The sequence below is a fragment of the Legionella sp. 39-23 genome, assembly GCF_001897665.1.
Taxonomy (GTDB): Bacteria; Pseudomonadota; Gammaproteobacteria; order Legionellales; family Legionellaceae; genus Legionella; species Legionella steelei.
On record NZ_MKTO01000004.1, the window covers coordinates 230,686 to 288,356 of the forward strand.

A 57,671-nucleotide genomic window follows, 5' to 3' on the forward strand; every position below is an offset into this window, starting at 1 on the left:
AACCCGGGCAAAATCACGCTTGTATTTAATGGACCATTCAGAAAAATCGTCCAAAACTTCATTTCGACATCTTTTAAAAAGCATAGAATTTATTGAGGAAGAATCATTATCCATTATTGAGGAAACAAAGCAGTCTTTACCCAAACTTGGACGCCTCCCCCTTGATTACTATCAAAATAAAACATCTGAAATTCTTGATACCCGTACTCATATCAAGACAACATCCTCTTTATCAACAACTATTCCTCGACTCACCGGTATAGTAACCCATCAATTACTACAATGGATTTGTGATAATCATCCAAGAGCGTTCGTTGAGGTTCCCTGGAGTTTAGCCAGTTATGAATTAAGAAAGCTAGGTTTCGATGAAATAATGCAGCATGAGGCATTACTCAGTATGCAAGAACAAATCATGCGTATGTTTGAAGATCAAACGGGATTATGGATTATTAGCGAACACCATCAGGAACAGAACGAATACGAATTATTGGTAGAACAACAAAATAGGCCGATTACGCGGATCATTGATCGCACTTTTGAAGAGCAAGGCAAACGTTGGATTATTGATTTCAAAACCGGAAAAGAAGATGAAGCATCCTTGCTGAAGCATCGACAACAATTGAATGAATACGGCTCTTATCTAGTAAGGCAAACCCATCTACCAATCTATTGTGGAATTTATTACCTCCCCAGCAATCATTGGGTCTATTGGCAATATGAGCCCTCTGAACTGCTTATCGCCTAGGTATTGACGTGGGCTAGTAAACAGCTCCTAACACTATGAAATAATAGACCGCTGCGTTATCATTCGTCTTTTTCATTCAAGGCTAATCCATGACCACTGAAAATACTGTAATTCACTTGATGAATACTCTGAAAGATCCATTTCTTGGCCTTACAGGCAAGGAAATGAATCTACAATGTAGCCTTGAAATAACTGATAATCAGCTGCTCATCAATCTCACAGCTGGATTTCCTTGTAACTTACTTGAAGAAAATTATAAACCTCTCTTACTTGCGGCTTTACAATCAGCATTTCCTAATCAAAAAATAGTCATACACATCAATCAATGGATTAAACCGCATAGAACACAACTCGTAGGCAAGGGCTTACGTGGGGTAAAAAATACTATTGCTGTAGCGTCTGGTAAAGGAGGAGTAGGAAAGTCTACCATAACAGTGAACTTAGCAACCGCATTAGCTCGAGTAGGGGCACGAGTAGGTATTTTAGATGCAGACATTTATGGCCCAAGTATGCCATTAATGCTTGGTAAAACCGAACCGGTGCAAGTGAGTGGCGAACATTACCTTCCTGCAAAAGCACATGGTATAGAAAGCATGTCCATTGGCTATCTAACAAACAGCGAACAAGCGATAATCTGGCGTGGCCCCATGCTTGCAAAATCCCTAATTCAAATGCTGGATATTACCCTTTGGGACGATCTCGATTATTTGTTCATTGATTTACCGCCTGGAACAGGCGACATTCAATTGACTTTGGTACAAAAAATTCCACTGACTGCAGCCATTGTAGTAACTACCCCACAAAACGTAGCGACACTTGATGCACAAAAAGCAATACATATGTTTTCTAAAACAGGAATTGATGTACTCGGCATTATTGAAAATATGTCCACCCATATTTGCAGTCAATGTGGGCATCAAGAAACAATTTTTGGTGCAGGTGGCGCAGAAACACTTTGTGCCACGCATCATACGACATTACTCGGACAACTACCCCTGGATGGACGTATACGAGAAAATTGCGATGAAGGAGCTCCTACTGCCACTCAAGCTCGTGATGCGTTAACAGATACATTGATTAAAACAGCGATGAGGAGCACGATTGAGCTGGCCAAAAAACCAATCAATTATGCAGATAAGTTTCCAAAAATTGTTGTTGAGTGAGTTCTTCCATAGGGGGTATACTTGCTCAACTAACATAGGAGCATCGTAGCCTGGCTACGATCCTAAATAATAATAACAATAAAAATAAATTAGCCATGGAACGATTAATAATATTTGTAATAAGCATTCTGTATACCTGTCTGGCTGTAGCCAAATCTCCCTATCAAATTGATTTAATTATATTTGCACACCCAAATCAAAACACAGGACTAGCTATCGACGCCCCTCTCATTCCAATGAATACAAATGCTATATCTTTGAAAGCGGATGCAGACAAATCAGGAAAGCCTTATCGGTTGTTACCCCCATCTTCTTCCAGCTTACGTGATGAGTACTACCTACTCACTCGTAAATCTCGTTATCAAGTACTGGGACATTATTCATGGAGACAGCCAGCCAATAATCAAAGCAGTGTCTCTTTACCTGTAGTGGAGCATAATGGCTGGCAAATGCAAGGAACTTTAAATATAACGCAGGCGAGTTATTACTCTTTTGATGCAAAACTTCAAGTATCACCGCCCAACAACCCACAATCGTCATTCACTATTTCACAAAAACAACGTCTTAAGGGTGATGTTGTTTATTATCTAGATAATGCGCAGATTGGCATGTTGGTTAAAGTTCATCAATTAGGATGATAATTGTAACCTAGGCGAAACCGTAACCCGGATTTCGCTACGCGGCTCCCAGGCTACAAATTTTTATTTGTTACCAGGTGGAAAAATTCGATCAAAAACCGTTGCCCCACCCTCCGTGACATGCTTCATCGAAGTATTCGCATCGGAAAACGTAGGATTAGGCTTGCTTGAAAAAAAGCCCCAAAAACCATTTCCTGCTTGTTTGGCTCTACCTATCTCATGCAAGCTAAATAACGCAGCGGCTGTTAGCGTTAATGAGGTGAATGGACCTAGCCTGGCATAAAAAGGCGACATAAATAAATTTCCAAAGCTGATTAATGCACCAGTCTTTAACGCTTTTTCGGGATTTACTTGATCTCTAGGCATACTTCACTTCCTTGATACATAATTTGAAAATCTATTTAGGTCGGCGACTATCGCTCGGCGTAGGACTGTGATTATCGCTTGGCATAATTTCATCAAATATCGCCGCACCTCCAACTGCAATATTTGCCAGGGCATTCTGAACCTCAGTACTTTTGTCGCCTGTTACACCACCAAAAAAAGTATTCAGATTATTTTTACCATTTTCTACAACTCTTCTATTCTTACCTATCTCATGCGCACCATATAAAAATGCACTCGTCGCAGCAATTGCTACAGTCAAACCGAGCTTGGCATCAAGCCAATACAGCGGCGCTAAAAGTGTATTTCCAACTGCGACTAATGCACCAGTCTTTCCAGCATCATCTATATTGATTTTAGCTTGTGACATATCAATTCCTTATGATAATTATTTTTAACAGACTATTTGAGTGCCAATAAAATTGCAAGCATAAATTTATTGCGCCATAGTGCATAATATGAAACCAAATACACAGTGAATTGAATTTAATCAATATGTAAATTATAATTTCATATGACAAAAATGGAATCATGAGCTCATAATGTCTCCCAAAAGCCGAATTATTGAGGCGCTCACTTTCTGTCTCAAACAAAAGTCCACTAAGGATTTTAAATTCAATAAAGCTACTGCCTATGCTGGGCTTAGCGACTTATATGAATACTATGCCCTGGAAAATAAAACAGAGCAATTTTTTGAGGCATTTGAGCAATTGTGCACTATCCCCAATGATTACCTTATTGGCGATAATCCAATGTTGGATAGTTTTATTATTCAACTGGAAAAGGTTTTTCATCCCCAAAAAAAGGAAAAACCCTTTATCCGACCTACCCCATGGTGGGAAATTGAACGCTCTCGTTTGCTTGCTCTGGCAGAGGATCATGCGCCCTGTTATGTATATCACAGTCCCACACAAACAGCCCAAGCGCAAAAATTATTAAGCATGCAATCAATTGATACCCTATTTTATGCGATCAAAGCCAATCCGCATCCATCCATTTTAAAAACATTGGAAAAAGAAGGTATTGGCTTTGAATGCGTTTCCATTCAAGAGTTACAACAAATATCGAGTCTGTTTCCTCATATAGACAAAAAACGCATTTTATTTACACCAAATTTTGCCCCCAAAATAGAATATGCTGCGGCTATGGATTTAGGATGTTATGTGACCATAGACAATTTATATCCGTTAACAAATTGGCCGGAATTATTTAAAAACCGTGAGATCATCGTGCGTATTGACCCTGGAGTTGGTGCTGGCCATCACAAACACGTCGTGACTGGAGGCAATGAGTCAAAATTTGGAATTGCCCAAAATGATATAGAGCAACTTAAAACCTTGACCCAGGAGCATCATATTCATGTTATTGGTCTACATTCACATTCTGGTAGCGGAATTCTTACTCCGGAACTTTGGGAACAAACTGCATTAATGCTCACATCACTTCTGAAACAATTCCCGCGGGCACAATTTATTAATTTGGGTGGTGGTTTGGGTATTGTTGAAAAACCAGGGCAAAAACATTTAGATCTAAAGCAACTCGATTCAACATTACTGGCAATTAAATCAAACTTCTCTCATGTACAATTCTGGATGGAGCCTGGACGCTTTTTTGTGGCAGAAAGTGGCATCATTTTGGCTCGAGTTACTCAATGTAAAGAAAAAGGAGAAGTACAATTTATAGGAATTGAAACTGGAATGAACTCCTTAATTAGGCCTTCTTTATATGGCGCTTATCATGAAATTGTCAACTTAACTCGATTGCATTCAGAACCATCGGGAGTATCACACATTGTAGGCCCGATTTGTGAATCGGGCGATACATTAGGGTATGACCGCATATTACCTACGACTCAAGAGGGAGATGTCCTTCTAATTGCGCATACCGGAGCCTATGGACACTGCATGAGCTCTTATTACAATTTAAGACCTCCCGCACAAGAAATTATATTAGAATCATAATTGAGCTTTTTATCTACTCTTCTCTTGAAAATTTTCAGCTTATTTGACATGGATTTATTTTATACATTATGAATTGAAACAAATAAAAATGCCCCTTATAATCGCAAAAATTAAAATAGCGAGAGTCTTACCCATGCCAAATCAAGGCAAAATTATTACTGCAGTCAACGCGTGTCTGAAGCAAAAAAAAAATATCGATTTGGTACTAAATAAAAAAGGGATTTGCGCCGCACTTTCTGCTTTATGCATTAAATACACATTAGAAAATAAAAGACCGCTTTTTTTTGATTTACTCGAACAGTTAGCAACCCTACCTAGCACTTATCGTATTGGTGATAACCCTGCTATTGATGGTTTCATTATCAAAATCGAGAAAACATTTCGCGTTGAGGCATACAGTTATTATGAAATCCTGCAATCTGATATCGAAAAAATCTTGGAAATTGGCAATAAGCCACTAAAAAATGAATTTAATTTAGGGCTAACAACAGATGAAGCGCACTGGGAAGAAATATTCAAAAAAATTAGCCGTGAGAACCGTTCCTATCTAATTTGCAGTTATAACCATGCCATTAATTTATCTTTTGAAAACGGAAAATATGTTGTTTATGATTCAAACTACAATAAAAGAATAAAGGAGTTGGGAACGGTTGATGAGTTAGTCAAAGAAATTAAGGAGTGCTTTGATTATAAAGAAGACTCTTTTGGACTCAATATTCGTACATTTGCCCCGCCCAAGGCAACACCTGTGTCCTACCCTTCTCACGATGAATTACATCAAATTGCCTTCGCAAGTCAAACCGATACACGTTCAAGTTTCTTTGCTGCTCTGGCAGGAGACATGAATACACTTAAGTACTTATTTAAACACAATAAAATCAACTACGACAACTTGTCAAAAGAATATCTTCGTCCCGAGTTTAATGATCTTTTACTGCAACAGCCTAAATCACCTATTTTAAAAAATGCTATTTTGAAAGGAATTAATGCCACCCTATATGCAGGCAAGCACAAAGAAGCGGAAAAGCTCCTTGACCATTATCTCAAGACATATACTACAGCTGAAGAACAAAGTGCATTAAAAAACCAACTGCAAATGTTTCTTGACCAACCAGCAGCAGAACACCTGTTGTTAATGAAAAAAGAAGCAGATAACAGTAATTTAATGAAGGTATTCGATCAATTAAATCTTTCTCAAGAACCTAGAAATCAAACTACCTATAATCATCTGCAACTCCTAACTTTTATTAAAGAGGAAGCAAAATCCGCGCAAATAAATCAGTTTTTAAATGAGTTAACCCCAGAACAAATCATCAAACAAATTCAATATGCTGCGATTACCAACCAACATCATGTTTTAAATCTGTTAATTCCTCATTTAACAACGGCGAAAATTGCTCCCAAATCATTTCCTTGCATTTTCACCAAAGAAGTCATCCAAAATATTGATGCGATTACTTTGGAAAAACTCCTTATAAATGGTTTTGCAGTAAACATTGATGAGCCAGATTTACTCACCTTGTGCATGGAACGCAATAATATAACCATTTTTGAAACGTATGCACGTGCATGGGCAGAACAAACAAATCCAACACTTTGGAAAAACATTGATGATCATGAATATCGTTTAATTGATTTAAACACTCCGCTAGGCGCAACAACGCTACTCAATGTACTGATTTTCTTAAGAAAAAATGAGCATGTAAAAAACTCATGGAAAGATAATATTTCTGAGGAAACAATTAAAAGTGCGCTTACCCTGGCCATCTTGAATGGCAATAAAGAAATGAGCCAGTTTTTACAAGAAAAACTGAAAGCAAAGAAAAGCCATCTTGACCCAGAAACCATGGAGTTTCTCTATCAAAGAGGATTGGTAGAAGAGGACTTATCCATTTTATCCACATTGGATCAGTTAAATTACCATGTGGTACATAATACTCAGGATATACGCGCATTGTTCGAGTTGTGTTCTGATTACGATGACTTTTCAATCATCGAAAAATCTTTTACAACAGCAAGCCCTAGGATAAAACAACTCGTACTAGAAAGCAGTTTAAATTGGAATATCGTGCCAGTCATAACAGCATGTGCTCAACAAGCCCCCCGACTCTTTAATGACTACCTCAATGCATCAACCACAAGCCCTGGCAAACTGGCTAAACTGAATCGAGTTGGCGCCAAAATTCCAGCCGATACACTGACATTAGAAACACTGACATCACAGGAACAAAAAAAACAAATCAAAGGCTTTTTCAAAAATAAGCTTGCATATCTTGCCAGGACATTATGTAAAAAAGTAGCTTGGGAAGAAGCCGAGCTTGAAGAGTTCATTAATGAGTTAATTCTGGATAAAAATGAAAACGGGATCAAATTACTGCTGCAACTCTACCCCGCATTAAAGCAAAATCCAAAACTTATTCCTCTGCTGGCACAAAATAGCCTATTAATCGCCCTGGATTTTTTACTGGATAAAGAAACCGTTCTTGATCCAGAGTTAACGGAGCAAATTTTCACTTCTGCCCTAGCCAATAACCATAAAAATTTAGTTGCACGATTTTTGAGCCAAGGAAGAATAACTCCCAAAACTCCATTAAAAAGACCTCTTTTAGAATTACTGCAAGAGGCCATAGAAAAAGGAAATGGTTCTGTTTTAGAACCATTCATTGAACCCGATCTTAATTTCGGGCTGGATTTTAAAGAACTATTTCTTTTTAGCTGCGCCCACAAACAAGAAAAAATTGCCAACCAACTACTTGCCCGAGAATTTACACTTAACGCTACGGAGCGACAATACGCAATCCAACAATTATTTGCTGAGCAACCCGCCTCTGCTCAGTTTGAAAAAGTCTATGCTCAAGGGTACGGTAGACTTTATCAATTGTTAGTAAGAGCCAACGTACAAAATCCAAGAACACCTTTAATGAGCTCTATTAAAGCTCCAGAGAATGACCCTTTATTCCAAAATACAGAACTGTATTCAAGCTCGTTGTTTTTAAGTCCTTTAAAACGAGCCGTAAAAGAAAAAAACGAAACTGTATTTAATGCATTGTTTACTCAAAGCGATCTTCCAGGAGAGCCTAGTAAAAGTGTTTTAGATTTTTTAAAAGATCCTGTCCTTTTTGCAGATATATTCCCCTTATTTGAGAAAAAATACGGCCTAAAAAAATTACTGGATGAGGCGCTAAAACAAAAAGAATGGGCAACCTTAGCTAATCTTATTGAAAAGAAAAAATTGGAAGATTTGGACGCAGAGTTTCAAAAGTCTGTACAAGAGCATGCTCTAGTCATCGTTAATGCTTATGTAGAGAATCTCAAAGCACATTATGATAAAACTGACGTTCGCCCCCAGCTATTTAAACTCCTAGAAAGTACAAATCCACATGCTCTTGCTCAATTGGCAATTCCGTATCGAGAGGAAATTCAAAAAGTACTCGCAGGCATTGAACTGAATATGCTGCAAAATCAACTTGATTTAAATAATCAAATTTATCGTTATACCTTTAATAGTTTGCCATTTAAGAGAGCGCTTGCGGAGCTTAGCAAAATCTTCGAAGAATGTCAGACAGTTATTCACGAGGGAAAGATTGATCTGGATCAAATCATTGAAAATCCTGAACTAGTGAATCATCTGGCACGAATAAAACTCATCATGGCAGGACAAGATATTGCTCCTCATTACCTGGAGGAAAATCATTACGATCTCTTGGAGAAATTAATAGAAAACCCTCGATTTAAAGAGGTTTGCCAATTGGAGTTTAAGCTCTATTGTTTACTTAGACAGTTTAAAAAACCGCTTTTAGAACAAAGTGCTGAGATTCAAAAAGAATTCAATACGGCAGTGCAGTCACTCCAGGAAGCTTTAGCGCAAACAAACTTGCCTCCTAATTTTGTTTTACCAGGAATTCTAAAGTATTTCGCCCCGTCTCAATCAGCAGAGGTTTTGGGTAGTGACATTCAGGAACATACTATCCAGTCTGATTTGCCACAACTGCTAGAGGGGAGAAAAGAGCCCATTAAACCTGAGGTGGAACAATCTCAAAATAGCGAAGTTCAGCAACAGGCGGTGATAGCAAGTCCACAACCAAAGAACGGAGAACCGGCACTTTCTATGTCGGTTGTGAAACAATCTCATTTAAAAGACTTGAAAATACAATGTACTAACGCCTTAAGTTATTACTTGGAACATCGTGATGACAACTTAAGTGTTTTTTCTTATTTTTTTGATTATTCACGAGGAAAAATACGCGCCCAACATTATAAAAACTTAATCCAATCGGCTCAAACTGAACAAGAATTGTATCTTTTAGAATATGCTATTTTGGCAAATGATGACGGAACACAATTAAAGAATGACCTGGCATCACAACTGAAATTCAAAGATGAATATGCTGCTCGAGAACACCTCAAAACAACAATTCAAAAATCCTATTCCTTTACGAAACACGATTTAACACAATTAGACAACCTGATTGATTCAATTAATCAAAAAATTAATGCCGACGAACAAGTCGCTACAAGAAGCTTATTTAAGGAAGAGTTAGGCTATTTCAGACAAATCCGTAACCATCAAAGCACGTTGAGCCCTCTTTCTTTTTTCCAACCGAAACAACACGATCCAATTGACCAATTTTTACGATGGATTGCAAGCTGGCTTGGCTATGACAATTCCTCTGCAGAAGAAAACAAATTGGCTTTATAAAGTTATTGTAGCCTGGGGGCAGCGCAGCAAAACCCAGGCTACACTTCGCTGGCCCAAATTACAAAAGCCTCTAGCTATAAATAATATTCTGCATGAATAAATTATGCTAGGATGAAACATTTTCTACTATATGTCATACATGATGCAGGACGCCTTTAAAAAATTCTTTCAAAAATATCCCAAATCTGAAGCTCCTTTTATGCACGAACAACTTGCCCAATGGAGTGACACACGCCCTTTATCTGGATTACGAGTTGTTCATCATGTTCCTTTAGTAACGAATACTTTATTAAAAATAACCTGCTTACTTGAGGCAGGAGCTGATGTTACCGTCACCAATCCGTCAGACTTTTGTCATGCTCATCCACAGGCGATTTCGTGTTTAAACGAAGCAAAAATTCGTTATGTGGAAAATCCGCGCTCCCTTATTGGGGAAACTTTTGATCTGTATTTTGATTGTGGTGCACAGCTTTACCAATTTTTGGGAAAGCCCAAAATTGGTGCAATCGAATTAACCGGATCAGGCGATCAACTATATCGACAACAAGTTCTTGATTTTCCAGTAATTAGTATTGACCGTACGTTGACCAAACAACTGGAAACAGTTTTTGGATGTGCTGAAAGCAGCCAAATGGCTCTCACTCAATTAACAGGAGTTAATCCGACCGAAACATCATGGGTTATTTTTGGTTTTGGTAAAATTGGCCGTGGACTCGCCTATTTTTGTGCGCAAAATAAAGTTCCTGTCGTAATTGTAGATCCAAGTGAAAAGCAGCGAAATCTGGCTCAGAAGTTAGGTATTACCGCAATTGCGCCGCAAGATTTCAGTAAGCTTGAATGTGCATTAATCGAAGCCAATGTTGTTATTACCGCAACCGGAGGAAAAGCGATTATGGATGCTTATCCTCACTCCTGGTTTAGTGGCAAGATACTTGCAAATTTAGGGGTTTATGATGAATTTGGCCCTCAATTTAGTGATGATGAAGTCTTAAATCATAAAATGCCGGTTAATTTTGTACTTAATGACCCTACGCCTATGAAGTATATTGATCCAGAATTTTACATCCATAATCTTGTCGCATTAACTTTTCTAAAAGAAAAGCTATCTTATCAAGTCCATGGAATATCATCAGAATTAGATAATAGTATGATTCAACGTTGGTGCTCCTATCACTCTTTTCCGTTAGATACGATTAATGCTTGGTTGTATTTATAATGCATAGCCTGGGTAAAAGTGAGGCTGTAATCCAGACTGCATTCAGGGAGACATTTTTTAAAATAAATTTACACTTTCGCCATGATGCTATATATTCCGCCTTTTTCTCAAAACAAAATTAATGAATTTATCAGACTCGACACCTTCATCTAGCCCCAAAAGAACCATCATCTGGTTGGTCAGTGTATTTTTTCTATTATTTCAATTTTTCTTGCAACTCTCTTCGGGAATTATTATTGGCGCAATCATGCATGAGAAACAATTAACTGCATTTACTGCAGGTTTATTAAGTAGCGCCTTTTATTATGTTTATACCACAATGCAAATTCCCGTTGGCCTTCTTTTTGATCGATACAATACCCGAACTTTATTGTCCTTAAACGCGCTGATATGTGCATTAGGCTGCTTTTTGTTTTCTACTGGATATAACTTATTTGTATTATTTCTTGGCCGCCTAATTATTGGCGGTGGCTCCGCATTTGCTTTTGTTGGCATGACTCGTGTATTGCGCCAACATTATCCCCTAAAACAATATGCATTTATGATTGGCCTCACAGAAACCCTAGGTTTTACGGTGACAGTGGCGAGCATGATTGGCATGGGCTCACAAATAAGCCACATTAGCTGGCATTATTTCCTTGCTGGCGCTGGTGTCATCGGTATTTTAATTGCGTTTTTATGTGCGAATTTCATTCCCAGCAACAAGCCGATTATTGATAATCATCATCAATACAAAAAACATTTGTTGCTGATGCTGAAAAATAAATTAGTATGGATTAATGGATGGTTTGTAGGCTTGGAATTTTCGGTGATTACCGTTTTTGCTGCAATGTGGGCAGTTCCTTTTCTCCAGCTAAAATTGGAATGTTCTATAGAAACAGCCAGTATTCTCACCTCCATGATTTTATTGGGCGCTGGATTAAGTTGCCCCATATATGGCTGGTTGTCCATCCATTTGCCTAAACGCAAACCACTAATCCATATTTCATGCTTCTCTACTGCAATTTTGTTCATTCTTGTTCTGTACTTACCTATACATAATCTGCTCCTAACAGGCATCTTGTTGTTCGCAATTGGACTGTGTTGTGGGGCTTATATGCTCGCATTTACTATTGCGAATGAATTGGCGCCAGAAGAATCACTCTCCGCCTGTACAGGTTTCACCAACACCTTAGCAATGGCTACAGCTCCCCTTCTACAACCATTAATCGGTTATTTGTTGGATTATTCCAAAGGCGATACCCACCTCCATGTTGTGGCTGATTATCAACGAACCCTTTTAATCATTCCTGCGGCTTTAGTTATAGCCAGTGTTTTATCACAATTTCTTCCAGAGAAAGAGATTTAGTGCTCTCTAAGGAAAAAATTAATAAAACCTTAATAATACATCTATAAAATAACAATATTTAGCCAGTGTGTAGTTATTTTATATGACAACTTCTAAAAAGGAACGAAAACCCATTTCCCCCTCTCAGCCTCAAAAAGAAATAAGCTACTTTGTCGTATTTGGCGATAGTCTTTCTGATGGCAAAAACATGGGTGAAAAAGCATCCTTTCTCGGACCGTTAGCAAGAAAGTTGTGGCTAGCAATAACTGGGCTCGATAAATCACCTAAAGAACGATTTACCAATGGTTATACTTGGGCGGACTCGCTTAAATCAACCCTTATCAGTAAATTCCTTAATGAAGATAAAATAAAGGAAGATTCTGCGCATCGAAACCATAATTTAAATAATGCCGATATCGGTGATGATATTCTTTCTCGATCATCCGAAAAACAATACACTGAAGACGAAATACGAGCAGAAATAAGAAGGGTGAGACGCAAAAAAAGAGTAGCGGCTAGAGAAGAAGGTCATTTGTTCACTTCTGGACTAGAAAATACCCCAAAAACCGATCCGCTCCCCCGTCACCAGCCCCAAAAAACGCACCGTGTGACTGCAATTAAAAAAGCGGGGCTCCCAAAAGCCACTTTACGCGAATCTTCTGATGATATTGCGGACCAACTAATAACAGATCCTCGCTATAGCAAATACGTTCGAGAATATTATTCACTCGATGATGGTCGTATAGCTCAATATAATGGCCGGAATTTCTATAGAAACTACAGCCAAGGCGGTTCAACCTCTTATGATTACAGCTGGAACAGTATTTTTCTTTCGCTCCTTTCCCCTTTTACGTCAATCAAGCTGTTCTTTACTCGTTTAATGGTATCCAACTTGTCGAAACAGGTAGTGCAATTTTTGGAAGACAATGAGAAAGAAGAAATTTCTACAGAGCAAAAAAAGAAGACCCTTATTACGGTATTTTCTGGTGCTAATGATTTAATTACCGTTAATTCAGAACCCACCGAAGAAGCTGCGGAACTTGCTGCCCAAAGTAACATAGATAATATCGAATCATTAATTAAACAAGGCTACAGTAATTTTGTTCTATGCAACTTGCCTGATTTATCATTAACACCACGCTACCAACATAAATCAGATGAAGAGCGAAAGAATGCGCAAAAGATATCAAAGGAATTTAATAAAAAACTAGCAGAAAAACTGAAAATCTTAAAAGACGCCAATCCTGAGTGCTCAATTGAACTTTTTGATATCGAAACTGTTTTCACTAAAATTTATGATGATGTACGTGATAACGGCGAACACTCCAAATATGCTCAATACTTTGACCAAAAAGCACTACAAGAACCTTACCTAGAGTACGCAAAAGCACATAATATCCCAACAACCCCTGGCGGCGTCGCTCCAGGTAAAAAGCACATGTTTTGGGATGATGTTCATCCAACTGAAACCATGCATGCTTTATTGATGTCGGAGTATTACAAAAACAATCTGAGTCAATATAAAATTTCAGCACCAGCGGAACAGAGTCCAGAATATTTATGTAAAATCTTTAATCGAAAGTACCATGAAAAAATAGATGAGCTTACATTTGGTCCCTTGAGTTTTTGTAGCGAACTTCGGATTAATTACAAAGAGCCAGAAAAAGCACTTATCTCTATCTTACGTTACGCACTTAATGAAGAAAGTAATGACGGTGATTGTTTACGTGACGCGATGACCGACTTAGGGTGGTGGGTAAATGACAAACCCAACATGTGCATCCCCGCCTTAGCAGATGCTATGTGGATTTTGAATCCAATTGATGCACAAAAGTTAGATGCGGAATTAGATCCACATTTAGCTGAAACCAGCTCACATAAAATGATGCTTGGTGCATTAAGTGGAGAACCGGTAGGTAAGAAACCGCAGTTCAAAAGAATCACTGCGGATTTAGCTTTGGATCCTGTAGTAGTGGAGCGATTAAAAAAGCTGGAGAAAAAACCTGGAATTACGGAGCCAGAAACCACTGTATTAAAAAAACAAGAGCCTGTAACAGAGCCTTTGACCCTGAGCGTTTTTTAGTCCAGATTCGCACAGTGTAATCCGCTGACTTCCACATATGCCCCTCACCCTAACGATCTCCCCAAAGAGGCGAGAGGATAAAAAATGGGGCTCGGGAGAATAAAAAAACACAATCAACAAAAATCCCCACTCCCGCTTACGGGAGTGGGTGTTAAATAATTTTTTCTTCGTTGGATACTTTCAATTTATATATAACCCCAGATTGCGCTCTGCTAATCCAGGCTACACTATCAATTCAAGGTTAAAAGCTCTCTTCAAGTATTTAACTTCTTAACGTCCTGTATCGCCAATTCGGTTGTTGTATTCTTTAAAAATGATTGTTGAGTAACAAAACAAAAGCCACCTCGACTGTCTTTAGAGAACCCTGCAACTGTGTGGGATAGTGAGTCGTTCGCTTTCAGAGAGTTAATCAATTTTAAATTCAGCTTAGGTAAGCCAATCCTCAGCATACACTGATCATTCTCTAAAGGTTTTAATGAAATAAATTGAGACATTTTTACTTTGTTGCCTGAAGGATCAAGCCAACCCGCAACTGCTGCGCTGGTTGCATCTTTTTCTTTAAGATTTGCAGAATAAAACCCATTATCATCGTTTAAACGACAAAATGTAGTGTTGATTTCATGGTCATCTTTTTGCTCATCATTCAATGCCAATTTGCCAAACCATGCTTTATTGCCAGTAACAAACTGCTCTTTATCATCAATGCGTAAATGTCCATTGAGCTGACTTGTCTGTAACACTTGGAATTTTACTCCGGGTCGCAAAACTAAGGTTTCATTGTTATTTGCTTGTTTCAGCATATCTACTTTAAAGTTAAAACCTTTTTTATCCGCTGCTTTTACACCGAAGATCCAACTGTCATTGATGGGATTGTAACGAATAAACGAATAACCAACATGCCAATCAAGTGGTGTTGTTTGCCCTATTTTTTCTTTATCTTCGTAGAAAAAAACCAGTTTATTTGTTTCACCATCAATTAAAGCAGCTTTAGTATGAAAATCTGCTCCTTGGCGCTGCATTTCAAAAAAATATCCGTACTTATCACCACTTTCATTCTCTACCATACCAGAAAAAGTCCAACTTCCTACAGTTGGATCGATAGATTGTACCGGTTGCAATGCCGCTGGTTTTATTTCAGTTGCAAGTACTCCAGTACTTATGTGGGATATGATTAAAAATAAAAAACAGCGAATCCAAGCAAACATAATCAGCAATAACCTTTTAACTGTTGATGTAACCACAATGCGTCCCAAAAAGCATCATCCAATACAGCGTCCACGGGCAAATAATGCATTGCGTCCGAACTAAAGGATCGACATTTCACGGCATCTTTTTCCGTCATAATAATAAGTGATTTGCAATAATTCAAATCATCTGGCTTAAACTGATAATGATCAGGATAAGAGCAGGTGTCGAATTCTATCCCTAATTGCAGCAAAGTGGAATAAAAACGTTGGGGGTTACCAATTGCAGCAATCGCTTCCCATGTTCCATTTAATGTATGCGGATCAATTTCTTCATCCGTACTTAACTTCTTAATTTTCCCAGGTTTTAATACCATAGAATATGCATTATCCCACTTCCCTTCATTCACCACAATAAAATCAACTTGCCCCAAGCGTTTAGAGGGCTCTCTTAACGGACCAGCTGGCAAACAAAGGCCATTACCTAATCCGCGGGTTCCATCAACCACAGCGATTTCAATGGCTCGCCCCATACGGTAATGTTGTAATCCATCGTCGCTAATAATAATTTGACTTTGATGTTTTTCTAAAAGATAGCGCACAGCCTCCGTACGGTTGGGCGCAATCACTACAGGACATTCGGTTTTTTGTGCTAACAATAAAGGCTCATCACCGACTTTTAGTGCAGAATCATTAACATGCACTTCATAGGGAAATGATTTGAGTTTTGCACCATACCCCCGACTGACTATACCAACTCTTAATCCTTTTTGTTGTATCCTCTTAGCCAGCTCGATCACCAATGGGGTCTTACCTACTCCTCCAACAGTTATATTACCAACAACAATTAGAGGGACTGGGCAATCAAATTGATGAAAACGTTGCAAAAAATAGCGTCTTACTGACACAATAAGTGAATATCCCCAAGACAACGGCCGCAATACCCATTGTATTGGGTGATTACCATACCATATGTTCTCGAGGGAAAAAGACATCAGGCTATTGCATCCTTATAAAATGTATCTGAGTATTGTATTCCCTGAAGCTGTGCGTAGTATCCTTGTAAATCAAGTAATTCCTGATGACTACCTTGTTCTACAATGCGTCCATGTTGCATCACGATAATTTTATCCGCATGTTTAATAGTTGATAAGCGATGTGCAATGACTAAAGTAGTGCGGTTTTTCATCACCGCTTCTAAGGCAATTTGTATATATCGCTCAGACTCACTATCTAAAGCAGATGTTGCTTCATCAAGAATTAAAATAGGAGCATCTTTCAATATAGCACGTGCGATCGCGATTCTTTGTCGCTGACCACCAGAGAGTAATACGCCATTTTCGCCTACACGCGTGTCATAACCTTCTGGGAAACGACTGATAAATTCATCAGCAAAAGCCATTTTAGCAGCATGTATAATTTGCTGGCGACTAACATCTGAACGACCATAGGCAATATTATTAGCCAAAGAATCATTAAAAAGCGTTACGTTTTGGCTCACCAAAGCCATTTGCTCACGCAAGCTGGTTAAACTTATTTGATTGATCGGGGTATTATCTAGAGTAATAGTGCCTTGATTTACTTCATAAAAACGAGGTAATAAGCTGGCTATAGTGGTCTTACCACTTCCTGAGTGTCCTACCAATGCAACCGTTTTACCGGCTTCGATGGTAAAACTCACATCATGTAATACCTTCTCTCCTTTTCTGTAAGCATAAGATACCTGTTTAAACTCAAGATCACCGCGCGCTCTTTGCGATAAAATGGTCCCTTGTCCTTGCTCTATAGGCAGATCTAACAGATTAAATACGCTTTCTGCACCAGCCAAACCCTTTTGTATTACCGCATTCAACGTAGTGAGGGTTTTCATGGGTTTGATTAGCTGTATCATCGCAGCAATAATTGCTAGAAAAGAACCAGCAGAAATAATGACCACTGTAGATAATTGAATTGCTGCCGCAATAATTGCTGCAATGCCTATTGCTATGACAATTTGCACTCCAGAGACGTTCAGAGCCTTGCTCGCAGCAACTTTCATATCATTTTGACGAGAGAGTTCTACAGCATTACTAAACTTTCCAGACTCATAAGTAATGCCCCCGAAAATACGAACTACTTTATACCCCTCAATTGCTTCACTCGCAATTTCGGTTACTTCCCCCATAGTTTTTTGTACTTTATGGCTGATTCGTCTGACACGTTTGTTTGTGTAGTTCACAATCAAACCAACAAAGGGAATAGTTAACAGGAACATCAGTGACAACTGCCAACAGATCACCATCATTACAGTGAGAAAACCGATAATTAAACAGGTATTTTGGACTATATCTGTTAATGCATCCGCACTAACCTGCGCTACTTGCTCCACATCATAAAGAATTTTAGAAAGCATTTGTCCTGAAGTTGCTTCATCATAAAAATCAGCTGGTAAATGAAGAATATGCTTAAAAACTTTTTCTCTTAAGACCTTAACTACAGAGCGAGCAACCCAGGTCATGCAATAACTACCCAGTGAACTGACAAGTCCCCTCAAAGTAATCCCTATTAAAACCATATAAGGAATTTTCTTGATAAAATCCATGTCCACATTAATAAAACTTTTATCAAAAAAAGGCCGCATCATATATGTGAAGCCCGCATCAATCAGGGAATATAAAATGTTGGCAAAAATACCTAATACCAGGATAGGCCAAAATGGTTTCACATAAGTTAACAAACGTTTGTATAAAATGCTGGTCTTAACTGAGAGTTTCTTTTTCATGACTCAAATAGTTCAATCGAAAAATGGGCCATTGTAACTGTTATTACATGGAAGTGCTAATATTATGTAGGGGGACGGTCCGGGACGGACCCCATCAGGAGGCATGCAGATTGTTTAAATTATTTTGCAGGGAGCCGTCCCGGACCGTCCCCCATGGTCATTCTAAAGTCATTTTGATGCGTGTATAAGCACAATGAAATCCTATTTTTTGCACGTTACAATCTGAAACGCTTCCGGGTTCTGTCGTAACCGTTGCCCAAGACAATCCCAGTTGCTTTGCACTATTTAATCGAGCCTTTAATAGTTTCTTTTGCAGCCCTTTTCCTCTATAGGCTGGCAAAGTACTGGTAACACCCAAGTCACAAAAATCTCCATGCATAGCAATTGTAGCGCCAGCTACAATCACATCATTATCATACACAGCATAGGCTCTGACTCCCTGAGATTGGGCGTAACGAAAAAACTGATCTTCCGCTTCAGGCGCATCAAAGCCTAAAGCTGTTTTTTTGGCCCACTCCTTCTTTTCATGAGACTTTATTTCTCTGATGTGCAATGACTCTGCAGTATAATCAACAGGCTGATATGATTTTAAATCCAATAGCGACACATTATTTAATTCACTGATGTGGTAGCCACGTTGGCTTAAAAATATAGAGAGCTCACTCCCCACAAAGGGACACAACTCAATATCGATGCGCTCATGATTCAAGGTTCTGTAAAAATGTTCTATCCGTTCAATTTCAGACTGAAAATGTGCCAATTTTGTAGCAAAGCCCCAGCCAACCACCTGCGATAAATACGAATCAAATCCTGAAAAACAAGCAGCCCCCCCATTGATTTCCAAAATCCGTCCTTGTGGATACTGTTTGGTTACCTCTATATGGGTTTGTTTGATGCAAGACTCCATCTGTGCTGCTAGATCTTTAGTGATACATTTCATCTAATATTATTCCTATCGAAACAAACAGAACGATTAAAATTCGCGGTCCTTTATTGTAATCCGTTTGCAAGCTCATAGACTAAGCCAGGACCACGATAAATCAGACCCGTGTACACTTGGATTAATGAAGCACCTGCATCCAACTTAGCCCGAGCTGTTTCGCAACTGTCAATGCCACCTACTCCAATCAAAGTTATAGCATCGCCTACATATTGTTTCAGCAAACGTAAGCATTGGGTCGACAAATCAAATACAGGTCTACCACTTAAGCCCCCAGTTTCCTCAGCATAAGGTAAATGAGCCACTCCCGTACGAGAACATGTTGTGTTCGTCGCAATAATTCCCTCAATACCGTAATTCAAAATCACTTCGGTCATTTGTTTTAATGTTTCTATATCTTCATCGGGTGATACTTTAACCACTAAAGGCACATGACGCTGAAATTTATCGGATAATTTAATTTGCTCCGTGTGTATTTGTGATAACAAATTGGCAAAATATTCTTTTTGCTGTAATTGGCGTAAATCAGGAGTATTGGGAGAGGATATATTGATGGTGACATATGACGCATGCTCATACACTTTAGCCAAACATTGAATGTAATCCTCGGCAGCATGTTCTAGTGGAGTATCTTTATTTTTACCAATATTGATTCCTAGAATTCCTTTATAACGTGCTTTTTTCACGTGGCTCACCAAAGCATCAACACCCTGATTATTAAATCCCATGCGATTGATAATTGCATGCGCATCTGGCAAACGAAATAATCGCGGCTGAGGATTACCAATTTGTGGCCGAGCAGTGACTGTCCCTAGTTCAATAAAGGAAAATCCCAGCTTGGCTAATGCATCGAGATGCTCGCCATTTTTATCCAAGCCTGCTGCCAAACCAACAGCATGGGGAAATTGAAGCCCAAAAGCTTCTATGGGTTTTGATTTTGTCTTTTTAAAACAAAAACCAGGCGCGTAATGTAATGCAGATAAACTAAAAGCATGGGCACTTTCAGGAGCCATGCTAAAAAGCAAAGGACGTAACATTGAATACATACAAGAACCTTGTAGCCTGGGTGAAGCGAAGCATAACCCGGGAGTGCTAACTCAAGAATTCCTGGGTTATGCCTCGCTTCACCCAGGCCACTTTAATTAAATATCACACTTCTGCGCCCAAACCCGCAACATTGCGTTTTCAGACTTATGCAAATGATAATCCACTTGTCTAATTTCTACACCATAGCCCTCTTTTTGCAGTTCCAGCAATACGGGACCTAAAAATTCAGAAGTTTTTCCGTCCATATCATTTAACGGGAAAATTCGCACTTCTTTAGCTACTCTAGCTAGTTCACGAATTACATTTAAATGAAACTCAACCGTTTGATCTTCCAAATCAGCAAATAAATAATTTGCACTTAGTGCAATATCAAAAGAGAAGTCAGGATAAGGTAAATGATAATCCGCTGCTCCATAATATCGCCCTTCAGCCTTACCTTGTTCGTAATCAGCAAAAAACTTTTTCATTCCATTGCGACGATGCTCAAGCAATTGCTCCAACCCCCCACTGCGACCGAAGTCGAACTGCTCTTGCTCTTTGTGCACTTCGTCTGCCATTTGTGCAAAAATCATAATCGCCTTAGAAGACAAAGTATCTTTATCCAAAACAAACAAGGGATCGCAACTCACCGCTTGATGCGCCTCTTGAAATTGTTGTGCGTTTACTGCACTCGGGCCACATCCATATTCTAAAATCCTGGAATCCATGTCCTCTTGAGACAAATCAAACATTTCACGATACTCATCAACACTATGTCCCCAGAGGACTAATTTACGCATGAATGACTCTCCTAAGTAGATAAATCTGAACGCTGAAACTTTGGCAACTACCTTCCTAAGGTAATTCTACAAAGCGAATTGCTTTTAACCTTAGCCTACCACCTGCAGCCAAGTGCAGAGAGGTCAACAAGGTACTTAAATTCCTTAACCAAGGACTGGCAGTTTCCTTTGGCTTAAGATTAGGCGATTTTTTAAATCAGGTAAAGGAACATTTTAAAACACTACTTCCTTAACAAACCCAATAAAGAAACAAGCAACCATTTACTTTATTTCTCTCTTTTTACTCAAGCTAAGCAATCCCATTCCCTAAAAAGTCTATAAAATCAAAAACAATTCTGGCAAATACCGAATCATTTCCTCAACTTGTTTAATAAGAAAAAAGATCTGAGAAATTCTATTTGCATCTTCAACTTGATTGGGTATAGTTTAACACATTTATAAAAATCAACTGACTATTCATTTATCAAGAGACGCTGAATTGGAGCGTTCACAAAAAACTCGTGCATCAGATGAATGGTTATAACAACAGGAAGTCAGCTATGTACACAGGACCGAACTATCGACTCGGTGAAACTTACGACATGTTGCGCGACAGTGTTCATCAATTTGCTCGTGCTGAAATTGCCCCACTCGCTGCCCAAATTGACGAAAGCAATACCTTCCCCAATCATTTATGGCGAAAATTAGGCGACATGGGATTATTAGGAATTACTGTCAGTGAAGAATATGGCGGTGCCAATATGGGATATCTTGCTCATGCCATTGCAATGGAGGAAATCTCGCGAGCATCTGCCTCAATCGGCCTAAGCTACGGCGCTCATTCCAATTTATGCGTTAACCAGATCCACTTAAATGGTAATCATTCGCAAAAACAAAAATATCTGCCTAAACTTATTAGTGGAGAATATGTTGGTGCTCTGGCTATGAGTGAATCCAACTCGGGCTCCGATGTAGTCAGTATGCAATTACATGCTCGTCCAGAAGGCAACAAATATATTCTCAACGGTACAAAAATGTGGATCACCAATGGACCTGATGCCGATGTGTTAGTAGTTTATGCAAAAACGGACAAACAGGCTGCGAGTAAAGGAATCACTGCGTTCCTAATTGAAAAAGGAATGCCTGGCTTCAAAACAGCTCAAAAACTCGACAAACTAGGGATGCGTGGCTCAAATACCTGTGAATTGGTGTTTGAACAATGTGAAGTCTCTGCAGAGCAAGTTTTGGGTGAAGTAAATCGAGGTGTTAAAGTATTAATGAGTGGTCTTGATTATGAACGGACCATTTTGGCTGCAGGTCCTGTAGGAATTATGCAAGCCTGTATGGATGTTGTTTTACCTTATGTGCATGAGCGCAAGCAATTTGAACAAGCCATTGGCGAATTTCAATTCATCCAAGGCAAATTAGCAGATATGTATACGGATCTAGGTGCTTCAAGAGCCTACTTATATGCTATTGCCCGAGCTTGTGATCAAGGTATAGTCAGTCGTAAAGATGCTGCAAGTGTTATTTTGTATACAGCTGAACGAGCAACACAAATGGCATTACAAGCCATTCAAATCCTTGGCGGTAATGGATATATCAATGAATATCCTACAGGACGTTTACTACGTGATGCAAAACTCTATGAAATAGGGGCCGGTACTTCTGAAATTAGAAGAATGCTTATTGGACGAGAACTTTTTAAAGAAACAGCATAAGGAAAAATGAAAATGGAACAGAATGATATAGTAATCGTTGCAGCAAGAAGAACTCCTATGGGGGGCATGTTAGGAAATTTATCTTCTCTTACAGCCCCAGAGCTAGGAGCAATTGCACACATAGCTGCATTATCTCAATCAGGCATTAGTCCAGCAGAAATCGATGAAGTAATTACAGGTTGCGTTTTATCAGCTGGCATTGGTCAAGCCCCTGCGCGCCAGGCAGCAATTAAAGCAGGATTACCTAATTCTTCAGGAGCGACCACAGTAAATAAAATGTGCGGTTCAGGAATGAAGGCGGTGATGCTGGCTCACGACTTAATTCGAGCAGGCACTGCAAATATTATCCTTGCTGGCGGTATAGAAAGCATGAGTAATGCGCCTTATTTATTGAGTAAAGCACGTTCAGGATATCGACTTGGGCATGGCGAATTAAAAGATCACATGTTCCTTGACGGATTAGAAGATGCTTACGACAAAGGGAAATTAATGGGCGTTTTTGCAGAAGCTACTGCAAGTCATTTTAATTTTAGCAGAGATCAGCAAGATGAGTTCGCGATTCGCTCCATGACCAAGGCATTGCAAGCAATAGAGAGTGGTGCGTTTAAAGAAGAAATTGCACCAGTAACGATCAACACACGCAAAGGTGACATGACCGTATCAGTAGATGAAGGTCCTGATGCTGCAAAACTGGCAAAAATTGCTCAGCTAAAACCTGCTTTTAAAGCAGATGGAACCGTTACGGCAGCCAATTCAAGTTCCATTTCTGATGGTGCAGCAAGTCTCATTTTAATGAGTGCAGGCCAAGCAGAAAAACGTGGCATTAGACCTATTGCTCGTATTGTAGCTCATGCTAGCCATTCTCAAGCACCTGAGTGGTTTACTACAGCACCGGTAGATGCCATTCGCAAAGTGATGAATAAAGCGTCCTGGAAACAAAATGATGTTGACCTCTATGAAATTAATGAAGCATTTGCTGTAGTTACAATGGCAGCAATGACACAGCTTGAATTAAATCCAGAACAAGTTAATATTCACGGCGGAGCTTGTGCCTTAGGTCACCCTATCGGTGCATCTGGTGCTCGTATTTTAGTTACTCTAATACATGCCTTGAAACATCAAGGAAAAAAACGTGGTATCGCTGCATTATGTATTGGTGGTGGCGAAGCAACAGCTATGGCAATTGAGTTAATTTAAAAACAAATGTATCCCCGCTCCACAAAAAGACCGGGGATTTTATATATAAAAAGGATGTTCATGCTACGACACAGTCTTATCTACCTGTTACTCAGTATTTTAGTAGTGCTCTTTGCGAAATACGCTCATCTCCTTATTGTCTATGTTGATATGTTTTTTACTTACGTTAATTTGAAATTAACGCCCATATTCAGTCAAACTGGTTGGGGACTTGTGGTTCGCAAAATTCTTGTCCTTGTCGTATTACCAGTAGTTATTACTGCCATTCCAGCACTTATTTATAGACTCATAAAAGGTGGTGAGATGCCACACTTTATTGCGGCTACCTGGATTATTTGGACAATCATCGTTTTAAGTGACATTTTAGTACGATAAGGAATCCTGCATGACAAAATTAGTCAGTCAAATCAATACAAGCAGTCAAGAATTCAAAGCAAATCAAACTGCCATGCAGACGTTGGTAGATGAATTACAAAATCGAATTCAGCATATTGCTTTAGGTGGCGATGAGAAAGCTCGAGCCCGACATTTAAAACATGGTAAATTACTACCAAGGGAACGATTACAGCAATTACTTGATCCTGGGAGTCCCTTTCTTGAACTTTCCCAACTTGCTGCCTACCAAGTTTATGATGATGTTGTTCCTGCTGCTGGAATTATCACAGGAATTGGATGGGTCGCAGGTACTGAATGCATGATTGTAGTCAATGACGCTACAGTAAAAGGCGGAACTTACTATCCAATAACCGTCAAAAAACATTTAAGAGCACAAGAAATCGCACTGACAAATCATTTACCCTGCATTTATTTAGTCGATTCAGGAGGCGCTTTTTTACCGCTTCAAGATGAAGTTTTTCCTGATCGCGATCATTTCGGACGGGTTTTTTTTAATCAAGTGCAAATGTCTGCACAAAACATCCCACAAATTGCAGTCGTGATGGGTTCTTGTACTGCTGGTGGTGCTTATGTACCAGCCATGGCTGATGAATCAATTATGGTCAAAAACCAAGCCACAATTTTTCTTGGCGGACCACCTCTTGTCAAAGCAGCAACAGGTGAGGTTATTAGTGCTGAAGAGTTGGGTGGTGCAGAAGTTCATTGTAGGCAATCAGGTGTGGCCGATCATTATGCGGAACACGATGCCCATGCACTTCATCTAGCACGAACTACCATTAGCAATCTAAACCGCAAAAAACCGCAGCAATTAAAGCGGATAGAAACAGTTGAACCCCTTTATGACAGTAAAGAACTTAATGGTATCGTACCGACTGATCCCAGAAAGCCCTTTGATATTCGCGAAATCATTGCGCGTATTGTTGATGGCTCAGAATTTGATGAATTTAAAACGCTATTTGGTACCACATTAGTTTGTGGCTTTGCCCACTTATACGGTTATCCTGTAGGAATTATCGCGAATAACGGTATTCTTTTTGGTGAAAGCGCCCTTAAAGGAACCCACTTTATAGAACTTTGCTGCCAGCGTAAAATCCCATTAATATTTCTACAAAATATCACTGGCTTTATGGTTGGCTCAAAATACGAAGCCTCCGGCATTGCCAAACATGGCGCTAAAATGGTAACTGCGGTCGCCAATGCCAATGTTCCTAAATTTACCGTCATTGTTGGCGGTAGTTTTGGCGCAGGAAACTATGCCATGTGTGGACGTGCCTATAGCCCTAATTTTTTATGGACCTGGCCCAACTCACGTATTTCCGTAATGGGCGGCGAACAGGCTGCTAATGTTTTGGCACAAGTAAACCGAGACAAATTAGCAAAGCAAGGAAGCAATTGGCCTATGGAAGAAGAAGAACGTTTTAAAGACCAATTACGTTCTCAATATGAGACTCAAGGACACCCTTATTATGCCAGTGCTCGCTTATGGGATGATGGCGTTATCGCCCCACAGGATACACGTAAAGTATTAGGCCTGGGCCTATCAGCCGCATTAAATGCCCCTATTGGGCCAACACGTTTTGGCGTATTTCGCATGTAAGGAGCACCTCGTGAGCGATTTGTTGTACGAAATTCATGAACATTTGGCTTTACTCACACTCAATCGCGTGAATAAACATAATGCTTTTGATAATCTGCTTTTAAGTGAAATGCAACATCAGCTTGATGTGGCGATTGCTGACTCTAATGTCCGCGTTATAGTGCTAAAAGCAAACGGTAAACATTTTTCTGCAGGTGCTGATTTAGCCTGGATGCAAAACATGGCTCATTATAATGAAGAAGAAAATCAAAAAGATGCCATGGTACTTGGTAATCTAATGTACACTTTAAATATGAGCTCTAAACCTACGGTTGCGATGGTACATGGCTCCGCTTTTGGAGGGGGAGCTGGTCTTGCCGCAGCATGTGATATTACTATAGCGTCACAATCAGCACGCTTTTGTTTTTCGGAAGTTAAATTGGGTCTGATACCTGCAGTCATTAGCCCTTATATTGTTCAAGCCATAGGTGAACGCAATGCGAAGGCTTTATTTATAAGTGCAGAAGTTTTTGATGCAGTTAAAGCATTGTCATTAAATTTAGTGCAACACTGCGTTCCTGAAGAAAATTTATGGGATTTCACGCTCAATTATGCGACGCAAATCAGTAACAATGCACCTGAAGCAGTCCGAGCATCAAAGTGGTTAGCACGCTATGTAGCAGATAAAAAAATAAATGAAGAACTCGTTTATTACACGGCTTCATTGATTGCTCAAAAAAGAGTGTCAGCAGAAGGGCAACAAGGACTAAATGCATTTTTAAAAAAAGAAACACCAAACTGGAACTAGAGACTTTGATTAGTAGTCTGGGGTGCAGCATAGCGAAACTGGAGAATAGTAATGCTACATTCCCAGGTTCCGTTACACTGTACCCAGACTACTAAATTGCAAGGAACTTAAACCGCAGTGAATAATGTGTAAGTAATTATAAAAGTAAAAATTAATGAGGCACTAATGTTTAATAAAATTCTTATTGCCAACCGTGGTGAAATTGCATGCAGAATCATCAAAACGGCTCGTTCCATGGGAATACACACCGTAGCGATTTATTCCTCGGTTGATAAAGACAGTCTGCATGTACGCAGCGCAGACAGTGCATATTTAGTTGGTGATGCACCTGCTAAAGAAAGCTATCTGAACATTGCTAATATTATCCATATAGCTAAGGCAAGTGGAGCACAAGCGATTCATCCAGGTTATGGTTTCTTGTCTGAAAATCCTGAGTTTGCGCAAGCATGTAAAGAAGCAGGTATCGTTTTTATTGGCCCTTCCGTAGAGGCTATGGAAGCAATGGCTTCCAAGCAATTGGCCAAACAATTGCTTGAAAAAACGAAGGTTCCTTTAACACCAGGCTATCATGGCAGAGAGCAGGCAGAAGATGTATTGCTCGCCGAAGCTAAAAAAATAGGATTTCCTGTCTTAATTAAGGCAGCCAATGGTGGTGGCGGTAAAGGAATGCGCGCAGTTCATCAAGAAGAAGAGTTTAACGCCGCCTTAGCTGGAGCAAAACGCGAATCGATGGCAAGCTTTGCTGATGATACAGTAATTATTGAAAAACTAGTTCTGCATCCACGTCACGTTGAATTACAAATTATGGCAGACAATCATGGGAATGTAGTTCATATATTTGAACGAGATTGTTCCATTCAACGCAGACACCAGAAAATTATTGAAGAGGCACCTGCACCTAATTTATCAACGTCACTACGGCAAAAACTTGCTGAGGCAGCATGCGAAGTAGCGCGCTCTATAAAATACAGCGGTGCAGGCACTGTTGAATTTTTAGTTGATAATTCTGAACAGTTCTATTTTATGGAAATGAATACACGGTTACAGGTAGAACATCCAGTAACTGAAATGGTTACCGGGCTTGATTTAGTCGCTTGGCAATTGAAAATTGCCGCCAATGAACCCCTCCCCTTGCCGCAAGAGAAGATTAAAGCACATGGTCATGCCATAGAATGTCGTATCTATGCTGAAGACCCACATCATGATTTTATTCCATCAATAGGGCAAATCCATTTTTTGCAAGAACCTTGCGGTGATGGCGTACGTATTGATACCGGGGTCCAAGTATCCTCACAAATTACCATGTACTATGATCCGATGATCGCCAAGCTGATTGTATGGGGAGCCACTCGTGATGAAGCACTACATCGATTAGAACAAGCGTTATCCCATTATTATATTGGTGGAGTAAAAACTAACATCCCCTTTTTACAAACAATTTGTCGCCATTCTAAATTCAGAAAAGCTGATTTGAGTACTGATTTTTTAAGTCAGGAAGAAATTAAACTACCTACAGCTGATAAAGAAATGGCTTTACTCATGGCCGCGAGTTTTGATTATTTAAACAATACCAATACAATCCAGGACCCATTATTGCAAGAAGCATTCGCTTGGCAATCTCAAATCTTAAGTCATTGGATATGGCGCTATAAAGATCAAGACGACATGGTCGAGGTATTTATAACGCCAATTAATAAAAATCAATTTAAAGTACGATTAAAAACCCAAGACTATTTGATTCATGGTCATTTAACCAACAATCAACTTCGCATCGAAATCAATGGACAAAATTATCACGTAACCATTGAAAATAAAAATCAATCTCTAGCCTTGTATACAAGTCAATGGCAAATTACTATTGAACGGTTCAACTGGGGAACACTGGGTACACAAACCGCAGCACATAAAGGACAGCTTACAGCGCCAATGCCAGCTACTGTGGTGGCCATTTTAAAAAATATTGGTGAACGAGTTAAAGCGGGTGAACGTTTAATCGTACTCGAAGCAATGAAAATGGAACATACCATTCATGCCCCTGCTGATGGCATTTTACAAGATATATTCTATAAGGTAGGTGCCCAGGTGAATGAAGGAGAGGAATTGCTGTCATTAAGTGAAGAAGATTCTTAAATAGAGGTACCGGTCATTTTTAGATCTGTAGGGAAACGGCCTATAACTGAGGTTAGTTTATTGTCGTTCCCCAATCAGTATGACCTACCTTGGGAATATTAAAAGAGATAACTATGGACTATCCACAAAACGTAACCATTATAGAGGTAGGCCCACGTGATGGCTTACAAAATGAGTCTTCTTTTGTGTCCAGCAAGCACAAGATTGAACTAATCAATTTGCTAAGTGAATCTGGTCTACAACATATTGAAGTAACTAGTTTCGTCTCTGCAAAAGCAATTCCACAACTGGCAGATCATCATGAAGTATTTCGTGCTATAGATAAAGCCTCATCCGTACACTATTCCGCCCTAGTTCCTAATGAGCAAGGCATGCTCAAAGCATTAGAAGCCGGTGTGAAAGAAATTGCAGTATTTACCGCTGCCAGTGAACAATTTAATCAACGGAATATTAATTGTTCAATTGATGAAAGTATCTCACGTTTTAAGCCAGTCCTTGCTTTAGCAAAAGAAAGAAACATTAAGGTACGAGGATATATTTCCTGCGTCCTTGGTTGTCCTTATGAGGGACGTGTAGCACCAGAGAAGGTTGTAGAAGTGACTCAAAAACTTTTGGACTTGAATGTAGATGAAATCTCATTAGGGGATACAATAGGCGTTGGCACTCCACATCAAACTCACTTATTACTCGAACAAATACTTAAGTTATTACCACTAAATCAATTAGCAATGCATTTTCATGATACTTATGGTCAAGCCATAGCGAATATTTATACTTCACTACAACATGGAGTACATCGTTTTGACAGTTCAGTTGCTGGGCTAGGAGGCTGTCCTTATGCGCGTGGAGCAAGTGGCAATGTAGCCACTGAAGACGTTCTATATTTAATGCATGGCTTAGGAATAAACACCGGTGTGGATATATTTAAAATTGTAACTGCGGGCGACATCATCTGTAAGATTTTAGGGCGTAAAAATCAATCCAAAGTTGCAAATGCTATGTTAGCAAACCCCTGTGCTTAGAACATATATTACCTAAAGGTACCCTATTTTTCTCAGATTCATCCATTTTCATAGAATCTGGCTAAAAGGAAATGCAAAAATCTAGTATGCAGTCGTTTCAATATATAAGAGAGAATGAAACATGAGTGAAAAAGTATGGAAGCCCAAACATCCTAAAGAAAGCAGAATGTGGCAATTTATGGAATTCGCTGCAAAAAAGAACAGCCAAATTTTTGCAAGCTACCAAGACTTACATACCTGGTCCATCAAACATCCTGACTCATTTTGGCCCACACTTTGTGATTTCTTTCATATACAATTTGATACCGAGCCTTATCAAATTCTAAGCCATAATAATGAAATGATAAATGCACGCTGGTTCGCTGGAGCTCAATTTAACTTTGCTGAAAAACTTTTATCACGTAAAGATAAGCATCCAGCTTTAATTAGTCTTAATGAAGACAATACCAAAGAAGTAATTAGCTATGAACAATTATATGCATTAGTTGCACAATGCGCCGCAGGTCTAAAATCAATTGGCGTAACTACAGGAGACAGAGTAGCTGCTCTAATGCCAAATACCGCAACTACAATTATTGCCATGCTTGCTACGACCTCTTTAGGGGCAATCTGGTCTTCTTGCTCTCCTGATTTTGGCGCACAAGCCGCAATCGATAGACTGGGGCAAATTGATCCTAAAGTCTTATTTATTTGTGATGGGCACCAGTATCAAGGTAAGAAACACAGTGGTGCCGAAAAAATCAAACAACTTAATGACGCCATTAGCTCACTCCAAAAAATCGTCATTTGCCCTAATATCAATGAGCTTGTAGATATTTCTGCGCTACCTAAAGCACAATATTGGAGTGATTTTCTTCAACCAGCAACACATTGTGACTTTGTTTCATTGTCTTTTGAACACCCCGTTTACATTATGTTCTCATCAGGAACAACAGGCAAACCCAAATGTATTGTTCATGGGGCCGGTGGAACGCTACTGCAACATCTTAAAGAATTAGGATTACATACCGATCTATGCGATAAGGACAACTTATGTTTCTATACCACCTGCGGTTGGATGATGTGGAATTGGACGGTTTCTGCATTAGCTTTAGGCGTTACGCTCACTTTATATGAAGGCTCTCCTACCTATCCTGAGAGCAATCGTTTATTCAAAATAATTGAAGAAGAACACGTTACTGTTTTTGGAACCAGTGCTAAGTTCATCTCTTCCATAGAAAAAGCGGGTGTTAAACCCAAAGATGAGTTTGACTTATCACATTTACGCTGCATACTTTCCACCGGCTCACCGCTTTTACCTAAAAATTATGATTACGTTTATGAGCAAATTAAAGCAGATGTGCAGCTTAGCTCTATCTCTGGAGGAACAGATATTATTTCTTGTTTTGCCTTAGGGAATCCAATACTTCCTATCTATAGGGGCGAATTGCAATGCCTCGGTCTTGGTATGGCTGTTGATGTATTTGATGAGCAAGGGCATTCTGTGCATAAAGAACGTGGGGAGTTAGTTTGTACTGCTCCCTTCCCGTCTATGCCTGTTGGTTTTTGGAATGACCCTGAACGAATAGCGTATCAACGTGCTTATTTCGAGCGTTTCAGCGGAGTATGGGCGCATGGTGATTTTGCAGAAATTACAGCACATCATGGATTAATCATTTATGGGCGATCAGACGCTGTTTTAAATCCTGGAGGAGTACGTATCGGTACTGCAGAGATATACCGGCAAGTAGAAAAAATTGATGAAGTAGTTGATAGTATTGTCATTGGCCAAGACTGGCAAGACGACGTGCGTATTGTTTTGTTTGTTAAATTACGTAATAACATGGAACTCACAGAAGAATTAATCAACAAAATACGTCTGACGATTCGTGAGAATGCCTCACCAAGACACATGCCAGCAAAAATTTTACAAGTTGCAGATATTCCGCGCACGATCAGTGGCAAAATAGTCGAAATTGCTGTTCGGCAAGTTGTTCATGGTTTACCAGTAAATAATTTACAGTCCCTGGCTAACCCTGAAGCATTGGATCATTTTAAAAACCGTGACGAGTTACAGAAATAAAATAGCTCTGGTATTTTGTTAGCACCGATTAGCGAAGCAGTTGCTGTTATCTAGGGGAACGAGGGAATTTTGGTAAAATGCTACTCAGATAGCACTAAAAATTCCCTCAGGAGCAATTCCGAAAGCTAAAGAGATTTCACCAACCATATCTACCAAGACGCAGTTGGTTAGAAAACAGAACCTAATACAGATACAGTATATTCCTCACAAGAATACGTATTACCGGTAGCATTCAGGCATAGCCTGATATTTATTGAGCCTCTTGGGCCATCTACAGTGAGGTGTACAGGCGTGGTATTACTCACGGAAAATAGGACAAATCCATTAAGAGCTGGTGATTTACCCACAATACTATACCCTGGGGTAAGAATTTTTACTCCAGCCGTAGGATAAGTTTTTTTTGGGGTTGTCGTTGTAACTGATAGCGTTGATGAAGCAAGCGGAATTGTAGCAATAAAATGCGGCCCTGCTCCAGGAAGAAAGTCATTGCTTTTGGTAAAAGCTACTTGCACTGAGGAGAACAATAGCGTTATCCCAATAAGGAGCATCTGTTTTATCATACCGAAATTCCTTAATTAAAGTGTAACGGCACAAAGAATGGCGTTAGCATAGTTATTACCAGTTTTAAGGGTATTAATAATGAGATCATTATTTTTTGCAAATTGCCCTTGTCCCAAATAAAAAAAGCGATAACCGCATTCAAGAGGAATTTTATTCGCTACATTATTAAATCGAAGACCTGCGCCAACTGTAGCTGCGAATGCCGTAGTATTATGATCAGAAAAGCCATGATCAGGAACGGTAAATGTCGTAAGTGGTATTTCATTATAATGGCTCGCTTCAATAAAATTTGGACCAATACCAACATCAATGGCTAGATTTATTTTATCACTCGGAGTTTGCACAATACTTTTTGCCATAAACATGAGCGGAATATTTCGTGTTTTATAGGTATAAGAAAGATTCGTATCTAAGTGTTCTTCAATAATGTAGCCCTTAACAGAGGTTCTACCAAAGAAAAACACATTTGCGCCATAAGAAAATTTAAACCGATCTCGTTCTGGTCCATCCAAAAAGTACCCCACTCCGACAAGACCATTCCCTTGGCTACGACTTTTAACCGTATATCGATTTCCAATTAAGGATTCTATTTGAATATCTTGAGCTTTTCCTTGAGTCGCATAAAAACCGCCAAACTCAAGAAGCAAATGGCCTTTAGTGTAATCAAAAAAGAAATTTTTTGCTGGCTGACCATCTGCAAAAGAAGCAGTGGCGCTCATGGAGGAAAAAAGTATGAGGGCTAATCCTCTATATCCGGATTTATCAAAAAGCATCAGACATCCTTGTATTTCTCTATCACTGCTTCATCGTATTGTGCATCCACTAAAAAATCCAACTAAAATATAGCGAATGACTCAATGCTCATAATGGTGCAGTAAGTAAATGTTTATTAAAGACAAACATATTACAATGCAATAAATTCATAAACAACATTTCAATGTGACTTTCAGGAAAAACAAAAATCATTTGGCCCCACCATTGATAGAAAATTGCATGTTTCCTCACAAAATACCATCAAAATTAGCATGGTTATGCTTTGTTTAAGTAAACAATTTGTGTATAATATTGCAATGGCGTCGATTTGAAATTCAGCTTGCGGACGCTCAAAAAAGCTTTCTTTTTTGAAAATACGGCTAAAGCGGATATGAATTGCATTTCCTCTAAGTCTTCTGCCCGCACGCATAATCTCAGGCTTATAAATAATGATTGAATTAACTGGATTATCTAAATCCTTTTCGGGCAAACCCGTCCTGCGTGATATTAATTTATTTATCCAAGAAGGTGAAATTTTTGGAATTATTGGTAAAAGTGGCGCAGGAAAGTCCACCCTATTAAGATGCATAAATCTTCTAGAACGACCTGATAAAGGTGATGTTTTGGTTGATGGACAAGATTTAACAACTCTTTCAAGAAAAGATTTGGCTTTAGCTCGTCATAAAATGGCAATGATTTTTCAACAATTCAACTTACTCAACTCAAAAAATGTATACGACAACATTGCACTTCCGATGCGAATTCAAGGAATAGATGAGCAATCTATTCGTAATAAAATTGAAGAGCTACTGCCAATAGTCGAACTGACTGATAAAAAACTAGCCTATCCCGCACAACTCAGTGGTGGCCAGAAACAAAGAGTAGCGATAGCTCGTGCCTTAAGCTGCTCACCTAAAATTCTGCTTTGCGATGAGGCAACTTCTGCATTGGATCCGGGAACAACAGATTCTATTTTGGCATTACTCAAAAGAATTAATGCGCTTTATGGAATCACCATAGTCCTTATTACTCATGAAATGGATGTAGTGAAGCGTATTTGTAACCGATTGGCAGTAATGGTTGATGGCGAATTGGCTGAAACAGCTGCCTTAGCTAATGTATTTAATAAAAAAGACAGCTTGGCTCGCAGCATGCTCTATGCTCAACTGAGTCCCCAATTACCTGAATGCCTTACTAACAGGCTTGCAAACTACGTGACGGATAAGCCGTTACTCCGCCTGTTTTTCCAGGGCGAAGAGGCAACCGTACCTTTTATCAGTCAAACAAGCCGTGAATTAAATCTGGATATTAACATCTTACTCGCCAATATAGACCGTTATGATACAGTAACCTGCGGTGTATTAGTGGTTGAATTAACCGCACATCAATTTTTGCTCGAGGCATTCATTGAGCGTTGTGAACAAGCCAAATTAACTGTGGAGGTTTTAGGTTATGTCCTTCCCGATGGCATATGATTTATTACTCGCGACAAGCGAAACATTGTATATGGTCGTCACGAGTACTGTATTTGCAGTGATACTCGGTTTACCTTTAGGAACTTGGCTTTATTCTTCAAGCCAAATTAAACCTAAGCCTAAAGTGTACAAAACATTATCCGCTTTTATTAATATGGCACGCTCCATACCATTCATTATTTTATTGGTAGCAATTATTCCGTTTACCCGCCTTATAGTAGGCACTTCCATAGGAATGAATGCCGCTATAGTACCGCTTACTCTAGGTGCTACACCCTTTTTTGCGCGATTGGTAGATAATGTCTATCGTAGTTTACCGTCAGGCCTCATCGAAACTGGTTATGCGATGGGGGCTAACACGAGACAAATTATTTTGCATATTTTATTACCCGAAGCAAAACCTGCTTTAATCCATGCTATTACGGTTACAGCCATTACTTTAGTCAATTATTCTGCTATGGCAGGAACCGTTGGTGCTGGTGGTTTGGGTACTTTAGCAATTAACTATGGTTATCAACGTTTTGATGCTGGAATTATGATTTCAACGGTAATCATTTTGATTGTGATGGTTCAACTGACCCAAATGCTCGGCGATTATTTATCAAAACGTTTTTTACATAACTGATTTGGAGTTTTCATGCGGATTTTAGCTTATTGTGTTTTATTATTGAGTCTTGTTGCATGCAACAAACCCTCACCCAATACTTTAGTCATAGGAACCATTGCTGGGCCAGAAACTGAATTGGTTGAGACAGCAAAAAAAATAGCCAAGGACAAATACGATTTAGACATAAAAATTGTAACGTTTAATGACTATAACTTACCTAATGAAGCATTACAGGATGGGAGTTTAGATGCGAATGTCTACCAACATTTACCCTATCTTAACGCAGCAGTTAAGGCACATGGCTACACTCTAGAGCCTATAGGCAGAACATTTGTTTATCCTATGGGAATTTACTCCAAAAAACATACCTCATTAAAGCAATTACCTGAAAAAGCAGTCATTGCCCTACCGAATGATCCCAGCAATGAAATGCGTGCCCTGCAATTATTAGAAAAAGCACAACTTATTACATTAAAAACGGATCAGGGTACGACTGGCTTAAAAGATATTGCGACCAATCCACATGATCTACAATTCAAAGAAATGGATGCAGCACAACTACCAAGAGTTTTGCCTGACGTGGATGCCGCAATAATCAATACAACTTTTGCTTTGCCAGCAGGTTTAAGTCCTGCACATGATGCTATATTTACTGAAGATAAGACCTCACCCTATGCTAACATTATTGTTATTCGTAGTGATTCCCCTAAAAAAGCACAACTGGAACTTTTTGTTAAGGCATTAAACTCTGAAGAAGTTAAAGAAAAAGCTAAAACTTTATTTGGCGATTCAGCTATCCCTGCTTGGTAAAATCTTAAGATTGTGTTTTTTGTAGCCTGGGTGAAGCGCAGCGGATCCCGGGTTACGGCTTACACCTTCACCCAGGCTACAATTCTAATCCAGGTCGCAAAGCTCATAATGGAATAAAATCATTGACAATTCCTGGCTATTTAGGGCTTTTAATTCTATCTTAATGAAAAAGTGTTATACTTTTAGAAAAGATGGCTCCTGAGGTACTTATCTATGCCTTCATTTAGACAAGCGTTTTTTAATTTACTCACTTCTCAAAAATTAACAGGCCAATTTAAGCCTGAAAAACAAGAAGCGATGTATCAACAATATCGTGACTCAGTTGGGTTAACTCAAGACCTTAAGTTTGGAGCTCAAGCATTTGATACTCATGCCGAGAAGCGCATTAAAGATCATGCGGGTTTTAAAACGCCAATTGGCTCAAATAAAGAGGACACTCTAGAGAAGTTACTCAAAGAGGATACTCCCGATCCGAATAAAAAAGCAATCAAAGATGAGCTTAAAGGAATATTAACTCCCCAAGCATTTTATACTGCTGCCCAAAAAACTTATAAAGAATCAATAGAAGCCTTCCAACAACGAATTAAGGAAGTTCCTGACGTCTCCATAGAGTCACTGCGAGGAATGCATGAGGTAATTAATAAGAGAGCTAGAGATGCCTTACTAGCACAACAAAAAACGGAACTAGAAGCATTAAAAGCTAAGGCTGATGATTTAGCACAGAAAATTGGAACTCTTTCAGGTAATACTGATCTCGCTGCAATAAAAAATAATTTAATCGCCGATTTAGAAAAAAACCATAAAGACCAACTTGCAGAATTTAATAAATCTGCTCAAGAAAACGTAACGATACTCGATAAGGCTTCCGCACTTGAACGAAAACGCCTCATCTTCACAGCCCAACTAGAAGGCTGGGCAGGGCAACTCAGTTCGAGACAAAAACAAGAAATGATCGATGAACTGGAGCGGGCAAGAGAAGAAAATCGTAAAAAAAGAGGCCTGGCTCCGGGTGACCAGCTTACAGGTGCGGAGATAAATGTTGGCGAAAATCAGATATCTGCTGTAAATCCAGAAGACTTGAATTTTATCGTTTCTGCGACTGGAGCCAAGATACAGCACAGTAAGGGTAAAGATGGCGAACCAGGTGTTTGGACTGTTCAACTGAGTGCGCGAATACTTTCCCCATTTTACTATTTTAGTAATAAGCAAAATCCCAAGACAGAGATGCTAACGATGGCTCAGGCAGTGAGAGCATCAGGATTTGACTCAATCACAATGACCATTAATTTTGATGATCCTGCAACTCAAAAACAAAGAGCCAGACAAGCCTATGAAGCAGCTCTTGAATGTGGTTTTGATCCAGCCCCACTTGCAGGACAAGAAGGAAAAGAAAAACCACTTAAAGGCATTGTTCTAAAAGATGGAGCAGGTAAAGAGATTGATCCAGCAACGCTCTTCACCCCTAATGAGCTGAGAATACTTCATGAGGATGCTGCAAAACGTCGTGAAAAACTTAAAGCAATAGTGGAGGAACCTGCAAAAAAACCTTCGCCTGAACTTGCTCAGGACTATCGTAAACAAATAAATGACACTAGGGATGCAATAAGGACTAAAGCAGGACAAGCAGCAGTTGATAGAGCCCAAGAAGACACCTATGATACTCAAGTAAAAAATAGTCTCTCTTAGACTTAATTAAAATACCAGTCTGGTTTTTATTTTTCTTAAAATTCAAACCAGCTATTTGCTTTTTTTTTTATAGCCCCTCTAAGCAGTGCTCAAAAAATTCCACTACTCCTTCAACCTAATTTCTGTTATTTTATTAAATTCGCCACGGGTTAGGCTAAGGAGATAGCTATGAATACTCGCGAATTTGATGAAGATGTAAACGAAATGGAAGAGTTTGGCGTCGATACAGTCTTGGCTCCAGAAACAAATCCTTCGACCAAATTAGAAAGAAGACGAAAAATAGAAGATTTGTTTGAAGAAAAACGTCTACGAGAAGAGCTTGAGGACTACGCTTAAAATTGTAGGTTTTGGCCAGTCGTAGCCTGGGTGCAGCGCAGTAAAATCCGGGCTTTCTAGTGAATGAATCCCTTAATCCCGGGTTCCGCTGCGTTGCACCCAGGCTACGTTAGTTAATCTATCCTAGATTTGGAACATAAATATCAAAGTGAACCGTTTTACCTTCTACAGTGGCGTTTGCAGGCAATAAAGGTTTTGTTTTTTGCGGCCATTTTACAACCACTTTTTGTTTCGTACGATTTATCGCCAATTGAATTAACCTTAGTGCATCGTCATCTGGGCCAATTATTTGTTGTAACGCTTGCATTTCCTTTTTTACTAACGCCGATTTATTGCGCTCAGGATGCATAGGATCAATATAAATAACGTCGGGATAGTTTGCTGCATCTAATGAATTTAAATAAGAATAGGCATCTTCCGCATGAAACTGCAAATTCAATTGTTGTTGGTCTAACTCACTTCTATGTAATAAAGCATCTAATAATAGGGATGCCATCACTGGATGGCGTTCAAGCATCAATACCTCAGCGCCAAAACTGGCCAAAACAGCAGAATCACGCCCCCAACCAGCAGTTGCATCAATAATCTTAAGCCCAGCAGACGGTTTACAGGCACGTACTAACCCTTGCTTTTTTCCTTCAGATTTTCTTTTACTCCAAAAAGCGGCACCAAATTCAGCAAAGATGGGAGAAAAACCAGGTATTTTCAAGGACAGTCTTTCTTCAGCAACAAAGAGGCAAAGACCTGCATCTTTATCTAAAGCAAAATTCAATTCTTCTGCAAGAGCTTTTGCCTTATCGTGTAAACCTTCATGTTCGTAGCCCACAGCTGAAATAGTGATCATATTGATAGCCAACAAGATTTATAATGGATTCCCGCCTGTACAGGAATGACAGTAAGTTACAGCCTGAATTAGTTTTGTAGCCTGGGTGCAGCGAAGCGGAACCCAGGATTAGGAAATTTTATTTTTAATCCAGAAACGGGTTCCGCTACGCTACACCCAGGCTACAAAAAATCCATTATCCAATCTGTAACAATGAAATATCAGCAACTCCTTGCAATAAATCCTGTAAAGACGCCAGAAGAGCTAAGCGGTTGGCTTTTATTGTTTGATCCTCAACCATTACCATGACTTTATCAAAGAAAAGATCTACTGGTTCCTTAAGACTAGCAAGTAATTTCAGCAACGCTCCATAGTCAGCAGAACGGTATAGAGGTTCTACTGCTTGCGCAATTTGATTGATGTGGACATATAAAAACTTCTCCGGGCCTTCTTCAAGAAGTTGTTCATTTACCGACGACAAAGAGTGTCTTCCTGCTTGAGAAAGTAAATTGTTCACCCGTTTGCACGCAGCAGAAAGCGAAGAGGCTTCCGGCAGTTTAACAAATAACTGTAAGGCAGCCAAACGCTTGTCTAAATCATACAACCAGTCATCTTGACGTGCTCGTACGGCATGAACCAAATCGACACTTAAGCCTTGGCCTTGATAATAAGATTGTAAACGCTCCAGAATAAAAGTTTTCAATTCATCCAGTAAATGGGGTTCAACAGATATTCGTGCTCCATAGTGAACAATTGCTTGCTCAATCAATGTACTTAAATTGAGCTGAGCTGGCGTTGCAATCAATAGACGCACTACAGCCAAAGCATGACGACGCAATTTAAATGGATCTTTTACCCCAGAAGGTTTTTGGCCTATGGCAAAAATACCAACCAAAGTATCAATTCTGTCGGCTAAAGATAAGGCCAGCCCTAAATCAGATTCAGGCAGATCATCTGCAGCAAAACGTGGCATGTATTGCTCATTTAAAGCATGTGCAACAGTTGGTTCTTCCCCATCGTTCAGTGCGTAATAATATCCCATTAACCCCTGCAACTCAGGAAACTCACCAACCATTCCTGTCAACAAATCGCACTTGCTTAACTGTGCGGCACGTTGAGCCTGGTTTATATTTAAATGCAGCGCTGGACTTAAATACGTCATCAACGCTTCAACTCGTAATGCTTTATCCTGTAAGCTTCCCAATTTTGCTTGGAAAACTACTTGTTCTGTGCCTGCAATATGCTGACTTAAAGGCAGCTTTTTATCCTGTCTAAAAAAGAATGCAGCATCACTTAAACGAGCACGCATCACTTTTTCATTTCCTAAAATAACTTGCTTGGGATTAGAACTGGCAATATTAGAAACGGTGATAAAATGGGGCAGTAACTTCCCTTGCTTATCCTTCAGTGCAAAGCATTTTTGATGTGATTGCATCGAAGCAATTAATGATTCGGCTGGAACCTCAAGGAACTCTTTTTCAAAATTCGCCATTAAAGCCTGAGGCCATTCAACAATTGAAGTAACTTCGTCAAGCAAATCTACAGGCATAATTGCTGTCGCTTGAATGGACGCAGCCAAGTCTTCTACCTGTTGTTTAATCATTTGTTTTCTGATGGCAAAATCAGCAATAACAAAGGCTTCTCTCATTTGTGACTCATAGCTTTGTGCCGAATTAATTACAATAGATTGTGGATGGTGAAAACGGTGCCCTCTACTGTTGCGAGCACTGTTGATTCCCAAAATAGAATGCTCAATTACGATATCACCGTAAAGCATCACCGCCCAATGAACAGGTCGAGCAAACTCCTCGTCCCCTGCTCCCCAACGCATGGGCTTAGCAATCGGCAACGCAGCTAGAGATTGGCTAATTAATGCAGGTAATAAATCTTTTGTTTTATTACCCTGGCTTAGTGTTTCATAGACAATCCAATCGCCTTTGTCTGTTTCGATTCGTGAAAGTTTCTCTACGTCCACACCACATGATTTCGCAAAGCCAAGTAACGCCGGAGTAGGCTTGCCTTCCTTGTCATATGCTGCAGCGAATGCAGGACCTCGGCGTGTCACGCTTTGGCTTTTTTGTTCTGCTTGCAAATCAAAAATAGCGACCGCGATACGTCTCGGTGATGCAAAACGCTTTACAGCTCCATACCCTAATTGTGCTTTATCTAATGCAGCTAATAATTGATTCGCAAACTCATCAGCTAAAGGCCAAACCGAACCAGAAGGTAACTCTTCACAACCTAATTCAAAAATAAAATCATTGACCATCACACACCTTTTGGTTAAGCATAGGGAAGCCTAAAGCTTCGCGCACTTGATAATATGCTTGCGCTACTGCTCTTGATAAATGTCGTACGCGTAAAATATATCGCTGTCTTTCAGTCACGGAGATCGCTTTACGTGCATCAAGTAAATTAAATGAATGCGATGCTTTGATTACCATTTCATAAGCTGGTAATGGTAATTGTAACGCAATTAATTTTTGTGCCTCAGCCTCATAATAATCAAACTGCTTAAATAATTCCTCGACATTAGCATGTTCGAAATTATAAGCAGACATCTCTACTTCATTTTGATGAAACACATTCCCATAAGTGATTACACCATTTGCTGTATTACTCCAGGGAAGATCGAATAAATTATCGACTCCCAATATATACATAGCCAAACGCTCTAAACCGTAAGTCAACTCACCAGTTACTGGCTTACATGCCAAACCACCTGCTTGCTGGAAATAAGTAAACTGAGATACCTCCATACCGTTTTGCCAGACTTCCCAACCGAGACCCCAAGCACCTAAAGTTGGTGATTCCCAGTTGTCCTCAACAAAACGAATGTCATCAGCCAAAGGATCAACACCTAGAGCACGTAACGAATCCAGATATTTATCTTGTATGTCTAAAGGAGATGGCTTAAGTACCACTTGAAATTGATAATAATGTTGTACCCGATTAGGGTTGTCTCCATAACGACCATCAGTCGGTCTTCGAGATGGCTGTACATAAGCAGCCGACCATGGCTCAGGTCCTATTGCCCTTAAGAAAGTAGCCGGATGAAAAGTACCCGCACCAACTTCCATATCAAAAGGTTGTAAAATTACACATCCTTGAGCAGCCCAATATTGCTGCAAAGTGAGAATAATGTCCTGAAAAGTAGATGGTTTTGTCATGAAAATCTCAATGTAGCCAGGGTGAAGCGAAGTGGAACCCGGGAAATTTGTACCACGCATAACCTGGGCTCCGCTTCGCTTCACCCAGGTTCTTTTTTACATACTATGATGACTTACGAATTACCTGCTGCTTTCTTAATTAACTCTTGCAGTGACTCTTCACTCGCAGCACCAGGTATAAATGATGGCTCAGTGCCTGCTTTAAATTGTCCATTTGGCGTTGAAGCAACAATAAACGCAGGTGTACCCATCAAGTGTAGTTTTTCTGCTAATTCACGGTTTGCATCTAAAATAGCAGTAACTTCTTTGCTTTGCATATCAGTCTTTAGTTTTTTCATATCTAAACCTAAAGACTTGGCAGTAGCCATAACGATTTGATCGTTTAAGCGTTTATCAATAGAAATCAATGCATTATGCATTTCTTTGTATTTACCTTGCATACCAGCAGCCAAAGCAGCTCTTGATGCTAACTCAGAACTCTTACCAAAAATTGGGAACTCTTTATAAACAACGCGTAAGTCACTGTCTTTCTTAATCAAACTGTCAATAATTGGTGACATTTTTTTGCAATGGATACATTGATAATCAAAGAATTCTACGATAGTCACATTACCTTTTGGATTCCCTGCAATGGTAGTTTTACCTAGGAACAATTGATCTGTATTTTCTTTAATTGCAGATTGTGCTTGCTGTTGCATATTTTGTTGTTGTTTTTGTTGCAGTGCTTGTGACGCTTCCAAAAGTACCTCTGGATTAGCTACTAAATAATCATGCACCACTTTTTCAATTTCCTTTTTTTGTGCATCAGACATAGGAGTTGTATTGGTATCTGCTGCCATAAGTGCAGGTGATACTAAAGATGCTGCCAGCGCTCCTACTGTTAATAAATTTGTAAATTTCACACAATTCCCCTTATTTAATAGTTATCATATACCAACAACTTTCCAACCGGCACCCTAGCATCCACATCAAGAAAATTCAATAGTTAGGGTATTATCACATTAATTTTTATATCAAAAGAAACTGCCTGATTCATAATGGATTTACTACAACCAGGATGTAGTAGTTGAGCTCAGGAATTATACTCTAGTTTAACTTGAGTTTCATCCAGCATTTCATATAGAAATGACTCAGTAAAAAATCCACCATTCGCACATCCCGAACGACATGTAACATCTTGAAACTATAAAAAAAGTATTAATTTTCAAAGAAATGGAATAAAGTATTGTTTTTTTATTTACGGAGCTCCAGGGACGAACATGGAAAGGAAGTATAGATTTCATAAGAAAACGATTTTAGCATGTCTTTTAGCATGCACAGGTATCAGTAATACACAAGCAGGCATTGAAGTAGTATTGGAAGGTGGGCCTAGCTGGTTTCATGTTCCTCAGACAACTATCTCACCTACAGATATTGAAACAGATAATTTAAGTCGTGGACATGCGAATACTACTGGTGAGCTAGGCTTTGGGGTTTATTATAAGCGACCCTTGTTGGTTAATGATTCCGTTTGGTTTAATGCCTTAGCAGTTGGACTGGCGGTTCGTTACAGTGGATTTCTAGACAACATTACAGATGGGAATGTTTATCAATTTGAACAAACCAACCTAGATAATTACCAGTATCAAGTTTATTTTGAAAATACACGGCTTTTGGCCCAGTTGTCGTTGGATGTTCTAACTTATAAGCAAGTTTCATTGTACCTCATAGGAGGAATTGGCGAAGGGTGGTCACGCTTACGCTATCACGATTTTCCTAATGAAGAAGACTTGGGCGGTGGCTTATCTTTACCCAAAAAAAATACCTCGCATTTTGTTGCTAATGTAGGGACTGGTATTAACTATCATTATACGGAGCATCTGTCTTTTTCATTAGGTTACCTTTATACCGATTACGGACATATAACCGCCAGTAATGAGGGTATTTTAAACGGTGAGGCAGTTACGCTTAGTGCACCGACTTTCTCTATTGAATCCCATGCCTTGTTGGTGGGAATCCATTATTTAATTTAACTTAATTTCATATAAAGGTGCATGATGCGAATTTATAGTCCTATAAGTTTACTATTACTTTATTCTACTGCGAGTTGGGCTGAACTTCCTGTTTCATTTACTTCCGTCCCAACAATTAATAATATTGCGATTGGTCAGCAACAGACATTAAACTATGTGATTCATAATAATGTAGTTCGACGTAGTTTACCCATTCGCAGTATTCAAATAATCAATGATGGAGACACGCAATCCTCATCCGTCACTCAATCAACTACAACATGTGGCAATAGTTTACCTCCCAATGGTAGTTGTGAAATTAGCGTCACGATCCAAAACGCTACTGGCAATATAAATCGTCGTTTAAGTATCAATTATGGTGGTCGTAGTCCTTTAACTAGCCCAATAAAATTAAAAGTAAGTAAGGCCAAATATAGCGTTTTTGTTTACATTATTGGCGCAGACTTACAAAGTAAGCATCAGTTAGCTACGTTCAACATAGATCAAATGAAAAAAGTGGGCTCAACTGAAAATATTAATGTTGTATTGCAAACGGGAGGAGCAAACTCTCCTGGTTATTTAACTGTAAAACGACAAATAGTTTACCCTGGTTCTCTGTTTGAATTAGCAGACCTAGGCAGTGTACCAATGGCAGCGCCGAATACAATCCAAGATTTTTTAGAATGGGGCATAGCAAATTACCCGGCAGAACGATACATCACTATTTTTTGGAACCATGGTGGTGGACCTAACGGCGGATTTGGTGGCGATGAAAATAATCCGCCGCAGGCAATAGCCATCAATAATTTAGCCTCTGTCATTAATAATGTAAGGGCAACAACAGGGAATCTTTTTGAAATCATTGGGTTTGATGCGTGTCTGATGGGTAGTGCCGAAACAGCAGCTGGTTTTGCCTCCAATATGCATTATTTTATTGGTTCAGAAGACTTGGAGCCAGGAAAAGGCTGGCAATACGATACTTTTCTATCTTATCTAAATGCATATCCTAATGCGAGTGGAAATGAAATTGGGCGAGTTATTATTGATGGATATACTCAGCAAAATGAGGGAGAGGCAACTACTTTGTCATTAATAGATGCGAGTCAATTGTCCAATCTGAATATGGCAATGACGAATTTTGCTACTGCGCTTAGTCCTTATACAACAACTACTACGGACTGGAAGTTAATTGCAAAAAGTCGTTTTAAAGCGGCGGATTATTCTACTTCAGTTTGGGATAATCGTAGCACTGATTTAGTGGATCTTGTTGAGTTTGCGCAACGAATCAGTAACCAATTCCCTGCCGATATCAACTTAAGTGCCGCGTCACAAGCTGTAGTTTCTGCAGTAAATCAAGCCGTTCTGTATTATAAAAATAGTTTCGATCGCGCAGATTCTTTTGGATTAACTGTTTATTTCCCATCAATTTTAGCGCAATATGAAACTCAATATCCTCAAGTAACAGCAATCAATGGGGTTAATTTCTTCTCACAGTTGTATGTTAATTTAGTAGGTAATTATCACACCTTCTACCAAAATAATATCAGCTCATTAGTCGCTATACTTTCAAACCTGGCATTTGATGGAACAAATTATACGGCGACGTTGAGTAATGATTATAATGAGCTCTATGCTGCGGTAGGTAATGAAAGTTGTACCAATTTGCTCGATGCGAACAATAATCCACTACCTGCCAATCCTTGTTATTCCAGTATTCAATACCAAGGAATTGCGGCAACACAGGCTGGAACAGATTGGAATATTAGCTTTCCCAAAACTCCCTACTTGAATAGCTGGCCATTGCTTAATGGGCTACCTGTATTGTTTATCCCTGATGATGCAACGCCAAGTAATCCTGGTGAAACCAACTTCCTAATTCCGGTCACACAAATTCAGGAAGGCAGTACTACAGATGGCTATCTCAATGTCCTACTAAATCAACAAAATCAATTTCAAGTCGTTGGGTTCCAAAGTGGTATTGGTAGCAGTAATACTGCGGCAAAAATCATTCCTTTAAGTCCAGACAGTTCGTTCCGCATTCGCAGTTATGCGCAAGTAAATTCGGTTTGGCGATTAACGCAAACAACAGAAACGGTTAATTATCCATTCACTGTTTCCTTTGGCGGTGTCTCATCCGATCTCAATGCCTTTCGCTTCCTGGCAGGAGACATTACGGGTGCGTTGATTATTAGTCCCACATCAGTACCATACTAAGTCGTTTTTAAAACGTCATGCCTGTTAGGTAATTCGTTGACAAAAACAGCTAAATAACCGTAGGCTGGGCTGCTAAGCCCAGCATGTAACAATGCGCTGAAGTATTTGTTTCATAGAAACCGCATGGATAAGATACGTGTTAATCGGACTTCATAATAAAATTTTGGAGAGTCGAACTAACTCAGCAGATGCGGGGATTAATAGCCCAGCCTACACCTACCAAGTCTCTCTTAAATCGTCATCCCGAATGCCGTGAGGGATGACGAGGACTTTGTTGCAAGCTAGTTCATTACAGCTCAACAGCTAAATTCGCGTAGGCTAAAACCAGCCATTTAACACCGTGCTCGCGGAATTTTACTTGCACACGAGTATGTGCCCCGCTTCCCTCAACAGCCAATACCACACCCTGACCAAACTTCGCGTGGGTTACACTTTGCCCTAAAGACAATCCGGAAGTTTCTGGGATGGCAGCTGGCTTATTTCGAGAGATAACAGGTGCTTGAAATTTTGCTTTGACGCGGACTTCATCCAGTAACTCATGAGGCAACTCTCTTAAAAAGCGCGAAGACCGATGATATTCTTCTCGCCCATATTGCCGTCTTATTTCGGCATAAGATAGAACCAGTTTACGCATTGCACGCGTCATACCCACATAACATAAACGACGCTCTTCTTCTAAACGCCCAGGCTCTTCCAAAGACTGCTTTCCTGGAAACACCCCTTCTTCCATCCCGACTAAAAATACTATGGGAAATTCAAGACCTTTAGCAGCATGTAAGGTCATTAAATGGACGTAGCGCTCATGTTCTCCCGCCTGCATTTCTCCGGCCTCCAAAGAAGCATGTGCTAAAAATGCGTTGATTAAAGGAATTTCTTCATCTTCTTCTTGTTCATAACGAAATTGTTTTGCGGCATTGATTAATTCTTGTATGTTATCAAGGCGAGATTCTGATTTATCTCCTTTGATTTTGCTAAAATGTGCATGCAATCCACTCAGCTGAATCACTACAGATAACTGCTCGTCTAATTCCATTGATTGGGTGTTTTGATAAAGCTGTTCAATTAATTCAATGAATTTCGATAACGCAGAACCAGCCCTTTGTGCCATCTCACCCGATTGTAATAAGGTTTTAGCAGCATGCCACAAGGAGCACTGTTCTGATTTTGCATAATGACGCAAATCGTCGAGTGTCTTTTCACCAATACCTCGGGTGGGGAAATTCACTACCCGCTCAAAAGCTGTATCATCGTTGTGGTTAACCAATAAACGCAAATAAGCTAAAACATCTTTTACTTCCGCCCGATCAAAGAAACGTACTCCACCGTAAATACGATAGGCAATTCCTGCGCGCAATAACGCCTCCTCTAAGACCCTAGATTGCGCATTGGAGCGATATAAAATAGCAATTTCATCAGCACTGCCACCCTGATTAATTTCCATCATAATCCGTTCACAGACAAAGCGCGCCTCTTCCAACTCATTAAACGCACCGTAAACCAGAATTTTTTCTCCAGTTGCCCCATCTGTCCACAAATCTTTTCCCATTCGTGAATTATTATGAGTAATAAGTGCGTTTGCAGCATTGAGTATGGTTGCTGTGGAACGATAGTTTTGTTCTAAACGGATAATCTGCGTGTTTTTAAAATCTTGAGAAAATTGCTGAATGTTTTCAACTTTGGCGCCACGCCATCCATAAATGGACTGATCATCATCACCAACTGCCAAAACGGCCGCATGCTCACCAGCAAGAAGACGTATCCATGCGTACTGAATCGTATTAGTATCTTGAAACTCATCGACTAATATAGCTTGAAATCGTTGGCGGTAATGATTAAGAATCTCGGGGTTATCGCGCAATAACTCATGAGTTCGCAACAACAACTCCGCAAAATCAATTACCCCTGCGGTCTGACATGCTTGTTCATACGCACTATAAATGTTGAGCAACGTTTTACCAGGCCCATAAGGCAAGGTGTGTACGTGTTGAGGTCGTATTCCTTCATCTTTTCGCCCGTTAATAAAAGACTGAGCTTGTTTCACTGGCCATTGCTCTGGATCAAGATTTAATAAAGCAATAACTCGCTTAATCATACGAGCCTGATCATCAGAGTCCAGAATATGAAATAATTCAGGTAAATTAGCCTCTTTATAGTGTCGACGTAATAAACGATGGCACAACCCATGGAAAGTTCCTACCCATAATCCCAGCACTGGAGTACTTAACATACCATTTAACCGTGCTTTCATTTCACCAGCAGCTTTGTTGGTAAAGGTTACGGCTAAAATACCATGAGGCGAGAGATGCTCTTCTTCAATGAGCCAAGCAATACGGCTGACTAAAACTTTCGTTTTGCCGCTCCCTGCTCCAGCCAGAACCAGCGTATTACCAAGCGGCGAGGTAACTGCTTCGCGTTGTCGCTCATTCAGTCCTTTAAGAATTGCAGCAAGAGTCATAAATAAAATTCCAGGAAAAAAAGATGGTGTATTCTATTAATAGATCCTAGTCTCTCGCAAGCAAAAGAAAATAGAAGCTATACTAACTAAAGTATAAACTTGTTTTTGCCAGGTTAAAGTGAATACTTATTGCTTTCAAGCGCGTCACAGCGCAAAATAATGCAATGAGGTAAAACCAAACTTCCTAAAGGACTAAAATGCACTCGCTCTATCCATCAATCAAACCCTATGCGCAACATGAATTAAAAGTTAGTGCCCTGCATACACTTTATATTGAAGAAACAGGAAATCCTGAGGGGCTGCCTGTTGTAGTGTTGCATCCAGGCCCTGGTGCTTCATCCGGGGATGGTTATCTTAGACGCTTTTTTGATCCACAACACTATAGGATCATCATTTTTGATCAACGCGGCTGTGGGCGTTCTACACCGCATTTGGAAGTGCGTGACAATACAACCAGTTTATTGCTAGATGACATTGATGCCATCCGAGATTTCTTAGGGCTATCCGAATTTGTATTGTCTGGCGGCGGTTGGGGTTCTTTATTGGCTTTACTTTACGCACAAAAATTCCCACAACAAATTAAAGCGCTGCAACTTCATCAAATTTTTTTAGGAAGACAACAGGATTTTGATTGGTTTTATAAACATGGAGCAAACCTAGTTTACCCTGATTATTGGAATGAATTTATTGGTAGTGTTCCTGAAGATATGTTGGATCAAATTCCAAAATATTATGCCAACTGTTTACAAGGACCAAACGAACTGGCACGTATGAGTGCGGCAAAATCTTGGGCCTTATGGGAAGCACGTTGCAGCAGTTTGCACCCTCATTTATATGTGATTGATCAATTCAGCGACCCACATTTCGCTCTGGCTCTTGCAACATTGGAATCCCATTATATCAACAATCATTTTTTCATTGAGGAAAATCAGGTGCTGGCTAATGTAAATAAAATAAGACACATCCCAACTTATATCGTACATGGTCGTTTTGATTTAATCTCTCCATTGGCTGGCGCTTTCGAACTGCATCAGGCCATACCGGCATCCAATTTAAGAATAGTTCGTGATGCAGGACATTCAGATAGAGAATCAGGTATAATCGACGCCCTAATTTATGCAAGTAAAGAAATTTCCAAACAAGGGCTTGATGCATGTTGATTGTAATTCAAAGGGTGACACACGCCCGAGTCGATATTGATGGTGAAACTGTTGGTAAAATCGATCAGGGTCTGATGATTCTTTGTGGTTTTGAACCTGGTGATACCGAGCAAAACATCAGTAAAATGTTAGATAAATGCATCAACTATCGCATTTTCAGTGACAGCCAAGGTAAAATGAATTTAAGCCTTAAAGAGGTTCAAGGTGGTTTATTATTAGTGCCACAATTTACTTTAATGGCCGAAACTCAAAAAGGGCTGCGTCCTAGTTTTTCAAATGCAGCACCACCAGAGCTTGGTCGACAACTGTTTGATAAGCTATTGACGCAAGCAGCTCAACTATACCCAAACACACAAAATGGATGTTTTGGTGCTGACATGCAGGTTCATTTATGCAATGACGGCCCGGTAACATTCTTGTTAAAGTTCTGATACCTCCACCACATTAAAAATTACAAAGTAAATTACTTTTTTGTAGCCTGGGTGCAGCACAGCGAAACCCGGGTTACGGCTTCGCCTTCCCCCAGACTACAATATATTTTTAAAAAAAGATCAACTGCAATCTATGGTTATTTTCAAGAACACTAAACTCGTGTAACATCGTTTCATGCATTTAAAATAATTAAAAAAATCATGCGATTAATTTCAATAGTTATCAGTTTTACCAGTAGTCTCGTTTTAGCTGGTTGTGCCTGCAAGGGAACCAACCCTGTCGATCCTTTTGAACCCTTTAACCGAAAGGTATATAAGTTTAATACGGCCTTTGACAATGTATTTTTAAAACCTCCAGCAAAAGTGTATCGAGCGGTAGTGCCCGCACCTGTCCGTAAAAGTGTTAATAATTTTTACAACAACCTAGATCTTATTCCAACCGTAGGTAATGATCTTTTACAGGCAAAAGGAAAATGGGCAATTAGAGACTCATGGCGCTTTATTATCAACTCTTCTTTAGGTGTGGGTGGTTTATTTGATGTGGCTAAAACCTTCGGTTTACCACCACATTCAAATGATTTAGGTCTTACACTCGCTAAATGGGGAGATAAAAATTCGCCCTATCTAGTTATTCCCCTACTCGGACCAAGTACCCTTAGAGATGGAGCAGGATGGCTATTCCAATTTGCGCTATACAGCCCTTATGTTTACATTCATAACGATACCGTAGTTTATAGTTTGCTGGCCCTGCGTTATGTCGATTTGCGCTCACAACTGTTAGATACAGATCGCATCATGGATGAGGCTTTAGATAAATATTCCTTCATGAGGGATGCATACCTTCAATATCGTAATAATCTCATTGCAGACAACCAGGCAGATACTGGCACTCTTTATGTTGATGATAAAAAAGCCGATCAAAAAGTTGTTGCTGAAATTGGTAGTGACTACGTAGATGAATAAATATTAGATGTATAGCATGCAGCGCAGCAGAACCTGGGGATTATATCTATGAACCCGGGTTCCACTGCGCTGCTCCCAGGCTACATTCACGCGTTACTCACCAAACGGATTTCATCCCATCTCCAAAAAACTTCATCACTTTATTAAGCTATTTTTTATAGGCTTAAAACGCCACTTATTGTAACTACCTGTCCTAAATCATTTTTCTGGCATTAATTGAATTAACCCATCAATTTACCTGGCAACTACAGAGAGCACTTTTCCCATAAACCATCCGCCTGTCTTAATAGTTCCTTAATATTAACCATTTATAATCTATTTTGACCATGATGCTTGAAATAGGAACATAAATTGCTCTCATCTAAATCTATCTCTGACCATATTGCCGCTGATAAAACAAAACAGGCTGATTTACAAAAGTTTTATGAATCTATTCCACCCTCAGGAAAAGTATTAGTCGTTGTAGGTGGTGGAACCGCAGCGCTGACCTATCTCTATACTGCAGAAATAGAAGAGCAATACACTCATGTCCTCATAGTAGGAGATCGTGGTTATTGGGGAATGGCCGCTCATCGATTAGCACAGCCTCACCATATTTTCGCGCTTCCACATGCTCCATCTGACGAGTTTGTTGATCCAGCAAAACGTGATAAAGAACGGGGAATTACCCCCTTGGATTCTCATTCAGCCTATGTGCATTCACACGATTATCAAGACAGGGTTCTTGAATTAGAAGAGGCTACTATAAGCGCTCTGCAAAAAAAAGGGAAACATGTATTTGTTATGAGAGAACGCGTAAAAACGATTGAACGCTCAACTTCCTCAACTTTTACACTAAATACTGAATGCAATAAGCCAATTATTGCAAATAAAGTTGTCGTTGCAACAGGAGCAGGACCAGAAAGAAGACTTGAGCCTCATTTGCAAGAATGCCTTAGATCATCATTGGGAGGTATAAAAACTTCTGCAGAAGTAAATGAAAGAATTTTAACCTATACCGATATACTCATGCCCAATGTTGAAAAATGTAGTGGTAAAAAGGTACTAATCTATGGTGGAGGTGCCACAGCAGCCTGGGCAATGGAAGTTGCAGCAAAAAGTGCGCAGCCATTGGCCTGGGTTGGACGCAGTGGTTTTCAGCTCGCGGTAAGTGCTGGCCCCAGGGTCAATGAAATCATCATGAAAAGTCGTGAAGTACAAGTAGCTGGCACTATCGAATCGATTACTTATGTAGCAGGTAGTGATTCCGAAGAAGGCAAACTTCTAATTAAAATCACAGGTCCTGATGGAAAAAAAGAATATCTTGTTGACTATCTATTCAATTGCATTGGCCAAGAACCTTATGAGCCTGGTGGTCTTCCCGGAATAATATGCCCAACCATTAAGAGTGAATTAATGCCGCATATGGATAAAAACATTGTAACGGGAACTGAAGAACGTTGCATGCTGGGTTGGAGCAGCAAGTGTGGTGATTTTATTATTATTGGGGCAGCTCAAGGGACTTATTATGATGATAATAATAAGCTTAAGCGTCCAAAAGCGGTTTCAGAATATATACCTTTCAGTGGCCAAGTACCAATTACTATTGGTGGTGTAGTCTCTTCAGTCTGTGCCTTGACTAACTATATGCCATTTAAACAAGATCCAAAAACTGGTTATACAGTTGCGTGCAGTCTAAACCTGCAAGTTATGAATGCAACACAGTTAGCAGTTTACTTTACAGCTTCTTACCCCAGTGCCCCCGCAAATTTTGTCAATAAAGCAGTAAAAGATTTAATTGCAGAACGATCTAAAACCGATTTTGGCTTGTCTCCAGAACAAATGGAGACGTTTATGCGAAATCATTTTGGGTATATTCCGCTGAATCCAACGTGCCAGGTTTTGACGCGACCTACTACCCCTACGGTAGCGGTAACAGCACCCGCGTCACCTGTACCGCCTGTAGTAAGTCATCCTGAAGAGCCTAAAGACGTATTTTCAAGCAGCACCATTCAAACATTGAAAAGAAGTCCTCTCTTTGGTTTCTTTAATAGAAAATCTACTCCTACCCCAGTAGAATCAACGAATTTAACTGCGGCAATCGCATAATTTCGGTTTAAAGAAAGAGGATTTGTTTTTTATTCCCTCGTCCTTTTGGGGTGAGGGGTTTATTTACAGTTTTAGAGAGCTTTTCTCACAAGATGTGCCAATATAGCCCTTTGTGAGAGGCTCTTCATGCTCATGCACGACAGATCTTCTCAAGGCAACGCAAAAAATCACCCGCAATATCGAGCTGAGTTTCTGCTTCGATTTCCCGCAAACACGTTGGGCTAGTGACATTGATTTCCGTTAAATAATCACCAATGACATCAATACCAACAAAATATAAACCTTTGGCCTTAAGCGTAGGCCCTATTTGCTCACAAAGCCATCTATCCCGTGCCGTAATGGGAACTACTTCACCACGGGCACCAGCAGCCAAATTACCTCGCAAATCACCTTCTGCAGGGATACGAGCTAAGGCATAAGGAACCGGTTCTCCGTTAATTAATAAAATGCGTTTATCACCCAAATTTTTTATCTCAGGAATATAACGTTGGGCAATAATTGTTTGTGTTTGATTTTTAGTTAAGACCTCTAAAATAACTGACAAATTGTTTCCGTGTTCTTCAACATGAAATACAGAGTTCCCGCCCATCCCTTCCAAGGGTTTGAAAATAACCTGTTTGTGCTCCTCCCAAAAAGATTTCAATCTTTTAATATGTCGTGAGACAAGTGTAGTTGGGCAGCACTGAGGAAAGTTTAAGGTGAAAAATTTCTCATTGGCATCGCGCAAACTTTGTGGTTTGTTCGCGACCAGAACCCCCTCGCGTTCTGCAAGCTCCAAGAAATAGGTAGTGTAAACGTATTCTATGTTAAAAGGCGGGTCTTTGCGCATCAGAATGATATCCAGTTCACTCAAAGGCTGCTCATCTAATTCTTTAACTGTAGCCCAATCCTTACTGTGTACATCGCCAATGCTTAAATCATAAACTTGGGCATAAACTTGCCCTTCCTTAGAAAACATATCTTCTTGGGTAAACACAACACAAGACCAGCCCATCTCTTGTGCTCTTTTGATCATGGCAACTGTCGTGTCTTTATAGGGTTTGAGGTGTTCTAAAGGATCCAACAACACACCAAGTTTCATTACTCACCTCCAATAGCTGCTATTTCCCTTGCTGCTGCAAGTGCAGCCAAGCGAGCAATAACCCCATAAACATAGAAACGATTTGACTCATCCACTTCAGTTAAATCATCACAAGGCATGTTACACGCTTGTGCAAAAGCTAAAGGTTCAAAATGCATTCCAGGTGCGTTTAGATTTTCATCGATCCCTCGTTCTTTATGAACTCGGTAAAACCCACCCACTACAAACTGGCCAATCATATAAACAACAGGCTCAGCAACAGAGCCGTTCGGCATAGTTTCAAAAGTATATACACCTTCTTGAATAATTACCCTATCTACTTTACGACCGCCTTTGCTAGTCGACATGCGCGTACGTTGTTTTCTATTTAATTGACGTACCTCTTCTGCTTCATGCACCATCATGACACTCATGCCGTAAGTGCCATTATCCGCTTTAATCACAACAAACGGTTTCTCTTTTATCCCATAAGTTGCATATTTATCATTCATTAAAGTGAGAATTTTATCTACTTCGATTGCTAATCTATCGATACCTTCCTGTGCCATAAAATCCACACCTTCCAGAGCACTAAAATAAGGATTAATTAGCCAAGAGTCCATACCTGCAAATTCAGCAAACTCTGTAGCTACCTCATCATAAAAATTAAAATGACTGGATTTTAAGCGCGAGAACCAACCTAATTGTGCTGTAGGTCTTATTTTTTGCTTTATTCCTTGCAAAATCTCAGGAATTCCTTGCGACAAATCATTATTGAGCATGAGAAAACATGGATTAAAATTAGTTAGCCCTACGCGATCTCCCTGACGATCAATAGGCTCTAATAATAGGCTTTCTCCACTTTCAAGAAAAACTTCAGTCGGTTCTTTAATCTCAGGATCCAAACTACCAATACGCACAACAAATCCAGCTTTTACAAAAATGGTTCGTAATACATTGAGGCTTTGCAGATAGAACTTATTTCGCGTGTGACTTTCTGGAATCAGTAAAATTCGAGTACAATCAGGAACGTAATCGATTAATACCGACTGCGCAGCTTGGACACAAAGCGGAAAAAAATCTGGATTTAAATTATTAAACCCTGCGGGAAACAAATTAGTATCTACAGGCGCCAGTTTAAAGCCTGCATGCCGCAAATCAACAGAGGAGGTTAATGGTGGCGGTGTTTCTTTCCATTGATGCCGAAACCACGCCTCAATAGCAGCTATTTGATTTAAAACAATTTTTTCCACATGAAACAATGGTCCGGAATGTGCTGTGGTCAAATGAGGAACAGGGATTTCATGTACATTCATGATTTTCTTCTCTTTTTTATATTTTCGACGATGTTACCGGGGTTAACACAGAAATAAAAGATCTTATTCATTTTCTGTTATTATATTGTACGTTAGATTTTTATGTCCGACGTAATCCTTTAATTGCAGATGATACTGCTAGAAAATGGATTTGTTAGACTTAAAAGCCAACAAACGTTAGAATTCTTGCATACAAAAAGGAACTAATTCATGGTCAGCGAGCTAGTACAACAATTTTCTACTCAGATACAAACTTTTTTATTTATCATGACGCTTATTAATGGCATTTTGCATTTGATTTTTGCTGGTGCAGTAGCCCACGATGCTGGGAATATGAATCGAACAGGACAAAAAACTGTTTTAGTTTCTGCAGCGACCTGGGCATTTGCCACTTTAATAGGTGGTGTTTTCACAGCAACAATTTATTGGTTGCTACACCATTCTACATTTACACGACCAACGATAAGAGAGGTTCGTTATGACCAACCCTAGCATTAAAACTATTGATGTACATCAGCTAAAAGAAATGATGGCAAATAATTCCAACCTTTGTTTAATTGATGTTCGTGAATTAGATGAGTGGCAAGAGTTTCATATCGCTGGAGCATTGCATATACCTAAAGATAATATTGCATCTATTGCAGCTCAAATTCCAAATAAAAATCATTCAATCTATTTGCACTGCAAAGGAGGCGTAAGATCTTTATTCGCAGCTCAGGTTTTAATGGATTTGGGATATCAAGAAGTTTATTCAGTAGATGGTGGTATTATTGACTGGGCTGTATCAGGCTATCCTATTGAGCAAAAAATCTCAGAACCACAATTATAATTCTAAGCTCTTACTCCTAGCCTGGGTGCAGTGCAGCAGAACCCAGGCTACAAACTCTAGTGACATTGCCTCTGCTCTGTAGACTCTTTAATAATCTCATCATCTGTAGACTCTTTAATAATCTCATCAACAGTATCAACAACTCCGGATGCAGATGGACTTATCTCACTAGAGGCAAATAATCCCATTCGTTTTTTGTTAGTTTTTTCAGAGTCTTTCGCTTGTTCTTCTGCGGCCTTATCAATCTGCTCCAACTCAAGCTTCGCTTTTTTTTCAACCAAATCTTGCAGCATCTTTTCTACCTTATAATTCTTAATTTTTCGACCTGAAAACACTTGTTTACTTGGGTGTAGATACCCTTTACTCGGCTCCCCCCCTACATATACATGTCCGTTCATAAAACTGTTTAAAGCCCTATACATTTCAAGCAAATCTTTGGATTCTGGGTAATTTTCTTTATCAAGATTAAGAGAGGTTGTTAATGCATTATATAAAGTGCTGTTCTCAGGAGATAAAAAAAATGCAGTTATCGTTCCTTGATAACTCGTGAAAATTTGATTACGAATATAGAACGCTGCAGCATAGAGCACACATGTTTTATCTGTGCTATCAGGCTTATCAAGACAAGCTAGAACTGCAAGTAGGTATTTACATTGAATTGCTCGCTCAGGATGGCTAATAGAAAGAGATTTTAGTGCCTGCGGTAAATTGTTTGCATCCAATTTATGGCTTTTTACTTCAGTTGCAATACTCTCCCTGATGTATTTTGATAGTGTATCATATTCAACATACTTAAAACCCATTTCTGCTCTCCTTAACTCCATGAATCGGGATTAGTAATATTTACTCCAATCGCAGTTTAAACTAATTCATAATGCCAGTCATGCATTTTCTTTTTACTACTTAATTAATTTTTATCTTTTAAAGTCAATAAGATAACAAAAAAAACCAGCCTAAGTTAGGAGAAGTAGAACGAGTTTAAGACCCAATTTTCATTGAGTAAATAAGGCCAAATGAGTTGAAGAAAATAAGCCCCAGCCCCTTTTTAGATTGCTTTTTTATGTGCTGTTGATTAATTTAGCGCTTTCGTCACCACCAGGATAGTTATGAAATACATCTGTTCCA

Annotated in this window: 47 protein-coding genes and 1 pseudogene (2 of these 48 only partly in view); 30 read left to right on the top strand and 18 right to left on the bottom strand. The window is 39.5% G+C overall.

Features of this window, described 5'->3' with window-relative positions; all coding sequences use genetic code 11:
- The 3 genes from BGO44_RS02175 to BGO44_RS02185 all read left to right on the top strand — a co-directional run.
- Positions 1–745 carry the final stretch of a UvrD-helicase domain-containing protein gene (locus tag BGO44_RS02175; RefSeq protein ID WP_273199058.1) on the top strand. Its footprint begins 2,501 nt before the window's first position, so only the last 745 of its 3,246 coding nucleotides appear in the window; the start codon falls outside the window, past its left edge; its stop codon occupies positions 743–745.
- An 89-nt stretch (positions 746–834) separates the two neighbouring features.
- On the top strand, positions 835–1,908 hold the full coding sequence (gene apbC / locus BGO44_RS02180; protein WP_058512310.1) for an iron-sulfur cluster carrier protein ApbC: 1,074 nt from the start codon (positions 835–837) through the stop codon (positions 1,906–1,908).
- Between the two features lie 95 nt (positions 1,909–2,003).
- Complete coding sequence (locus BGO44_RS02185) at positions 2,004–2,546, top strand: CsiV family protein (protein WP_058512309.1); 543 nt, start codon at positions 2,004–2,006, stop codon at positions 2,544–2,546.
- Between the two features lie 63 nt (positions 2,547–2,609).
- Here BGO44_RS02185 and BGO44_RS02190 read toward each other — a convergent pair whose 3' ends face one another.
- On the bottom strand, positions 2,610–2,912 hold the full coding sequence (locus BGO44_RS02190; RefSeq protein WP_058512308.1) for a hypothetical protein: 303 nt from the start codon (positions 2,910–2,912) through the stop codon (positions 2,610–2,612).
- Positions 2,913–2,943: 31 nt separating this feature from the next.
- Positions 2,944–3,300 carry a hypothetical protein gene (locus tag BGO44_RS02195; protein ID WP_273199053.1) on the bottom strand — a complete coding sequence of 119 codons (357 nt, stop codon included), beginning with the start codon at positions 3,298–3,300 and terminating at the stop codon, positions 2,944–2,946.
- 334 nt (positions 3,301–3,634) lie between these two features.
- Here BGO44_RS02195 and lysA point away from each other — a divergent pair.
- The 5 genes and pseudogenes from lysA to BGO44_RS02220 all read left to right on the top strand — a co-directional run.
- Positions 3,635–4,891: pseudogene (gene lysA, locus BGO44_RS02200) on the top strand (diaminopimelate decarboxylase); the annotation flags it as partial.
- A 133-nt stretch (positions 4,892–5,024) separates the two neighbouring features.
- The gene (locus tag BGO44_RS02205) at positions 5,025–9,590 is read left to right on the top strand and encodes a hypothetical protein (protein WP_273199050.1); all 4,566 of its coding nucleotides are present in this window, start codon (positions 5,025–5,027) and stop codon (positions 9,588–9,590) included.
- A gap of 142 nt (positions 9,591–9,732) precedes the next feature.
- Complete coding sequence (locus BGO44_RS02210; protein WP_193393448.1) at positions 9,733–10,806, top strand: Rossmann-fold NAD(P)-binding domain-containing protein; 1,074 nt, start codon at positions 9,733–9,735, stop codon at positions 10,804–10,806.
- Between the two features lie 121 nt (positions 10,807–10,927).
- Positions 10,928–12,154, top strand: coding sequence for an MFS transporter (locus tag BGO44_RS02215; RefSeq protein ID WP_157070792.1), 1,227 nt, complete (start codon positions 10,928–10,930; stop codon positions 12,152–12,154).
- Between the two features lie 82 nt (positions 12,155–12,236).
- A complete protein-coding gene (locus BGO44_RS02220) occupies positions 12,237–14,216 on the top strand; it encodes an SGNH/GDSL hydrolase family protein (protein WP_273199049.1) in 1,980 nt (659 codons plus the stop codon).
- A gap of 254 nt (positions 14,217–14,470) precedes the next feature.
- Here BGO44_RS02220 and BGO44_RS02225 read toward each other — a convergent pair whose 3' ends face one another.
- From BGO44_RS02225 to BGO44_RS02250, 6 genes are all read right to left on the bottom strand, one after another.
- Entirely contained in the window at positions 14,471–15,421 is a 951-nt protein-coding gene (locus tag BGO44_RS02225; protein WP_058512303.1) for a hypothetical protein, read from the bottom strand.
- Between the two features lie 2 nt (positions 15,422–15,423).
- Positions 15,424–16,395, bottom strand: a complete 972-nt coding sequence (gene lpxK / locus BGO44_RS02230; protein WP_273199047.1) for a tetraacyldisaccharide 4'-kinase — start codon at positions 16,393–16,395, stop codon at positions 15,424–15,426.
- Positions 16,395–18,161, bottom strand: a complete 1,767-nt coding sequence (msbA, locus tag BGO44_RS02235) for a lipid A export permease/ATP-binding protein MsbA (protein WP_273199044.1) — start codon at positions 18,159–18,161, stop codon at positions 16,395–16,397. Before msbA ends, lpxK begins: the two co-directional genes overlap by 1 nt.
- Positions 18,162–18,318: 157 nt before the next feature.
- Positions 18,319–19,101, bottom strand: a complete 783-nt coding sequence (locus tag BGO44_RS02240; protein WP_058512300.1) for a GNAT family N-acetyltransferase — start codon at positions 19,099–19,101, stop codon at positions 18,319–18,321.
- A gap of 50 nt (positions 19,102–19,151) precedes the next feature.
- On the bottom strand, positions 19,152–20,147 hold the full coding sequence (locus BGO44_RS02245; RefSeq protein WP_273199041.1) for a quinone-dependent dihydroorotate dehydrogenase: 996 nt from the start codon (positions 20,145–20,147) through the stop codon (positions 19,152–19,154).
- Positions 20,148–20,243: 96 nt separating this feature from the next.
- Positions 20,244–20,927: a hypothetical protein gene (locus BGO44_RS02250; protein ID WP_058512298.1), complete on the bottom strand. Its 684-nt coding sequence runs from the start codon at positions 20,925–20,927 to the stop codon at positions 20,244–20,246.
- A gap of 539 nt (positions 20,928–21,466) precedes the next feature.
- Between BGO44_RS02250 and BGO44_RS02255 the strand changes: the two genes are divergently transcribed.
- The 8 genes from BGO44_RS02255 to BGO44_RS02290 all read left to right on the top strand — a co-directional run bounded on the left by BGO44_RS02255 (position 21,467) and on the right by BGO44_RS02290 (position 31,818).
- Positions 21,467–22,627: an isovaleryl-CoA dehydrogenase gene (locus BGO44_RS02255; protein ID WP_058512297.1), complete on the top strand. Its 1,161-nt coding sequence runs from the start codon at positions 21,467–21,469 to the stop codon at positions 22,625–22,627.
- A 12-nt stretch (positions 22,628–22,639) separates the two neighbouring features.
- Entirely contained in the window at positions 22,640–23,824 is a 1,185-nt protein-coding gene (locus BGO44_RS02260) for an acetyl-CoA C-acyltransferase (protein WP_058512296.1), read from the top strand.
- 60 nt (positions 23,825–23,884) lie between these two features.
- The gene (locus BGO44_RS02265; RefSeq protein WP_058512295.1) at positions 23,885–24,199 is read left to right on the top strand and encodes a hypothetical protein; all 315 of its coding nucleotides are present in this window, start codon (positions 23,885–23,887) and stop codon (positions 24,197–24,199) included.
- 10 nt (positions 24,200–24,209) lie between these two features.
- Complete coding sequence (locus BGO44_RS02270) at positions 24,210–25,817, top strand: carboxyl transferase domain-containing protein (protein WP_058512294.1); 1,608 nt, start codon at positions 24,210–24,212, stop codon at positions 25,815–25,817.
- 10 nt (positions 25,818–25,827) lie between these two features.
- Complete coding sequence (locus tag BGO44_RS02275; RefSeq protein ID WP_273199036.1) at positions 25,828–26,604, top strand: enoyl-CoA hydratase-related protein; 777 nt, start codon at positions 25,828–25,830, stop codon at positions 26,602–26,604.
- Positions 26,605–26,769: 165 nt separating this feature from the next.
- On the top strand, positions 26,770–28,734 hold the full coding sequence (locus BGO44_RS02280) for an acetyl/propionyl/methylcrotonyl-CoA carboxylase subunit alpha (protein ID WP_273199033.1): 1,965 nt from the start codon (positions 26,770–26,772) through the stop codon (positions 28,732–28,734).
- Positions 28,735–28,847: 113 nt separating this feature from the next.
- Positions 28,848–29,756, top strand: a complete 909-nt coding sequence (locus tag BGO44_RS02285; protein WP_058512291.1) for a hydroxymethylglutaryl-CoA lyase — start codon at positions 28,848–28,850, stop codon at positions 29,754–29,756.
- A 121-nt stretch (positions 29,757–29,877) separates the two neighbouring features.
- Positions 29,878–31,818 carry an acetoacetate--CoA ligase gene (locus BGO44_RS02290; protein ID WP_273199030.1) on the top strand — a complete coding sequence of 647 codons (1,941 nt, stop codon included), beginning with the start codon at positions 29,878–29,880 and terminating at the stop codon, positions 31,816–31,818.
- Positions 31,819–31,985: 167 nt separating this feature from the next.
- Here the strand turns inward: BGO44_RS02290 and BGO44_RS02295 are convergent, their stop codons facing one another.
- Together BGO44_RS02295 and BGO44_RS02300 are read right to left on the bottom strand one after the other, a co-directional pair.
- Complete coding sequence (locus BGO44_RS02295; protein ID WP_058512289.1) at positions 31,986–32,378, bottom strand: hypothetical protein; 393 nt, start codon at positions 32,376–32,378, stop codon at positions 31,986–31,988.
- Positions 32,379–32,393: 15 nt separating this feature from the next.
- Positions 32,394–33,152, bottom strand: a complete 759-nt coding sequence (locus BGO44_RS02300; protein WP_273199028.1) for a hypothetical protein — start codon at positions 33,150–33,152, stop codon at positions 32,394–32,396.
- A 429-nt stretch (positions 33,153–33,581) separates the two neighbouring features.
- Between BGO44_RS02300 and BGO44_RS02305 the strand changes: the two genes are divergently transcribed.
- From BGO44_RS02305 to BGO44_RS02325, 5 genes are all read left to right on the top strand, one after another.
- Positions 33,582–34,607: a methionine ABC transporter ATP-binding protein gene (locus BGO44_RS02305; protein ID WP_273199026.1), complete on the top strand. Its 1,026-nt coding sequence runs from the start codon at positions 33,582–33,584 to the stop codon at positions 34,605–34,607.
- Complete coding sequence (locus BGO44_RS02310; protein ID WP_273199024.1) at positions 34,585–35,232, top strand: methionine ABC transporter permease; 648 nt, start codon at positions 34,585–34,587, stop codon at positions 35,230–35,232. The genes BGO44_RS02305 and BGO44_RS02310 overlap by 23 nt, the downstream gene beginning before the upstream one ends.
- 12 nt (positions 35,233–35,244) lie before the next feature.
- Positions 35,245–36,024 carry a MetQ/NlpA family ABC transporter substrate-binding protein gene (locus BGO44_RS02315; RefSeq protein WP_273199021.1) on the top strand — a complete coding sequence of 260 codons (780 nt, stop codon included), beginning with the start codon at positions 35,245–35,247 and terminating at the stop codon, positions 36,022–36,024.
- Positions 36,025–36,237: 213 nt separating this feature from the next.
- Complete coding sequence (locus BGO44_RS02320) at positions 36,238–37,710, top strand: hypothetical protein (RefSeq protein ID WP_273199017.1); 1,473 nt, start codon at positions 36,238–36,240, stop codon at positions 37,708–37,710.
- A gap of 168 nt (positions 37,711–37,878) precedes the next feature.
- The gene (locus BGO44_RS02325; protein WP_193393442.1) at positions 37,879–38,046 is read left to right on the top strand and encodes a PA3496 family putative envelope integrity protein; all 168 of its coding nucleotides are present in this window, start codon (positions 37,879–37,881) and stop codon (positions 38,044–38,046) included.
- Positions 38,047–38,164: 118 nt separating this feature from the next.
- Here the strand turns inward: BGO44_RS02325 and BGO44_RS02330 are convergent, their stop codons facing one another.
- The 4 genes from BGO44_RS02330 to BGO44_RS02345 form a co-directional block, all read right to left on the bottom strand.
- Positions 38,165–38,890 carry a class I SAM-dependent methyltransferase gene (locus BGO44_RS02330; protein ID WP_273199014.1) on the bottom strand — a complete coding sequence of 242 codons (726 nt, stop codon included), beginning with the start codon at positions 38,888–38,890 and terminating at the stop codon, positions 38,165–38,167.
- 175 nt (positions 38,891–39,065) lie between these two features.
- Complete coding sequence (glyS, locus tag BGO44_RS02335; protein WP_058512282.1) at positions 39,066–41,138, bottom strand: glycine--tRNA ligase subunit beta; 2,073 nt, start codon at positions 41,136–41,138, stop codon at positions 39,066–39,068.
- Positions 41,128–42,039, bottom strand: a complete 912-nt coding sequence (gene glyQ, locus BGO44_RS02340; RefSeq protein ID WP_058512281.1) for a glycine--tRNA ligase subunit alpha — start codon at positions 42,037–42,039, stop codon at positions 41,128–41,130. The genes glyS and glyQ overlap by 11 nt, the downstream gene beginning before the upstream one ends.
- 113 nt (positions 42,040–42,152) lie before the next feature.
- The gene (locus BGO44_RS02345; protein WP_058512280.1) at positions 42,153–42,941 is read right to left on the bottom strand and encodes a DsbA family protein; all 789 of its coding nucleotides are present in this window, start codon (positions 42,939–42,941) and stop codon (positions 42,153–42,155) included.
- Positions 42,942–43,298: 357 nt separating this feature from the next.
- Here BGO44_RS02345 and BGO44_RS02350 point away from each other — a divergent pair, with 357 nt between their 5' ends.
- Entirely contained in the window at positions 43,299–44,051 is a 753-nt protein-coding gene (locus BGO44_RS02350; protein ID WP_273201134.1) for an outer membrane protein, read from the top strand.
- Between the two features lie 21 nt (positions 44,052–44,072).
- Entirely contained in the window at positions 44,073–46,244 is a 2,172-nt protein-coding gene (locus tag BGO44_RS02355; protein ID WP_273201132.1) for a clostripain-related cysteine peptidase, read from the top strand.
- Positions 46,245–46,533: 289 nt separating this feature from the next.
- On the opposite strand, the gene uvrD is transcribed toward BGO44_RS02355, so the two are convergent.
- Positions 46,534–48,699 (bottom strand): DNA helicase II, encoded by a 2,166-nt coding sequence (gene uvrD / locus BGO44_RS02360; RefSeq protein ID WP_273201129.1) that lies wholly within the window; start codon positions 48,697–48,699, stop codon positions 46,534–46,536.
- Between the two features lie 197 nt (positions 48,700–48,896).
- Here uvrD and pip point away from each other — a divergent pair, with 197 nt between their 5' ends.
- From pip to BGO44_RS02380, 4 genes are all read left to right on the top strand, one after another.
- On the top strand, positions 48,897–49,859 hold the full coding sequence (pip, locus tag BGO44_RS02365) for a prolyl aminopeptidase (protein ID WP_058512276.1): 963 nt from the start codon (positions 48,897–48,899) through the stop codon (positions 49,857–49,859).
- The gene (gene dtd / locus BGO44_RS02370) at positions 49,853–50,290 is read left to right on the top strand and encodes a D-aminoacyl-tRNA deacylase (protein ID WP_058512275.1); all 438 of its coding nucleotides are present in this window, start codon (positions 49,853–49,855) and stop codon (positions 50,288–50,290) included. Before pip ends, dtd begins: the two co-directional genes overlap by 7 nt.
- A 201-nt stretch (positions 50,291–50,491) precedes the next feature.
- Positions 50,492–51,253, top strand: a complete 762-nt coding sequence (locus tag BGO44_RS02375; RefSeq protein ID WP_058512274.1) for an MlaA family lipoprotein — start codon at positions 50,492–50,494, stop codon at positions 51,251–51,253.
- Between the two features lie 351 nt (positions 51,254–51,604).
- Positions 51,605–53,341 (top strand): FAD-dependent oxidoreductase, encoded by a 1,737-nt coding sequence (locus BGO44_RS02380; RefSeq protein WP_273201127.1) that lies wholly within the window; start codon positions 51,605–51,607, stop codon positions 53,339–53,341.
- 130 nt (positions 53,342–53,471) lie between these two features.
- Here the strand turns inward: BGO44_RS02380 and gshB are convergent, their stop codons facing one another.
- A complete protein-coding gene (gshB, locus tag BGO44_RS02385) occupies positions 53,472–54,422 on the bottom strand; it encodes a glutathione synthase (RefSeq protein ID WP_058512272.1) in 951 nt (316 codons plus the stop codon).
- Positions 54,422–55,717, bottom strand: a complete 1,296-nt coding sequence (gene gshA, locus BGO44_RS02390) for a glutamate--cysteine ligase (RefSeq protein ID WP_058512271.1) — start codon at positions 55,715–55,717, stop codon at positions 54,422–54,424. Before gshA ends, gshB begins: the two co-directional genes overlap by 1 nt.
- A gap of 210 nt (positions 55,718–55,927) precedes the next feature.
- Between gshA and BGO44_RS02395 the strand changes: the two genes are divergently transcribed.
- Together BGO44_RS02395 and BGO44_RS02400 are read left to right on the top strand one after the other, a co-directional pair.
- Positions 55,928–56,209 (top strand): hypothetical protein, encoded by a 282-nt coding sequence (locus BGO44_RS02395; protein ID WP_058512270.1) that lies wholly within the window; start codon positions 55,928–55,930, stop codon positions 56,207–56,209.
- Positions 56,196–56,546, top strand: a complete 351-nt coding sequence (locus BGO44_RS02400) for a rhodanese-like domain-containing protein (protein WP_058512269.1) — start codon at positions 56,196–56,198, stop codon at positions 56,544–56,546. The genes BGO44_RS02395 and BGO44_RS02400 overlap by 14 nt, the downstream gene beginning before the upstream one ends.
- Positions 56,547–56,602: 56 nt before the next feature.
- Here BGO44_RS02400 and BGO44_RS02405 read toward each other — a convergent pair whose 3' ends face one another.
- Entirely contained in the window at positions 56,603–57,349 is a 747-nt protein-coding gene (locus BGO44_RS02405; protein ID WP_273201122.1) for a hypothetical protein, read from the bottom strand.
- 303 nt (positions 57,350–57,652) lie between these two features.
- On the opposite strand from BGO44_RS02405, the gene BGO44_RS02410 reads away from it, so the two are divergent.
- Positions 57,653–57,671 carry the 5' portion of an alkaline phosphatase family protein gene (locus BGO44_RS02410; RefSeq protein WP_273201121.1) on the top strand. The gene runs 1,598 nt beyond the window's last position, so 19 of the gene's 1,617 nt are visible here — the first part of the coding sequence; it begins with the start codon at positions 57,653–57,655; its stop codon lies beyond the right edge, outside the window.

Excerpts from the sequence above, each read along its gene's own strand:
- pip (WP_058512276.1), top strand. The coding sequence starts at position 48,897 with ATGCACTCGCTCTATCCATCAATCAAACCCTATGCGCAACATGAATTA.
- BGO44_RS02290 (WP_273199030.1), top strand. The coding sequence starts at position 29,878 with ATGAGTGAAAAAGTATGGAAGCCCAAACATCCTAAAGAAAGCAGAATG.
- BGO44_RS02225 (WP_058512303.1), bottom strand. The coding sequence starts at position 15,421 with ATGTTTGCTTGGATTCGCTGTTTTTTATTTTTAATCATATCCCACATA.
- BGO44_RS02190 (WP_058512308.1), bottom strand. The coding sequence starts at position 2,912 with ATGCCTAGAGATCAAGTAAATCCCGAAAAAGCGTTAAAGACTGGTGCA.
- BGO44_RS02295 (WP_058512289.1), bottom strand. The coding sequence starts at position 32,378 with ATGATAAAACAGATGCTCCTTATTGGGATAACGCTATTGTTCTCCTCA.
- BGO44_RS02300 (WP_273199028.1), bottom strand. The coding sequence starts at position 33,152 with ATGCTTTTTGATAAATCCGGATATAGAGGATTAGCCCTCATACTTTTT.
- BGO44_RS02405 (WP_273201122.1), bottom strand. The coding sequence starts at position 57,349 with ATGGGTTTTAAGTATGTTGAATATGATACACTATCAAAATACATCAGG.
- BGO44_RS02330 (WP_273199014.1), bottom strand. The coding sequence starts at position 38,890 with ATGATCACTATTTCAGCTGTGGGCTACGAACATGAAGGTTTACACGAT.
- BGO44_RS02245 (WP_273199041.1), bottom strand. The coding sequence starts at position 20,147 with ATGTATTCAATGTTACGTCCTTTGCTTTTTAGCATGGCTCCTGAAAGT.
- BGO44_RS02250 (WP_058512298.1), bottom strand. The coding sequence starts at position 20,927 with ATGCGTAAATTAGTCCTCTGGGGACATAGTGTTGATGAGTATCGTGAA.
- BGO44_RS02220 (WP_273199049.1), top strand. The coding sequence starts at position 12,237 with ATGACAACTTCTAAAAAGGAACGAAAACCCATTTCCCCCTCTCAGCCT.
- BGO44_RS02350 (WP_273201134.1), top strand. The coding sequence starts at position 43,299 with ATGGAAAGGAAGTATAGATTTCATAAGAAAACGATTTTAGCATGTCTT.
- glyQ (WP_058512281.1), bottom strand. The coding sequence starts at position 42,039 with ATGACAAAACCATCTACTTTTCAGGACATTATTCTCACTTTGCAGCAA.
- BGO44_RS02285 (WP_058512291.1), top strand. The coding sequence starts at position 28,848 with ATGGACTATCCACAAAACGTAACCATTATAGAGGTAGGCCCACGTGAT.
- gshB (WP_058512272.1), bottom strand. The coding sequence starts at position 54,422 with ATGAAACTTGGTGTGTTGTTGGATCCTTTAGAACACCTCAAACCCTAT.
- uvrD (WP_273201129.1), bottom strand. The coding sequence starts at position 48,699 with ATGACTCTTGCTGCAATTCTTAAAGGACTGAATGAGCGACAACGCGAA.
- BGO44_RS02210 (WP_193393448.1), top strand. The coding sequence starts at position 9,733 with ATGCAGGACGCCTTTAAAAAATTCTTTCAAAAATATCCCAAATCTGAA.
- BGO44_RS02315 (WP_273199021.1), top strand. The coding sequence starts at position 35,245 with ATGCGGATTTTAGCTTATTGTGTTTTATTATTGAGTCTTGTTGCATGC.
- BGO44_RS02320 (WP_273199017.1), top strand. The coding sequence starts at position 36,238 with ATGCCTTCATTTAGACAAGCGTTTTTTAATTTACTCACTTCTCAAAAA.
- apbC (WP_058512310.1), top strand. The coding sequence starts at position 835 with ATGACCACTGAAAATACTGTAATTCACTTGATGAATACTCTGAAAGAT.
- BGO44_RS02195 (WP_273199053.1), bottom strand. The coding sequence starts at position 3,300 with ATGTCACAAGCTAAAATCAATATAGATGATGCTGGAAAGACTGGTGCA.
- lpxK (WP_273199047.1), bottom strand. The coding sequence starts at position 16,395 with ATGTCTTTTTCCCTCGAGAACATATGGTATGGTAATCACCCAATACAA.
- BGO44_RS02310 (WP_273199024.1), top strand. The coding sequence starts at position 34,585 with ATGTCCTTCCCGATGGCATATGATTTATTACTCGCGACAAGCGAAACA.
- BGO44_RS02325 (WP_193393442.1), top strand. The coding sequence starts at position 37,879 with ATGAATACTCGCGAATTTGATGAAGATGTAAACGAAATGGAAGAGTTT.
- BGO44_RS02355 (WP_273201132.1), top strand. The coding sequence starts at position 44,073 with ATGATGCGAATTTATAGTCCTATAAGTTTACTATTACTTTATTCTACT.
- BGO44_RS02305 (WP_273199026.1), top strand. The coding sequence starts at position 33,582 with ATGATTGAATTAACTGGATTATCTAAATCCTTTTCGGGCAAACCCGTC.
- BGO44_RS02255 (WP_058512297.1), top strand. The coding sequence starts at position 21,467 with ATGTACACAGGACCGAACTATCGACTCGGTGAAACTTACGACATGTTG.
- BGO44_RS02240 (WP_058512300.1), bottom strand. The coding sequence starts at position 19,101 with ATGAAATGTATCACTAAAGATCTAGCAGCACAGATGGAGTCTTGCATC.
- BGO44_RS02375 (WP_058512274.1), top strand. The coding sequence starts at position 50,492 with ATGCGATTAATTTCAATAGTTATCAGTTTTACCAGTAGTCTCGTTTTA.
- BGO44_RS02265 (WP_058512295.1), top strand. The coding sequence starts at position 23,885 with ATGCTACGACACAGTCTTATCTACCTGTTACTCAGTATTTTAGTAGTG.
- msbA (WP_273199044.1), bottom strand. The coding sequence starts at position 18,161 with ATGAAAAAGAAACTCTCAGTTAAGACCAGCATTTTATACAAACGTTTG.
- BGO44_RS02280 (WP_273199033.1), top strand. The coding sequence starts at position 26,770 with ATGTTTAATAAAATTCTTATTGCCAACCGTGGTGAAATTGCATGCAGA.
- BGO44_RS02270 (WP_058512294.1), top strand. The coding sequence starts at position 24,210 with ATGACAAAATTAGTCAGTCAAATCAATACAAGCAGTCAAGAATTCAAA.
- dtd (WP_058512275.1), top strand. The coding sequence starts at position 49,853 with ATGTTGATTGTAATTCAAAGGGTGACACACGCCCGAGTCGATATTGAT.
- BGO44_RS02185 (WP_058512309.1), top strand. The coding sequence starts at position 2,004 with ATGGAACGATTAATAATATTTGTAATAAGCATTCTGTATACCTGTCTG.
- glyS (WP_058512282.1), bottom strand. The coding sequence starts at position 41,138 with ATGGTCAATGATTTTATTTTTGAATTAGGTTGTGAAGAGTTACCTTCT.
- BGO44_RS02260 (WP_058512296.1), top strand. The coding sequence starts at position 22,640 with ATGGAACAGAATGATATAGTAATCGTTGCAGCAAGAAGAACTCCTATG.
- BGO44_RS02395 (WP_058512270.1), top strand. The coding sequence starts at position 55,928 with ATGGTCAGCGAGCTAGTACAACAATTTTCTACTCAGATACAAACTTTT.
- BGO44_RS02400 (WP_058512269.1), top strand. The coding sequence starts at position 56,196 with ATGACCAACCCTAGCATTAAAACTATTGATGTACATCAGCTAAAAGAA.
- BGO44_RS02215 (WP_157070792.1), top strand. The coding sequence starts at position 10,928 with ATGAATTTATCAGACTCGACACCTTCATCTAGCCCCAAAAGAACCATC.
- gshA (WP_058512271.1), bottom strand. The coding sequence starts at position 55,717 with ATGAATGTACATGAAATCCCTGTTCCTCATTTGACCACAGCACATTCC.
- BGO44_RS02205 (WP_273199050.1), top strand. The coding sequence starts at position 5,025 with ATGCCAAATCAAGGCAAAATTATTACTGCAGTCAACGCGTGTCTGAAG.